Below are 57,671 nucleotides of genomic sequence, written 5' to 3'. Positions count from 1 at the left end.
GTGGAGTCAGGAGGTAGATGCTTCCCTAGCTCAGTATTAATGGTTTTGTGCGGAATTGTTGATGATCATCACAGGAATTATTCTAGCAATCCTTAATTTAATCTAAACAAAAAGACACCCGATATTATAGACATCGGGTGTTTGATTATGACCAATATATAACAAGCCAGGTTAATTTGTAGGACTAATTTATACAAAAAAAAATTAAAAAAATACCAAAATTGTCCATTACTGATACTTCTTTTAAAGAGTTAAGATATCTAAAGTTTGCATAAAATTAATAAAAAATTTGTTATCTGCAAAAACACAACTTCAACAGCATCTATGATCACAGCAAATTACCCAAACAATCACAAATTGCATTATGGATAAGCCTTCCACCACCAAGTCCAAGATTTTAATTGTAGATGACGATGCCAGCGTCCGCAATCTCATCCAGCGGTTTCTAAGTCGGAAATATGAAATAGAATCATTAGCAGATGGTAAAACCAAATATGAAATAGAATCAGCAGCGGATGGTAAAACAGCCCTTGTCTTATTTGACAAATTCAATCCAGCTTTAGTGATTCTTGATTGGAACTTACCAGACGCAAATGGCTATGAACTCTGCCAAGAAATGCAAAACCGTACCAACGTTCTAGTAATGATGCTTACTAGTCGCAATGATGAAATTGATAAAATCAAGGTCATGGCCGCCGGTGCTGATGATTTTTTGACTAAACCATTTAGTTTAGCAGAGGTAGAAGTTAGGGTAGATGCCCTATTAAGACGTGTTCGCTATATCCAGCCCAGTGTCTCACAACGCCTTACTTTTAACCAATTAGCTATTAACTCCGAAGCGCGAGAGGTAACACTGAATAATAAACCTTTGGCCTTAACTGCTTTAGAGTTTAATATCTTATATTTTCTCGCTACCCATCCTGGACAAGCATGGAGTCGTACCCAATTGATTCAAAAGATTTGGGGTTGTGATTATGTGGGAGATGGCCGGGTTGTTGATGTGCATATTGGTCAACTACGGAAAAAAATGGAAGCTGATTCTAGTATGCCGGAGTTTATTAAGACTGTACGGGGTTATGGTTATAAGTTTGATCCATCGGAAAACCCCACAACTACAATTTAAACTCTGAAAAATCAGTAAGTACGCTAAGACAATAAAACTAAACTTTGTAAAGAAACCTAAAATTGCTGAAAATTTCTTTACTTTTGCCTTTTACTTTTAGATATTGAAGCTAAAGCCCGTCAGGGAATCGTGTCTACTCAAGTTTTAGATAACATAAAAATATACAATAGGGTATTCTTACCATATTTCGCATATTCACAGGTCTAGGCCACACTATTAGTCTGAAAAACATCTATGTTGACTGTAATGACCTTTAATCTCCGCTATGATAAACCAGATTTGGGGGTGTATCAGTGGAAAAAGCGTTTGGGAGCAATCGCTTCCTTAGTCCAGCACTACAAACCAGATTTACTGGGTACACAGGAGGGTAAATCTCATCAACTGGCAGATTTACAAGCATTATTACCCGAATATAACATTATTGGGGGCGATCGCACTGGTACAGGAATAAGTGAGCACTGTGCAATTTTTTATAACTTCCAATATCTGAAACTTCAGCAAACACAGGATTTTTACCTTAGTGATACTCCAGAAATTCCTGGTAGTATTACTTGGGGAACTCGTTTACCGCGTATGGCCACTTGGGCTAATTTTGAGCTTATTAATCCTGGTCTGTCTTTAACTATATTAAATACCCATTTGGATCACGAAAATGTTCAATCTAGAGAGTTAAGTGCAGCTTTAATTAGTCAACGTTTAGGTCAATTTCCACTAGAAGACCATTTGCTACTAACAGGAGATTTTAACGCCAATCCTGATACTCCAGAACGGCAGATTTTCCTATCACCTCTAGCCAATGGTAAACAATTAGAAGATCCTTTAGCGACTCTCCCTCTAGAACAACAGAAAACTTTTCACAATTTTACAGGTCAAGCCTGGGATGCTATTGATACTATATATTGCGATCACTCTTTCCGCGTAGAACAAGTTATTATTAATCGTCAACAGTGGGAAGGAGTATGGCCTTCTGACCATTTTCCGGTAATTATGAAATTAACAATACAGCATTTTCCTGAATCATGAAACTCTTGTGGTGCGGGCTTCTTGCCACCTAGATATGAAATTAATAATACAGCATTTTCCTGAATCATGAAACTCTTGTGGTGCGGGCATCTGGCCCGCTAGATATGTAACTCATAACACCGATGCTGTATGACCCCTGAAAACTTTTCAAACACCCTATAATACACATCTGGTTAGTGTTTCTGCCAAAATCAGGACAGGATTTTCAACCGCAATTTTCCATAAATCTAGGGTAACCAGGGAAAATCTCGAAAATTAGGAGGACGCTTTTCTAAAAAGGCCTGTTTTCCCTCTGCACCTTCTTCTGTCATGTAATAGAGAAGAGTAGCATTACCAGCAAGTTCTTGTAAACCAGCTTGTCCGTCGCAGTCAGCGTTAAATGCCGATTTTAGACAACGAATAGCTATGGGACTTTTTTCTAAAACCTCCTGCGCCCATTTTATACCTTCTATTTCCAGTTTTTCTACGGGGACAATGGTATTCACCAACCCCATATCTAAGGCTTCCTGGGCGTTATATTGACGACAGAGAAACCATATTTCTCTAGCCTTTTTTTGACCCACTATCCTAGCTAGATAACTAGCACCAAAACCACCATCAAAACTGCCTACTTTTGGTCCTGTTTGCCCGAAAATGGCATTATCAGCAGCAATAGTTAAATCACAAATTAAGTGTAAAACATGACCACCACCAATAGCATAACCCGCAACTAGGGCAATGACCACTTTAGGCATAGAACGAATGAGACGTTGTAAATCTAAGACATTTAAACGGGGGATACCCGCATCATCTACATAACCTGCTTGCCCGCGCACACTTTGATCACCTCCTGAACAGAAAGCGTATTTACCATCTACATGAGGTCCTGCACCAGTAAATAGAACCACACCAATACTAGTATCTTCCTTAGTATCCCAAAAAGCTTCGTATAATTCAAATACGGTTTTTGGTCGGAAAGCGTTACGCTTCTGGGGACGGTTAATGGTAATTTTGGCCATACCGTCGGTTTTTTCGTAAATAATATCTTCGTAAGTTTTGACGGTTTTCCAGTCAGGCTGCATGGTGATAAGGGGCTATTGTACTTAAAGATTTTATCGCGGATATGGAGACATTTTTCTCACGGATATTTTCAATTTTTTCTGATACTAAGAATTGCGTTTTTACCAGTCTTATTGATTATTTTTCCCCCTATTTAGATGATTATTTGGATAGTATTTCTTGACAATAGTGTTATAATTGATTAGTCTCAACAGCTTACACTGGAGTTGGAAATGACTGTTACCACTATTCCACAGGTAAAACCTTTAACAGACACAGAATTAGAAAAAATCAATGCCTATTGGCGTGCAGCTAATTATCTCTCAGTTGGACAAATATACCTTCTTGATAATCCTTTACTGAGAGAACCCCTTAAACAAGAACACATTAAACCCCGACTATTGGGACATTGGGGAACTACACCAGGGCTAAATTTGATTTATGCCCATTTGAACCGAGTTATAAAAAAATACGACCTCAACGCCATTTATATCGCTGGACCCGGACATGGTGGACCGGGAATTGTGGCTAATACCTACTTGGAAGGAACATATAGCGAATATTACCCCAATATCTCCCAAGACGAGGGGGGAATGCAAAAACTATTTAAGCAATTTTCCTTTCCTGGTGGTATTCCCAGTCACGTCGCACCGGAGACACCCGGTTCTATCCACGAAGGAGGAGAATTAGGTTATGCTTTGGTTCACGCTTATGGAGCGGTATTTGACAATCCTGATTTAATTGTAGCTGCGGTTGTCGGTGACGGAGAAGCGGAAACTGGACCTTTAGCTACTAGTTGGCATTCTAACAAATTTATTAACCCTGTTACTGATGGTGCGGTTTTACCAATTCTGCATTTGAATGGTTATAAAATTGCCAACCCTACAGTATTAGCACGGATACCTCATGCAGAATTAGAAAGTCTATTTATCGGCTATGGTTATAAACCTTACTTTGTCGAAGGTGGAGATCCTGCGGAAGTTCATAAACAAATGGCGGCAGTTTTAGATACAATCATTCCTGAAATTCAGGGTATTCAACGAGAAGCGCGACTACATGGGGTTCAAAAAAGACCGCAATGGCCAATGATTATCTTACGCACTCCTAAAGGTTGGACAGGTCCCAAGGAAGTAGACGGAAAGAAAACAGAAGGTTATTGGCGATCGCACCAAGTCCCTTTTAGTGATATAGCTGGTAAACCGGAACATCTGCAACTATTAGAAGATTGGTTGAAGAGTTACAAACCAGAAGAACTATTTGATACTAATGGTCAACTGATTCCCGAACTCGCAGAATTAGCCCCCAAAGGTCAGCGTCGCATGGGAGACAATCCCCACGCAAATGGCGGAATTTTGCTGCGTGATTTAAAAATGCCTGATTTTACCAACTATGCCGTAGAACTACTTAAACCAGGAACAATAAACGCTGAAGCAACAAAAGTTACTGGTAAGTTTCTCCGCGATATCATGAAACTGAACGACGAAAGCTGCAACTTCCGCGTTTTTGGTCCTGACGAAACCGCCTCAAATCGTCTAGATCCTTTATTTGAAGTGACAAATCGCGCTTGGGATGCGGAAACTCTTCCCGAAGATGACCATTTAGCTCCCGACGGTCGAGTTATGGAAATCCTCAGCGAAACCAATTGTCAAGGGTGGTTAGAAGGGTATTTATTAACAGGTCGTCATGGTTTCTTCTCCTGTTATGAAGCTTTTATTCACATCATTGATTCAATGTTCAACCAACACGCTAAATGGTTGAAAACAACTCGTCATATTACCTGGAGGAGACCAATTGCTTCTTTAAATTATCTTCTCACTTCTCATGTTTGGCGGCAAGATCATAACGGGTTTTCTCACCAAGATCCTGGTTTTATTGATCATGTAATTAATAAAAAATCAGAGATCATTCGCGTTTATCTTCCCCCAGATGCTAACACCTTGCTATCAGTAACCGACCATTGTTTAAAAAGTCGTAATTACGTGAATGTGATTATCGCTGGTAAACAACCAGCCTTGCAATATTTAGACATAGATTCAGCTATTAAACATTGTACTAAAGGGTTAGGAATTTGGGAATGGGCAAGTAATGATCAAAACAGTGAAACTGATGTAGTTATGGCTTGTGCTGGAGATGTTCCGACCTTAGAAACTTTAGCGGCTGTGGATATTTTAAGACAAAATTTCCCAGATTTAAAAGTGCGAGTTGTGAATGTTGTTGATTTAATGACACTACAACCACAAAGCGAACATCCTCATGGTTTAACTAACAAAGACTTTGATACAATTTTCACAACTGATAAACCCATTATCTTTGCATTTCATGGTTATCCTTGGTTAATTCATCGTCTCACCTATCGGCATACAAATCATCAGAATATTCATGTCCGTGGTTATAAAGAAGAGGGAACAACAACCACACCTTTTGATATGGTGGTAATGAATGATTTAGATAGATTTCACTTGGTTATGGATGTCATTGACCGTGTACCAAAATTAGGTTCTCAAGCAGCTTATGTAAAACAAAAATTGCGAGATAAGTTGATTGAACATAAGCAATATATCCAAAAATACGGTGAAGATATGCCAGAAATCCGTGATTGGACTTGGCCATATTAATCGAATAAGTCTGTTTTGAATCCTTTCTTAAACCTCTTCTTCTTTGGGGAGGAGGTTAACAATATTCAAGAACAATTTGTTAATTGTCAAAAATTGTATCCTGTTCCCTGTTCCCTCCCCTGATACTTGAGTATGATGTCTAAATGGGCGCGTTTCCAGTGCCCATAGGTCATAATATAAATTAGTTCATGAAATACCCAAAGAATTATTGTTTTCTATTTCCGAGGATTTTTCTGGTTTTATAGGTATAGCTATCTCCTCAAGAGCAGAGTCTTCTGTATCAAGATTTAGTACCGGGGGACGAATGGCGTTAATGATGCTTTTAATAACAACAGCACAGGGGACAGCCACAATTACCCCTAAAAGTCCGCCAACTCTTGCTCCAGTTAAGACAGAAATTAAAATCCAAACCGGGTTTAAACCCGTAAAACTACCTAAAATTCGGGGTGCAATTATATTTTCGAGGATTTGCTGGACAATTAAAGCCGCTATTAATACTCTCACACCCATAGAAACATCTTGGAGCGAAACTAGAGAAGTTATTAGAGCAATACCGACAGAACCGCCAAAGGGAATAAGTGCCATAATTCCAATTGTTAACCCAAATAATAGACCAAAAGGAACTTTTAGCCATAAAAAGGTAGGAATTAGAGCAGAAGCCATGCAGGTTGATAAAATTAGTTGGGTAATAAAAAAATTCTGAAAGCTTAAACGGACTGTTTTGGAAAAAGGAGCGCGAAATTTAGGAGGTAGCCATTCTACTAAACTTTGCCAAAGTTCACCGCCATGCTGTAATAAATAAAAGGTCAATACCATTGTCAGCAGAAAATCTAGTATACTAGTGACAGTGATAACGGCTAGATTTAGCGCCTGCCCAGCTATAGACTGTAATTGACCCTTAACGCGGTCATTGATTTGTGAGGCTAAAGCATCTAAGTTGATTGGTAAACCCACCCCTTCTGCTTTTTCGTTGAGGATCATTAATTGAGAACGTCCTGAATCAATTAAGTCTGGTAAACGTGCCACCAGTTGTTGAGCTTGAGTTAGGGCAAGGGGAAACAGAGTGACACCTAAAGCTAATAAAATGGATAATGCCAACAAAAATACGAGGATAGCTACTTGTTCTCTTTTTGCTCCGTGATTTTCCATCCAACTCACGGGATAGCTAAGTAGAAACGCTAAGACAGAAGCTCCGACTAAAATAACTATCAGGGAGTGAAAATAATTGAAAATTGCCGCCACGGCCCAACCATTAAGAACTAATAGGGGCGCGAGTAAGGCGAGCGCTAAATATCTAGCTAGGGGTGTTAGTGCTTGCCACCAATTGAGTAGCTTACGTGTCTGCATTTTTAGATAATTACACTATAGAACTAAGGTGATTTCTTCTGCACAGAATATTGTCTCTAAGTTAATAACGGTTATTTACCATCTCTAGTTTATGATCACATCAACCACTATGGACAACTTGTCACCGAAAGATACAGATATCTTGAAAACACAGCTAATTTTATATTTGGTTCCCATTCTAGGCTTTTTTCCATCGTTGTGGACTATTTACCAGGGTCAGGGTAGTCGGGAACAACTGGCTGTCAGTCGTTTGTCTATTACCTTGGCTTTGATTTGGATATTAGGTTATTTATTATTAACTACTGGAGCAGCAACGGATTTTTTCACTCTGCGCTTGTTAATTCTTAATAGTTTTCTGACTTCTGGGTACTTTTTAGTAAGTGTTTGGTTAATTTTCCGGGTCATTCAAGGTAAATCTTGCCGTTTAGCTGGATTTAGCAACTTAGCAACAAGAATATGGCCTAGGTAGGGCTTTTACCCCTTAGTCCTAGTTTGTCAATTCTTTTGTATATTTGGAAGTTCCTAATAGTAAGTTTAATGAGGAGTTGGCTAATATAGTCGGATTTGTTTTAGATGTATTGAGTGCATAAATTTAGTTTATTAAAAATTCTAGGTGAGAGGAAGTCTGTGACTAGTCAAAAAACATCAGCAGCACAACAAAAAGCAGCAAAAGCTAAATATAATGGTCAAAGGAAAAATTCTCCCTTGCCAAAATCGGGACGGTGGCTATGGTTTGCAGTGGGAATGGGAGGAATTGCCATAGTATCAGGGCTGGCCGGAGCATTATTGGCTGTTTCTTGGGAAAGTACACCTTTGCAACAAGCTCAACTTAGTCCCCAGGAAGAGGCGGTATTTGATGGCGATCGCATTTCTGGAAATGGGTTACAATTTTCTCAGTTAACTCGTCCTGTGAATATTTTACTCATGGGAATGAGTGTATTGCCTCCAGACGTGCAAAACCCACCCCTCGAAAGCAAAAATCTCCGATACCAACCGCAAATTAATTCCTTTGACGGTCTTTCTGATGTCATGCTGTTAATCAAATTTGATCCAGAGACAAAAAAAGTAGCCATGCTTTCTGTTCCTAGAGATACCCGTACAGAAATTGAAGGCCATGGACTGAAAAAAATTAATGCTGCTAACATGGAGGGAGGTCCAGCTTTAACAGCGAAAACCGTTAGTAATCTTTTAGGTGGAGTAGGAATTGATCGCTACATCCGTATTAATGTCTTAGGTGTGAGTAAGCTAATTGAAGCTTTGGGCGGAGTAAATGTCTATGTCCCCAAAGATATGAAATATCGGGACGATTCCCAACATTTATACATTAATTTAAAAGCAGGTCAACAACATCTCAACGGTGAACAAGCGTTACAATTACTCCGTTATCGTCATGATGAATTGGGAGATATTGGTCGGATTCAACGTCAGCAAATGGTGTTACGGGCTTTAATTGAACAGTCTTTAAACCCGACAACTATTACTAGATTACCAGAGATTCTGAATGTTGTCAAAGAAAATATTGATACAAACTTATCCGTTGAAGAACTAATAGCCCTGATTGGTTTTGGGTCAAAAATCAATCGCTCTAATATGCAAATGTTAATGTTACCTGGACGCTTTAGCGAAAATCATGAATTTGATGCCAGTTATTGGGTTCCAGATCGACGGAATGTTGCTAAACTAATGAAGCAGTATTTTGGTTTAGAGGGGAACACGATAGAAACATCATTTAGTGAACCTAGTCGTGTGCGTATAGCTATTCAGGATACCACAGGAGGCGATCGCAATAATCGTTCTCAGTTACGCCCCCTAATTAAAACATTAGAAAAATCTGGATATACCAATATTTTCGTTTCTAAGCCCTGGGGAGAACCTTTAAATACAACTCACATTTTAGCACAACAAGGAGACGGAGATAGCGCGGAATCAATTCGTAGTTTATTGGGATTTGGGGAAGTGCGGGTAGAAAGCACGGGTAATATTAGTTCAGACATTACCATTCAGGTGGGTAAGGATTGGCTGCAAAATCAGGACATTTTCCAAAACCCTAGTAATCCCTAGAGGTTTAGATTCCGCGCTCTATGCTCTGAATTATAGCGCGGCGGAGAAAAAATGCCAATTTAAGGCTTTATGTCCATAATCTACGGGAAAATGATCGTTTCCCAAACTCTGTTCCCTAAAACTAAAAAACTTTGTACCTCACAATCATGGGAAATGCTATAACAATTTTAAATATTTGTTTAAGTTAGTTGGGGTTCAAAACTGTCGTTATGGAACTAGACAAAAGTGAAGAAGTTTTCAGAGATTTTACATTTTTTTACACAATTTGGTTTTATTGTGCTTCTTTCCTGCAAATACACTGAAATGATGGGTTAATTTGCCCCCATTGATCTAAAAACCCACCATGAAGTCTAATGGGTATATTAGCAGTATAGACCCAATTTATCAACATTATAACACCATAAGTCACTAAAAGGCAACTGATAATGATTTTTTTAACCCACTTGTTTTGTAGTTCTTTGATAGTACAATATTGAAAGCAGTTTTAATCACCTGTGTTGATTATATCTCAACACGCTTTGTGACTGAGCTTTACACTTACCGGACATTTCCGTAAGAAGATTACCAGTAATCAATAGAAAATGACAACTGACAAATTTCTGTTAAAAATAGTTTATAGATAAACCGGATTTGAGATTGCCTACGGCACGTTAAGCGAACAGGACGACCTATAGAATGACCTCAGAACAAGTAATTAGACGTTCCGATATATTAAACACTCAGGTAATCACCCGCGACAATGGTAAGCGGTTAGGTATCGTGAGTCAAGTCTGGGTTGATATTGATCAAAGAGAGGTTGTAGCGCTTAGTTTGCGAGACAGCCTAATCTCTATATCTAGTCTGCCTCGGAATATGTATCTTAACACCATCAACCAAATCGGTGATGTTATCTTAGTTGATAACGAAGATGTAATCGAAGATGTAGAAATAGAGATTCTCAGTAACCTCATAAACTGGGAAGTGATTACAGAAACGGGTGAAGTCTTGGGTAAGGTGAGAGGCTTTAAATTTAATGGTGAAACGGGTAAAATATACTCTATTGTCATTGCTTCTTTGGGATTACCACAAATTCCTGAACAGTTTTTAAGTACCTACGAATTGTCCATAGATGAAGTTGTCAGCACTGGACCTAGTCGCTTGATTGTATTTGAAGGTGCTGAAGAAAGAGTAAATCAGTTAACGGTGGGTGTTTTAGAACGTTTGGGTATTGGTAAAGCTCCCTGGGAAAGAGACGCAGAAGAAGAATTTGGCTATACTCCCCCCCGGACAGTTGCACCCAGCAATCAATTACCTAGCGGTCTTCCTCTTGAACCACCCCGGCCAAAAGTCCGCATTCCTGAACCCATAGCCCAAGAGGAAGAATGGACTGAAGATTATATAGAAGAAGCAAGACCTCAACGCCAGGTCATGAAAGCCCGTTCCTATGAGTCAATTCAGTATGAAGAAGATGAAGAAGATAACTGGAGTGATGCAACGGTAAGAGATAGTTATCAGGAAGCTCCAAAATATGAAGCGAAACCTGTTAAAAAGACTTATGCCGATCAGTATGATGACTATGACGATGATCTAGAAACTGATGCTTGGGATGATGCGCCAAAGCCTGTAAATATTCCCAAAAAAGTCAAGGAACGACAGGTGGAATACGAGGAAGAAGGCGGATATTAAGTTTTGTAAACCCCCTCTTACTTCTGGTAAAGGGGGTATTTTTTTTACCAGCGGTGGGTATTGTAGTTCATTAACCAGTAATTACTGCAATGCAGTCAATTTCTACTAGTACATTTTTAGGTAAACGGGACACTTCAACACAAGCACGCGCTGGGGCTGTATCTTCGGAAAAATATTTTGCATAAACCGCATTAACAGCGGCAAAATCATTCATATCAGCTAAAAATACCCCAGTTTTGACCACATCTGCAAATGTAGCCCCTGCTTCTGTTAATATAGCTTCAATATTTTTCATTACTTGTTCAGTTTGCTTAACAACATCCTCTGTATAAACAACATCACCTAAACGAGGATCTATAGCAATTTGTCCAGCTACAAATAACATTTGTCCAGAAGCGAGAATTGCTTGATTATATGGTCCCACAGGAGCAGGTGCTTTATCAGTACGGATTACTTTACGAGTCATAATATATATCTCTTTTGGCTCTTTTGTGAATGGTGTTTCTGGTTTACCGAGTTCTAAATCTGTAGATGTTTGGTAAACTTCTCCATCTGGCATTATCGCACCTGTGAGGTCAGCATTTTTAAAGGTTGCACCATAAATATTTGCGCCGGTTAAATCGGCTCTTTTCAGATTTGCACCAGTGAAGTTTGCTTTCATTAAATTTGCATTTTGTAAATCTGCTCTTTCTAAATTTGCCCCTTTCAAACAAGCTTTTTGGAGATTTGCACTTTGTAGATTGGCTTTGCTCAAGTTAGCATTATCCAAGTGAGCATTACTGAAATTTGTACTTTTTAGATTTGCTTTGCTTAAGTTAGCATTATCCAAATTAGCATTGCTCAAATTGGCATTCTCTAGGTTAGCTTTCTCCAAATTAGCACCACTCAAATCTGCCCAGGTCAAATTTAAACCAAAACCATTCAGTTCACTTAAATTAGCGTTTATTAAAGAGGCCCTAGTGAGATTTGTCTGGTAAAGGTTTGCTTTACTCAGATTAGCATTATCTAAGTCTGACCCAGTTAAATTTGAACGCGTTAGGTCAAATCCACTCAAATCTTCACCTGTAAAGTCTACCCCGCTCAGATTCTTAGAACTAAAATTCCGTTCTTCAGCGTCCATAATGCACCATTGAATACTATTATAAAAGTATAAAATAAAGAAGTAACAGGACCACAGAGTTGAACGCCTTGAATTTAGCAATGCTGAATCCCTGATATTTCTGCTTTCTCTGTTATTCACTTCTTTTCTATTCTTTGCTGCTATCCCTTAGTAACGCTTACCCCAATCTGGGACGTATCCCATAATTTCTATATTGCCAATAATCCCGTAAAATCCGGTCATGATCAAAACACAAATTACCAGGAACACACCAAGATGAGAAAATATCTACACTCTTAGCATCATCACCCGCTAAGGGTTGACCCGTAGCAGTTGCTAAAAATACAATACTAATTGTATGCTGACGAGGATCACGACCGGGATCAGAATATACTAATAACTGTTCTATTAACTCCACTTTTAACCCTATTTCTTCCTCTGCTTCCCTAATTGCGGCCTTTTCTACCGATTCGCCATAATCAACAAAACCGCCGGGTAAAGCCCAACCTAAAGGTTCATTATGTCTTTCAATCAGGATAATCGGGCGATGAGGTCTATCAATTAATTCGATAATAATATCAACCGTGGGCGCAGGGTTTCTGTAAGTCATACTTGTTAATTATTCCGTTGATTAATCTTCTCATTTCTTCACGAATCAAAATAGTCAAAACTGATTATGTCATGTATGCCATGATATAAATTTAGCACTCTGCTGATAAACAATATATTGTCGGTAAATTATGCCTTTTCCTAGATCAAGTGGTATTTTACTTCATCCCAGTTCTTTTCCCAGTCGTTTTGGTATTGGGGATTTGGGTTTAGAAGCTTATCGGTTTATTGATTTTCTCAAAAATAGTGGCCAGCAATATTGGCAAGTTTTACCTCTAGGTCCAACTGGTTACGGTAATTCTCCCTATATGTGCTACTCCGCAATGGCGGGAAATTACTTTTTGATTAGTCCAGAGAAATTGTTAGAGGAAGGTTTTTTAATTACATCAGATTTGGCTGATTTACCAGATTTTCCCCAAGATAAGGTAGATTTTAACGAAGTTATCCCCATAAAGGTCAATTTACTCATTAAAGCTTGTGAGGATTTTAAAACTAAAGCAAATTCAACTCAAAAACAAGCTTTTTCTAAATTTTGTGCTGATAAAGGTTATTGGTTAGATAATTACGCGCTATTTATGGCAATTAAAGATGCCCAAAATGGTGAAGGCTGGCATAATTGGCAGCCAGAATTATCAAAGCGCGAACCAGCAGCTTTAGCTGAGATAGAAAAAGAGTTGGAAGAGGAGATTTTTTATTACAAATTTGTTCAGTATGAGTTTTTCCGTCAATGGTCAGAACTGAAAAATTATGCTAATAAAAATGGCATAGAAATTATTGGTGACATCCCCATTTATGTAGCCCATGATAGCGCCGATGTCTGGGCTAATCCTGAGATATTTGCTTTAGACGAGGAAACAGGAGCAGCAGCTTTAATGGCCGGAGTTCCTCCAGATTACTTTAGCGCCACCGGTCAACTATGGGGAAATCCGGTTTATAATTGGGAAGAATTGCAAAAACAAGATTTTAACTGGTGGATATTACGCTTTGAGGCGATGCTGGATTATGTAGATATAATTCGCATTGATCATTTCCGGGGGTTTGAGGCTTATTGGGCTGTTCCCCAGGGAGAAACAACTGCTATGAATGGCGAATGGATTGAAGCCCCTGGAGTGGCTTTATTTGAGGCAATTAGAAAGCGTTTAGGCAAATTACCCGTTTTGGCGGAAGATTTGGGGATTATTACCCCAGAAGTGGAAGCACTGCGAGATCAGTTTGAATTTCCAGGAATGAAGGTATTACAGTTTGCTTTTGGTTCTGATCCCGGAAATCCGTTTTTACCCTTTAACTACAATCGTAATGCTGTAGTTTATACAGGTACTCACGACAATGATACAACTTTAGGCTGGTTTAATGCTGCGAATGATTACGAAAAGCAAAATTTATTGTTGTATTTGGGTTGTATGAGTCCTGATGGTATACACTGGGATTTAATTAGGTTAGCTTTAAGCTCTATTGCCAATCAAGCGATTATACCTTTACAGGATTTATTAGGTCTGGGAACTGATGCACGGATGAATTTTCCGAGCACAGCGGACGGAAACTGGGAATGGCGTTACCAAGCAGCTATGTTAACGGCAGAATTAAGCGATCGCTTAAAAGCTCTCACTGTGCTTTACGGACGCGCCCATAGAGGAGAATAGGAAATAGGGGACAGGTAATGGGCAATAGGGAACAGAAAAGAAAAATATTCTTCCCCCTGACTCCTAACTCCTGACTCCTGACTCCTGATTTCTTCTATAAGTTTGGTTGGGCCGCAATCTTGATTTCTTGAGGTTTCCCAAGTTCCCCCATTTCCTTGGCTGCTTCCTGATTCACGCTCACCAACACACCACCAGCATTATTAGTTTTTACTGTCAGTTGATCAGTGGCATTCCAAGTGCGACTAGAACCCTGTGGTAAAACTCCCTCAAAGGCAATTTTGCCATCCGTAACCACACTAATCCATGATGAGGCCTTTAAGGTGACACCAATTTGTACGGATTGATTCTCTTTCTTGCTAACAAGTCTATTATTAGCTATTTCTTGCTTTGATGATTTAGTGACTGATTTCGGTTCAACTTGGCGATTATTTGCCTGTAATGAGCCATTATTCAATAATTGGGATAAACCGTTAACAGAGCAAAAAATCAGCCCAATGTAAAGCAAGTAAAGATGAACAGGACGTAATTGAGGAATAGCCTGGCCTTTCCAGGGAGATTGAACACCCACTGATTGAGAACCAATGGGGAAATGACTGGCAAATTCCACTCCCCGAACCCCTAAAGCGTATGCAAACTGTTTAATTAATCCTTGTGTATAAATTGGCTCTGGTAAATCATTTAAATTGCCTTCTTCAATAGCTTGTAAAAGTCGTCGAGGAATTCTGGTGAACACGACTAAATCATCTAGAGTCAGTCCCTGTTCTTGTCGTAGGGAAGCTAGTTGAGAGCCAAGTTGCTCTAACTTTTCGGCTTGATGTTCCTTGATAGAAGGTTTGATTAGCTGTTCACCCTTCTTTCTGAACCATTTCATGTGTTTATTTTACTCCTTAACTTGGCTTTATCTTCAGGCACGCGAATTATCTGCTTACTTAAAAAACTAATTTCATCCCCACTCAGATGACGATATTTACCTGAGGCCAAGAATGCTGTTATTGATGTTTTTAATTGAATTGAACCAATAGCGGTGCGATGTAGCTTAATGACTGGATATCCCAACTGTTCGGCTATACGACGAATTTGACGGTTTCTTCCTTCCTGTAAAACTATCTCTAAACAGCTTTGATCAATATAATTTTCCATCAACCGCACTTGAGCCGGTCTTGTGATTTTTCCTTCCAAAACTATACCCTGACTCCAATTTTTGAGAGTTTTTGCCGGGGGATGTCCTTGAACGACAACACGGTAGGTCTTGGAAATACTATGACTGGGATGGGTAAGTCCATAGGTCAATTCCCCGTCATTGGTTAAAATCAATGCCCCTGTCGAGTCTACATCTAAACGTCCAACCGGGTGAATACCCCATCCTGTTCTTAATGTTGACGGTAGCAGATCCAAAACCGTTGGTCTTCCTTGGGGATCATAACAAGTAGAGACCACTCCTGCTGGTTTGTGCAGTAATAAATATATTTTGGATGGACGCTGTTCCGCTAACACAGTTTTACCATCAATAGAGATTTTATCTTGGTAGGGATCGACTTTTTGCCCTAAATGTGCTACTCCCCCATTCACACATACTCGTGATTGCCTAATCATTTCTTCAGCTTCACGGCGTGAGGCGATACCCCATTGAGCTAGAATTTTTTGTAACCTTGCCTCCATATCTAAATTGTTAATTTCTTACTGAATATTTTTATACTGCTAATATTTGCACTTTGTTGTTAACAAACTTCCATGTTAGAGTTAAGGATTGTTTAAGATACTCAGCTTTTGAGTATGATTACATTTATAGAACGGTCGAAAAATGACAGAACCAAGTTCCCCAAATACAACTAACACTAAAGTCAGGATTATTACAAAAGTTCTTACATCAGCGATTAAGCTTTGGTTAAGAAGCCAATTAAATCAAGTATCTCATTTACAGGTACAGATAGAAGCGAGCGATGGCCAACTGCTTTCGGGCTGCATTCCTGGGGTACTTATTGCCGCTAGTAATGCAGTGTATCAAGGTATTTATATTACACAGATCGAACTTCAGGCAGAAAAGATCCAATTGAATGTGGCATCAATATTAAAAGGCCAACCGCTGCAATTATCAGCAATAGTGCCCGTGGTTGGTAAGCTGATCATGACTGAACCAGATCTAAGTAAATCCCTCTCATCTCCATTATTATTGACGGCTATAAATGATGTACTGATTACAGTATTAGCAGAATATAGCCTAAATTCCAAGTCTATTACTTGGCGAAAAATCACCCTTGAAAATCAGGGATTGATCCTGCATGGTAACCCAAGTTCTGATCCTGACGGGTCATTTTTCCATATTTATTTAGGCTTAGAACTACTCAACGGACAAGAACTGCAATTAACACAGATTCAGGTCTTTACAGATCAACAGGTACTAAATCTTTTAGGGACCTCTCCTTATATTATAAATCTGGGAACGGATGTTGATATCGAAAAAATTGCCCTGAGTCCAAAACAACTAACTTGTTATGGACGTATCAATGTTAACCCATAATCATTAAAAAATCAAACTCCAATACTGGCTAAACTTACTAGAAATTATCTAACGATTGTGACTGACATGGACAAGTGAAAATTATATCTTATCTCCGATGCTATTACAGAGTTTTTTGTAATAAAGGTAAAAGTAAGGTAATGAAATAATACACCAAAGGAGCAGTAAAAATATAGCTATCGGTGCGGTCTAAAATCCCCCCATGACCGGGGATCAATTGTCCTGAATCTTTGACACCAGCATCACGTTTGAGCAAAGATTCCGTTAAGTCACCTAACAAACTAGCAATACCAATAATTAGACCCAATGTGATACCAGTTATTAACCAGTGGGGAAAATGGAGAAAGTGAGATCCTGTTGTAGCAACAGCGACACTGGCAACAATACCGAAAACTGCACCTTCTACGGTTTTTCTGGGACTAATATCTGATAACCGAGTTTTACCGAAGAATTTACCAAAGGTATAAGAGCCAATATCTGCTGCCCAAATACATAAAAAAGTGAGGATAGTGGTGATTAAACCTGTTGATAAGTTACTAAAATTGCCTTGTGTAATGTCATACCAATTAGATGGCCAATAACCATTTAAAGGAAGATTGCTGGTAAGATCATGATCAATTCCCCGTAACCTTACCCAGTAACTTGGTAAGTAACCGACATAAAACAAACCCATAATAGAAGCAGAAATATCGGCAATGGTGGCTAGTTTGGGTTGAAAAAGTAGGTAAAAACAAATAAGCGTTCCTGCTATGGGCATAATTGCATCCGCTAAACTAGGATCGAGAGTGCAAATTGCCAATAAAACTTGACTGACAAACATAGTAGTTTTGATCGCTGGTGTGATTCCGCGAGAACGCACTAAGTTAAAATATTCTTGTTGACCTAAAAATACGACAATAGCGATCGCTATGGTGAAATACCACCCTCCTAATAGAGTTGAAGATAACGCCATAACAATCGCAATAATTCCACTAACAATTCGGGACCAGGGCATAATCAATAGGATTTTGGATTTTGGATTTTGGATTTTGGGTATAACTCAAAACCAAAAATCTAAGGAATTTAATCTAGTTTCTCACCACTAAGAATGAAAATGGGATCTGCTGCTACGAAGGTTTGAGAATAGCCTCGTGTTTCTAAGCGATTAACCGCTGATTGGACAACTTCAATATTTCTAGCTCTTAACTGAGAAAAGCTTTGAGAAATAGTATATAGACTTTCTAGATTAGCAGCAGTAGCGACTACTCTGCCAGATATTGGTAAATATTGCCATGCAGCTTGGAATATTTCCTGTATATCCCTACCTCCCTCAATACATATACGGTTAGGTAGTGACTTAATTTGATCTAAACATTCTGGGGCACTACCTTCAACTACTTGGACGTTTTTAACTGCAAAGCGATCGCAATTACGTCTAATTAGATTAGCAACATCCTCATCTCTTTCAATAGCAATCACCCGCGCTTGGGGACACAATAAGCTGACCTCTATAGGAATTGTACCTGTTCCTGCGCCAATATCCCACAAGATCGAATCTGCTTGTAGCCGCAGTTGGGAAATTAACAGCAATCTTAATTCTCTCTGACTGAAGGGAATTCCTGGTAAATGCTCAAATAATTCGTCAGGAATCCCAGGAGTAATATAAGGCCAAAGTGGGGAGGGCATAAGCAATTAAAAATTAAAATTAACAATTAAAACAATCAAATAGGTTGACGTTGAAAATTCATCTATGGGGTACTGGTGATTTTGTCCCAAGTACCTAACCTTCTAGATAACAGCCACTCGGGGTAAACGATGTTTAAAACCGCAGAGAATTTCCCAAGAAATGGTCTTGAGGAGATTTGCCCAATCATCAACGGAGATTTGTTCTTGTCCCTGTTCTCCCAGTAAAGTCACTATTTCCCCCTCTTGTAAATCAGGTATAGAATCTACATTTAACATGATTTGGTCCATTGTAATTGCGCCAATTTGTGATACACGCTGTCCCCGAATTAATACTTGCATTTGATTAGAAAGATGACGGGGCACGCCGTCTGCATAACCAATTCCCACCACAGCTAGACGCATTTCCTCAGAAGCAGTATAATTATGCCCATAGCTAACTCCAGTTCCTGCTGCTATGATTTTAACTTGAGTAACTCTGGCTTTGAGTTGTAAAACTGGTTGCAATTTGATTTGATTTTGTAAATGAGTAGCAGGATAAACCCCATAAATTGCTAAACCCACCCGTACCATATCATAGTGTAATCTTGAATCTGTAAGGGTCGCCGCTGAGTTGGCTAAATGTAAACTGGGAATTTTGATACCTTTAGCTTTAATTTGTACAATTGCTTCCTCAAATCTTTTATGTTGTTCTGACATCACTGTGACATCAGCGCTATCTGCTGTTGCTAGATGAGAATAAATACTGATAATATCTAAATGAGGTAATCCTTGTACTAACTGTACAAAATCTGCTGCTTCTTGCCAATTAGTACCTAATCTAGACATTCCCGTATCTAGTTTAATGTGCACAGGTAAGGATGAATGATTATTAATATTTTCTAAGGTATTAGAAAATTCTAAAGCCTGTTTAGGACTACATAGTGTAGGCTGAAGCTGCCAATTAGCACTAGCCTGAATTTGCTCTGGGGTGTTGATTGCCCCTAAAATTAGAATTGGGGCTTTAATGCCTTCTTCTCGCAATTGAATACCTTCGGGAACAGTGGCCACACCTAACCAACTAGCGCCCGCCTCTAAGGCAGTTTTAGCCACTGTCACCGCTCCGTGTCCATAAGCATCTGCTTTGACAACTGCCATTAATTGAGTACGTGGTGACAAAAACTTTACCAACTGCTGGACATTATGAGACAATGCCCCTAAATCAATTTCGACCCAAGCCCGCTGAGAAAACCAGGCGTAAGTATCACCTTCTTGATTATCTGCAAAAATTGGAACTCGCTTGCGACTTAACATTGCACTTCACTCCTATCACACCACTGAAAGGCTTCCCTCATTCCCTAGAAGCCATATCACTTTGATTGTAGAAAAGATTCTATCATCTTATCTCGTACGCATAGATTTAGCTGTAGATGCGAATTACAGACAGATATAAACGCAGACCCAATTAGATTAAATTTGGTATAAAATAGGGAGGTATCACTAATTCACACCATAGAAATTTAAATTTTTACTTTACTTACATAAGTATCATTAAGTAAGTTTTGAAGGGGAATCAAAAATCCCCGTGTTTTGAGAGTGGGGACTGTTAATTAAAAATAGCGGGTACTAAATTGGGCGCTAACCACAGGGCATAACCAATGAAACCAAATAGTAAAGTAATTAAGAAGGTGACAACATAGCTAATGCACATTAATAATCCATCAGATTCAATGGTAGCAACTGCTAAAAGTAAAATTCCCACGGTGGGAATGGGATTAGTAAAGGGAACTGGGGAAATTAATAATACTGTTAACCAAGAAATGCAAAGCCCGTTAAATCGCCAAATCCAAGGGTGATTAGCGACCTTTTGTAATCGGGGACGGGCAATTTTTTCTAATACCCTAGTAACCCGCCGCAGATTTTGTAAAATGATTTGGGCGAAGGTGTTAGAAAATTTATAGTTAGCGATTTTTTTAGGTAGCCAAGGTGTTTTTCTGCCTAAAACCATCTGTAATGATAATAGCAAGCAAGCACCGCCCATGGGACCGGTTAAGCCTGGAGGCATAGGAAATAAAAAGGGTAATACTAATAATGTCATTACTAAGCTAAAACCTCGTTCGGATGTTTCCGCCAGAATATCAGCTAAAGTCAGCGGTTTTTCACTTAAACGTTCTAGTAGGGATTTGATTTCTTGAGAAAACCGTAAATTCATAGTTATGATGTGATGATGGTATTATACACAAAATTCAGAAGTGAAAACCGCTGGATATTTTGCTGTTAGTGCTGAAGTGTGTGAGTTTCCAGCCTATTATGATTATACTAGGATCATGCTGGGACTAAAACAGTGATTGCTTGAGGAATGACGCGAAATGTAGCGGGAGTATGGGTTGTAATTTCTCCGTCTGTATTAATAGAATGGGGTTTGCGGGTATATACTGTGATTTCCTGTCCCTGAAGGGCGCGGACATTAGGCCAATTAATATGTTTACCTTCACGCATAGCCGGAAGTAATGGGATTATTTGCCACCAATGATCAATTTCCAAACTATAAAGATCCAGTCTTTGGTCGTCTATAGCGGCATCATGAACTATGGCCATACCACCACCATAATAGCGACCATTACCCACAGCAATTTGTACAGTTTTCACTAAAGTTGATTCACCATGTATCTGAATTTCTGCACTGAAAGGACGGGATTTCCAAATTACTTGGAAGGCGATAGCAGCATAAGCAAGTATACCCCAACGTTGTTTAATTTCTTTAGTTAATTGTTGAGTAATATTCACGCTCAGACCCAAACTAGCAACATTAAAGAAATACTTACCATTGACTGAACCTAAATCAATTCGTCGTAACTTTCCGTTAGCAATAATTTCACAAGCTTGGGGGATAGAATTAGGGATTCCCAAAGTTCTTGCTAAATCATTAGCAGTTCCTAAAGGTAAAATTCCTAAAGTTAATTGAGTATCAACTATTGCCTCTACAGCGGCGTTGAGTGTACCATCACCACCACCCACAATTACCAAGTTAATTTCTTGTTGGTAATGACGAATTAGTTCACCCAATTGTGTGGGATTTTCTGTAGATTCTGTAATGATTTTTAAGCCTAATTGATGTAAACAATTTATCGCTTCCTCATAACGTTTTTGTCCTTGACGAGCATGACGATTTACTAATAACAGGGCGTGGGAACTCATTGTGCCTACCTTTTTTAATTTAGATATCTCGTTTCCTAGTTTAATGAATTACAGACCAATTTGCTCCTTGTTCCTTAAAACTAAAAAAAATTTGTAGCTATATTTTAGCTTTCAATTTTTTTGATTGTGTCTGTTGTGACTGGTAATGGGTAATTGATAATTGGGAAAAGGTAATACAATGATAAACTATATCGTAAGTGATTGGGCGAACATGATATCAGATACTTACTGTTTGAGATAGGATCTTTCTATAAACCCAGTTTTAATTCTCTCAAATACTAACTCCATAAGTTTATCAACTACTTTAATTGCTCTTTTAATTTAGCAAGTTCATCTTTTAATGAATATTGAGGCTCTGGATATTCTGGAATCTTTTCTACATTAAAATCACTTAATATTCTATTTAACACATTAAAACCAACATTGCTTTCTGTATTGATATTTGGGTTAATTTCTAAAGGAGTAGTTTTATAAAATTTTGCCAATTTATCAAAAAAATTTACTTTTCTATTAAATTTATCTGGCTCTGGATATTGTTTAAATTGTGGAAATCTAGATTCAATATGATATATGAGAATAGGATTGCAAACATCATCAATACTAAGTTCTAATTTGATCTGATTAGTCATTATTTATTGATGTTTCCAAATATTCGCTTGGCTTCTCTCAGCCGATTGATAATTCTCGCTTTTTGATTATTTCCTCCTCTTCTGGAAAACTTTATTAAAATTGTATCTGTACGCACCTCCTGATTTATTTTATTTAAAATCACGTCTGATGGTTGAGATTTGTAATAATCATAGTTTTCTGCAACACCAATTGTAATAACATCATAAAGAGCAGTGGCAAAATTGCCGTCATCCCAATGAAAATATCTTTGAAATGCAGGTTTAATAACAATTTCTTTATCTTCATACATACGCATTATTTCTCCGAAAGATACATCAAGTCTATCGGTGTTTAATAAATTTCTCTGTTCTTCAATTTGTATTTTCAGTTGTTCAGTGTCCATATTATTTAATGCTTAAATATTTCCAAGAATTTAGATCTGTTTCTGATTATATCAAGTTTTGTAGATGAAATAGAAGATAATTTAGGTCAATTGATTGGGTTGTGCTGTCGCTTAACCCAACCTACTTTTGTTATATCATTACTGGAGTTGATGTTTTTTCCTGCTTTTGAAATGGGGGACGCATTTCCAACCCTAGCAAATTCAACATTTCCTTATCTGCGTCATAATCGGGACAGGGAGTAGTCACCGTCAACATTTTATGATCATCGCTGGAGAAGATAGAATTTGCACCAGCCATGAAACATAAAGCCTGTTCTACTTGGGAAAGTCTTGCTCTACCCGCACTCAGTCTCACGTCAGATTGGGGCATAATAATTCTAGCAGTCGCAATCATTCGCACTACATCCCAAATGGGTACATCTGGTTGATTTTCTAAGGGTGTACCGGGAACTTGAGAAAGAATATTGATGGGTACAGATTCGGGATGAGGTTGTAAATTTGAGAGAGTATGTAACATTCCGACTCTATCGCTAATATTTTCCCCTAAACCGAGAATACCGCCCGAACATACGGTAACATTAGTTTGGCGAACATTGGCAATGGTATTTAAGCGATCGCTATAAGTTCGAGTAGTAATCACTGTGCTGTAGTATTCCTCTGAAGTATCGAGATTATGGTTATAAGCATATAATCCCGCATCCTCTAACCGTTTAGCTTGATTTTCCGTCAACATTCCCAAGGTACAGCATACCTCTAAACCCATGCTGGTTACATCCTTGACCATATCCAGGACTTCCTCAAATTGGGAATTATCCCGGACTTCCCGCCATGCAGCACCCATACAAACCCGACTAACACCGCTTTCTTTGGCTGTTTTGGCAATATTCATCACTGTGGCTTTTTCTAATAGTGCTTCGGGTTTTACCTCCGTTTTGTAGCGGGAAGATTGAGCGCAATAACCGCAATCTTCTGGACACGCACCAGTTTTAATGGAGATAAGTTTACAAACTTGTATTTGTTCCGGTTTATGATGTTGACGATGCACCGTAGCAGCTTGATAAATTAGTTCGAGAAATGGGGTATTATATATGGTTAAAATCTCTGTTGGTTGCCAATTGTAGCGTATTTCCACTGTTATGATCCTTTTTGCGGTCTTTTGGTTTGAGTTCAAATTAGTATAGCTGATAGAAAATATTTAATTTTGATTATATGACATCAGAGCCACCAATTCTGAAAAGCGATCGCCTATTATTAAGAATGGCAGCTATGGAGGATATTCCTTACATACTCAACTATTTTATTGAAAATAAGGAATATCTCACATCATTTTATCCTGAATGGGACGAAAACTTTTTTACCCAAGAATATTGGGAATATCAAGTAGAAACTAATTTTTGGGAATTTGTGAACATAGGTTCATTAAAATTATTTATTTATCCAAAATACCAGCCTAGAAAAATTGTCGGAACTGTGAATTTTAATAATTTTGTCTATGGTGCTGCTCAATTTTGTCAATTAGGATATAGTTTAGCAGAATCAGCCCAAGGATATGGTTACATGACAGAAGCCCTCTCTATTGCTATTAACTATGTTTTTGAAGAATTAAATCTACACCGCATAATGGCTAATTATATGCCACATAATCGCCGTAGTGGTAATGTTCTTAAAAGACTCGGTTTTGTGGTGGAAGGATATGCTAGAGATTATTTAATGATTAATGGTAAATGGGAAGATCATATTTTCACAAGTTTAATAAATCCCCACTGGCGATCGCATTTATAATACCTTAGATCGCCGATTTAATCAAGAATCTGGACATTTTAACCATACATATTTTTCAAATATTTTAAGTTTTAATACGTAGTCATTTAACCCTTATTAAGGGTACTCTTGAAAAGGCTTATACTACATTATGAAGTGCGGAATATCGGATATACTTCCCGGTATTATGAGGTACATATCTAGCGGGCAAGATGCCCGCACCACAAGAGTTTCATGATTCAAAATAGCTTTGTAAGAGCAGGAAAAAACTTTTTCAGAACTTAGTTAAAAAAGCTTGAATCTTATTTATAAAATCAACTAATCCTAGTACAAATTCATCAGCACCAACAAAACTCTGTTTGCGACTGAGTTGTTCTAGTTCTTCGGCAATTTTCTGTATGGCTGTAGCGCCAATATTACCACTAGAACCTTTAAGATGATGAGCTTCCCTCGCTAGTTGAGGAAAGTCATTAACGGCAATTGCGGCTTTAATTCCCTCTACATGAAACAGGCTATCTTCCACAAAAACTTTTAATATTTCTAACTCAAATTCTGGATCATTTTCTGAGATTTGATGTAGATGTTCCCAATCAATTGGTAAATCTGTTAACGGATTATTTGTAATTAAAACTACTGGATCAGGTTGAGGAATAGTCACTACTCGTCCCGCCATAATTCTCGAACTCCAAAGCTCTAATAATGTTGCTAATTTATCCTTAGTAATTGGCTTGCTAAAATAGTCATCCATACCAGCATCTAAACAATTCTGTTGATCCTCCTTCATAGCATTAGCAGTAATAGCAATAACTATAGGTTGTCGGTGATTAACAAATGAACTTATTGGCCGAGAACGAATTACTTTTGTAGTTTTTAAACCATCGAGAATTGGCATTTGACAGTCCATCAAAATCAAATCATAGGCAATGTTATCCAACATTTCCAAAACTTCTTGGCCATTGGCTACAATATCGGCTTTATAGCCTAAACTGTCGAGTTGCTTGAGGATAACTTTTTGATTAACTGGATTATCTTCTGCTACGAGCAATTTTAACTTTGATTTTGTAGAATCAGGTATTTTTTGATCCAACATAGTTATAAAATGTTGTTCAATTTTAGAAGATTGGAAATTATCTAATTTTGGTTGGCTTCCTAAAATATCCATGATAGTATCTAGCAAACGAGAAGGCTTTATTGGTTTAACTAAATAACTAATAAATCCTATGTTGATTGCTTTTTTTGATTCATCCTTTTGATTACTAGAAGTCAATAGAACTAAAGGAATATTGCTAATAGCCGAATTAGTTTTAATTTTTGTTCCCAGCGTTAGACCATCTATCACAGGCATTTGCATATCAATTAGAACAATATCATAGGGGTGATTTTCGGCAGCCTTTTGTAAAGCTGCAAGACCAGTATTTGCACAAGCAGCTTCATCTACCCACATTCCCCAATGAGTAGCTTGATGATAAATAATTCTCCGGTTAGTCCCATTATCATCTATTACTAACAACCGCTTATTAGTCAATATATTAAGGTCTAAAATCTGAGAAGAAGGCTGGATTTGTTTCATAAAAGGTAGCTCAAACCAAAATTGAGATCCTTTACCCATCTGACTTTTTACGCCAATTTTTCCTCCCATTAAACTTACTAATTGTTGACAAATTGCTAATCCCAAACCTGTGCCACCATATTGACGGGTAATAGAAGCATCAACTTGGCTAAATGCTTGAAAAAGTTTGTTTTGATCTTGAAGACTAATACCAATTCCTGTATCTATAACAGTAAAATTGAGAATAACTAGATCCTGAGTTTCTGACTTCAATTCTACTTCTAATAATACCTCTCCTTCCCTGGTAAATTTAATAGCATTACCAATTAGATTCATGATAATTTGTCGTAATCGGCCAACATCTCCCCTCAGATATTTATAAATATTCTGTTGTACCAGTGTGGCAATTTCTAGTCCTTTTTTATGTGCTTGAGGAGCTAATAAATCTAGCACTTCTTCCAGACAATTGCAAAGATCGAAATCTATGCTTTCGATGATCATTTCTCCAGCTTCAAGTTTCGATAAATCTAAAATCTCATTAATCAGAGATAAAAGAGCATCACCACTCACACGAACTGTTTCTAAAAAATCTCTTTGTTCTGGGTTGAGAGGAGTTTCTAATAATAAACCAGTCATGCCCAAAATGCCATTCATAGGAGTACGAATTTCATGACTCATATTCGCTAAAAAACTACTTTTGGATAGAGATGCTAACTCAGCTTGATGACGAGCAATTTCCAGTTCTCGTCTTTGTATAATTTCCGCTTGCAGTAATTTAGCTTGAGCTAAAGCAATACCTATTTGATCAGATAAAGATTTGAGAAATTCTATTTCCCAGTTAGTCCATTGACGGGGTTGGGTACAATGATGAGCAATTAGTAAACCCCAAAATTCATCTTTGAGAAAAATAGGAACAACTAGGTTAGCTTTGACATTAAACTTTTGCAATAGTTCGATATGACAAGGTTGAATGTTAGCTTTTTCAATATCATTAATTACACCAATCCATCCTTGAGTATATTTCTCGATGTAATTTTTTGTCAAACAAGGCTCAACAATATTTGCCCCCATAACAACTGGAATACCGGGAATTAATGCTTCTTTCCGCGCTGTTAAAGAGCCATCGGCCAACAACTCTAGAATCACTACACGGTCAGTTTTCAACAGTTTTTGTACTTCTGTAACACTCGTTTGCAGAATATCATCTATCTGCAAAGAACCGCGGATTTTTAAAGTAATATCAGCTAATAATTGCGATCGCAAGTTAAAGTATTTTAGTTCTTCCTCGGCTTCTTTGCGTTTACTGATATCACGGCCTACGCAAATGAATCCTCCATCTTTCAACTTCGTCAGAGACATTTCTGCGGCAAAGTTGCTGCTATCTTTTCTCTGAGCAATTGTTTCTCCATGCCAGTAACCTTGTTTCATTAGTTCAGGAAATATCTTTTTTTCAAACAATTTAATCTGCTCTTGTTCATAAACTTCTTGCCATTTTTTTCCTAGCAATTCCGTGATATGACTATAGCCAAATATATTCACATAAGAGCTATTTAGATAAAGATAATTACCCTGTTTATCAACAATACTAATGCCATCACTCGCCGCTTCTACTGCTGCTAATTGCTGTTTTAGAGACTCTTCAACTTGTTTGCGTTCAGTGATATCTATGCCGGTACAAACAATAAATTCAATTTCACCATTTTCATTTGCAACCGTTCTATTTGACCAATTAATTAGCCGCAGATTTCCATCTTTTATTCGCCAATAATTTTCATATTCTTTTAACCCTTTACTTAATCTAATTTTTTCAAAAATAGATCGCACCGTTCGACAGCGTTTTGGTTCTGTAAATACGTTCCAAAAGCATTGATTTCTAACTTCATTGTAAGAATAACCCGTGGTTTCTTCACAAGCTCGATTAAATCCAATAATTTCCCCTTCTGGGTTAAGAACTACCACTAAAGCATTAACTGTATCTAATACCGTTGAGAGGAGCAAACTATCTAAATTACGCCGCCATTCTAATTGTTTCATGACTTGGCGACCTAAAATATTTAATGCCTCTATCTGTTGTGATGCGAGTTGTCTTGGTATGTCATCAAGAACACACAACGCTCCTAAGCCATAACCTTCATTATTAATTAGGGGTATGCCCGCATAAAAACGGATATTGGGATCTGATGTCACCAAAGGGTTATTCACAAATCTTGGATCTAAAGTAGCGTCGGGAATGATCATGGGATCTGGTTGCTGGATAGCATGATTGCAAAAACCAATACTACGGGGTGTTTCTGATGCTTCTAGTCCAATTTTAGATTTAAACCATTGGCGGTCCGTATCAACTAAGGTCATTACGGCCATAGGAGTTCCACAAATAAAAGAAGCTAAACGGGTAATATCATCAAACTCCTGTTCGGACTGAGTATCAAGAATTCTGTATTGTAAAAGTGCTTCAATTCTTCCGGCTTCGTCATTGCGTAATAATGCTTTCATATTTAAATTTACCCCTAGTGAAAAGTGTTGTGATTTTGGCTATCTTGAGTATGTAGACGTAAAAACACTAAAATATATAATCATACGCACGTAAAATTAATGATGCTGTATTTTACCTATCTACACTTATTTACTGATAGCGAAGTGCTACTGCAAACAGATCAAGAAAATTCAGGATTTTTAGATTTTATTTCTGTCTTTAGGGTATTATCTTATCAGTAATTCTCATTCGATGCGTACTCCATTACAAAGAAGAGGTAAAAACCTACGAAAAAATATTTAGTTAGTTCCCGTTCTAAAACCAAGTAGTTAAATAACCGAAGGTAACCATATCCTGTGCATAACAATACAATTACAACAAACAATCCTCCTGTATCCTGGCGCTATGATCCCACGCTCTATGGAAACCGAGATCTAAGGATTGATTTTCTCCGGGGCATTGCCATTGTTTCCATGGTATTCAATCATTTAGAAAGTTCTTCTTATTTCAGTGCTATCAACAGGGGGCATATTTACGCCAGTGCAGCCGAAGGCTTTGTATTTCTCTCTGGACTGGTATTAGGAATGGTGACATTAGGACGTATCAATAAAGTTGGCTTTTCCGAAGCCATGAAAAAACTGTTAGAGCGTTCTGGAAAACTTTATCTCACCAGTTTCATTTTAATGTCTGTCCTGGGTTTATTAAGTATAATTGCCCCCGGTTGGACCCGTCCGGCCTTTGATTTTGCTCCTGGGACTTGGTGGCAAATATTACTGGCGGCAGCTACATTCCATTTAGCACCACCTGTCATTGACATTTTGCAACTGTATGTATTGCTGTTGCTGTTTTCCCCAGCCATTTTCTGGATGTTAAGGAAAGGCTTTTGGTTGCCTGTTTTGGCTATTTCCTGGACATTTTGGAGTATCCAACAATTACATCCTTATGCCTTGAGTTTCCATCCTTTAGACAGAGAACATCCTTACTTTGCTTTAGCTGGTTGGCAAATTTTATACGTGCATGGTGTACTAGCAGGTTACTATCGTCAAAAGCTACAAGAATTATGGGGAAAAATTCCGAAAATCCCCCTAGTTATAGGCTTAGTATTAATCGTCACTGGCTCAATTGTAACCGCACATTATGATATTCAGCTTGGTGTTTGGCCAGCCAAATTCTCAGATAGAGTTGCTTGGTTAGCATGGACAGACCGCAGTCGGGTGGGTTTTTTGCGTTTAATTAATCACATCGGTTTCTTCCCCTTGCTGTATATCATTGTGGATACATTTTGGCAACCGTTAAATAAAATTCTGGGGAAACTGTTGATTAGTTTGGGTCAAAACTCTTTGTACGTCTATATTGTTCACGTTCCAGTCACAGTGATTTGGTTTTTAATTCCGGCTTTAGTTAATGGTAATCCCATAGTCACTACTATCGCTCAGGCTGTAGCTGTGGGCTGCTTCTGGTGGCTGGTAAAAAAAGAAGTGTTGTTTAATATTATTCCCCGTTAACTATGACACAAGATACAACTATCAATCCTACTCCAATCCAACCTAGTTTATTAAAACAAACTATTGTCGCTATAGCGATCGCTTTAGTTGGCTTTGGATTGCATAAAGGAATGCAATGGCGTGAGACTAACATTCTCCCAACTCCAGTTACTTCCATTGGTCAAAATCGGCTGAATGCAGAAGATATACAATTAGCCCGTACAGCTTGGCGTTATTTCCAGAAAAATCGTTTATCCACGGGTTTAGTTTCTTCCGCTGCGGACTTTCCCAGTACAACAATGTGGGACGTAGGTAGTCAATTAGCTGGTATGGTAGCAGCACGGGAATTAGGCTTGCTTAAGCCGGCAGAATTTGATCAATGGATAGAGGAAGTATTGGCCACCCTAGCCAAAATACCTTTGTACCGGAATGAGTTACCAAACAAAGCCTATAACGCGAAAACTTTAATCCCGGTTAACTACGGCAAATTGGCACAACCTGAAGAAATTGGGTTTTCGGCCATTGATTTAGCACGACTGGTGCAATGGCTAGATATAATCCAAACTCGATACCCTAAACACGCTGCGGCCAGTAAAGCAGTCACGGCTCGTTGGCAGTTAAAGCGGTTAGTAGCGAATGGACAGCTAATGGGGACAGGGATTAAAAATGGTCAGGAAACCTGGAACCAAGAAGGACGGCTAGGTTATGAACAATATGCAGCCTATAGATTACAAAAAATTGGGATTGTAGCTCCCAAAGCACTCGATACTAAGACTGAAACTCAATTTGTCAATATTATGGGTGTGGAAGTACCAGCGGATAAACGCACCACCTATCATAATTATGTCACGAGTGAACCCTATATTTTGGATGGGTTGGAAAGTGGTTTTCAGGCTTTACCTGCGGAATATGCAGCCAAGTTACTCCAAGCTCAACAACGTCGCTATCAAGCCACCAATCAACTCACAGCCTGGTCTGAGGATAATTTAGATCGAGAGCCTTGGTTTGTCTACAATTGTATTTTTGTCAATGGTCAACCTTGGAAAAGTATAGACTCATCTGGTAAAGATGCCTTTGTTTATCGGGGTAGTAGTGTTAAAGCCGCAATAGGCTGGAATATGCTCTTTCAAACTCCCTATACAGAAAGACTTCATAAGGGTACGCGCTGGCTGGCTGACCCAACTCGTGGCGTTTTTGCAGGTTTTTATGAAGAAACTCAAGAACCAAATCGAGCTTTAACTGTCAATACTAACGGTATAGTGTTAGAAGCAATACTATATCGTCGTGTGGGCAAACCGTTGACAGTTTGGGCTAAGGAAAAACAACCCTAATCATCTCCTATCTATCCTGGATAGGGCTTACGCACGAGTCACGGAATACACGAACAACTTCAGGTACAAAGAACAGAAATGGGGACTTAGGGCGAACGGCCGTTCGCCCCTACAGAAAGATATTTTGCGTAAGTCCCGACTTAAAAAAACTAGACAAGAAAAAACCCTCAATTGTATTCCCAATTACCAATTACCAATTACCAATTCCATGATGAATTCTGATTTTGAGCCACCATCAAAAAAACTATCTTTTCTCGCTACCTTTGGCGGAGTTATAACCGCTGTAATTGCAATTATAGGTTTCAATTCTTTGTCAAAGTATTTAACTATAAATACCGATAGTATTAGCAAGCTGAATACTAAATTAACAATTGTCGCAGGTAAACCCATTGCCGCTACCGAATTGACAACCACCCAAGAACCCTATATTGCGCCCGGAAGTGGGACATTAACCACAGAGGAAACTGCAATGGCGCGTCAAGCTTGGTTATACTTCCAACGTAATTGGAATGATAAAACTGGCTTGGTTAACTCTGTAAATAATTTTGCCTCTGTTACTATGTGGGACCAAGCCGCTGCTATGGCTGCTTTGGTCAGTGCTAAAGAACTTAATATCATTACCGTAGAAGAGTTTGAGAGCAAAATGAGTCAGATGTTAAAAACTCTAGCGTCTATGCCTTTGTATAAGGGAGAATTACCGAATAAAGTCTATAATTCAAAAACATTGATACCTGTAAATTATGGTCAATTAGATAAACGAGAAGAAATTGGTTGGTCTGCTTTGGATTTAGGACGTTTAGCTATATGGCTGAATATTGTCGGTATAAAATATCCCAAAATGCAACCACAAACAGAAGCCGTTTGGAAACATTGGCAAATCAAGCGCTTGGTCAAAAACGGGCAAATGTACGGTACTTCTGTTATTTCTGGTGAAGAACAGTATAACCAAGAAGGGCGTTTAGGTTATGAAAATTACGCAGCTTATGGATTAAAACTCTGGGGCTTAGATGTTAAAAAAGCTTTAGATTACACATCTAATACAGACTTTGTGGATCTCTATGGACAGGGTGTTCCTTATGATCGACGGGATTATCAAAATTCAGGTGCAAATAATTATGTTCTCAGCGAGCCTTATATTTTAGATGGCATTGAAACCGGATTTCAAGCTTTACCTAAAGCATTTTCAGACCGAATTTTAGCTGCACAAGAAGCTCGTTATCAAAGAACTAATTTTTTAACTGCTGTCACGGAAGATAATTTAGATCGCGCTCCTTACTTTGTTTATAGTAGTTTATTTGTGAATGGAGAACCTTGGGCAACTATCACAGGAGCAGGGAAAAAATACAATGATCTACGTTTTCTCAGTGCTAAGGCTGCAGTAGGTTGGCACGTCCTGTATAATACTGATTATACAGGCAAATTATTTAATTTTGTGCAAACTCAACTTAAATCTGATCAAGGTTGGTATAACGGGTTTTATGAATCTTTAAATCAGCCAAATAAAGCTCTTACTGCCAATAATAATGGTGTAATTTTAGAAAGCTTACTTTATAAAAAAGTTGGTAAACCTCTCACTGTTTGGGCTGGAATAAAAGAGTAAACAAAAAGGTTATTTTGATGCTGTGAAATTCGATAATTTATGATTTCGATTTCTCTGCTTTTGCTTTTTTCTACTTGTGAAATATTGAGTTATCAGTCAAAAAACAGGTCAAAATTTTATCTGTAATTGGCCTGTTAATGTCTGATTATTGTACAGACTTTCCCCAGTCATGAGATTGTGAGACTTACCTAAACTATAACCTAAGTCTAAGCCTATAGTTGGTGACATTTTGACGGTACAGCGAGTTTGATAGCCAGTACCTCCACTTTTACTACCATTAACTATTTGTCTCCCCAAGGTGGTATTTAAACGACAATTTAAAAAAGGAAAAATGTTTTTTCCCCATCCGATTTCACCGTTGTAAACTAGAGAAGATACTGGAGAAAAATAGCCACTACTTTCTTGATTATCGCTTGCATATTTCCAAGCAAAAATATTACCAGCAAACCAAAATTCACCCCACTTATGTTCCAAGCGATTAAAAATCTGTTGTTCAAAATTACCATCATTATATAAACCCACACGATAAGAGCCAAAAAAGCTAGTATTAGGGTCAATTTGCCAAAAAGTATTGAAACCAGAGCGTGTAGCTGTAATTTGATTTTCCAGTGTTTTCACACTAGTTTTATAAGGACCTTGTTCTAAGACTGCTGATAAAAATAAACTTGACTTAATGCTATTATCTGGATTGAGTTTAACGAAAATTGGTCTATCTATCTGAGCATTGAAATTGAGAGCCATTGGTAAACGATTAAATAGATCAATTCCTGCTCCTAATTTTATATTAAATTGACCTGTTTTCCCTTCCCATCCTAACTGAAGAGGAATATTAATAAGAGATGTAAATTTCGGTTGACTTAACTTATTAAAAGCAGTTTTCAATTTAATTTTCTCTCCATTAAATAACCGAAATTGAAACACTGGTTCAATAATTTGGCTCTCCTGCTGGGAACTATTCATATCCTTACGAAATCCTGTTTGGACACTTTCCAAAACAAACGCTGACCGAGGTGTAGTAGAATTTGGTTTTGAAGTTGGTTGTACTATAGGAGTTGGTTTTGAAGTTGATTGTACCGTAGGAGTTGGTTGTCTTTGCGGAAGAGATACTTGTTGGGAAGTTAACCTTAGCTGAGGATTAAAGTTTTCAGGTGCAGCAATTAATATTGGTATTGACTGCAAATTCTGAGGAGGAAAACTGACTATGTTTAAGTTTTCTAAAATACCAAAATGTGTAATTTGTGCGGTCAATTCTGGAAATGAGTTCGAGTTTTCATCTAGTGGGAAAAAAATAGAGGAATCTGTTTCTGTAATATCCCCGTTATTTTGGCGTGAATTTGGTAAATTATCAACCACAGCAACGGGTTCTATCACAAGTGAGACTGAACCCCAATTTTCATCTGGTTGGATAGGAGCAGCAGATACAGAATTAATCCCAAAGCTAGTGATGATACTTATTGGGAAAAATAAATATAGTATTCGTTTTCGCGGGTCTAGTGAGAGTAACATTTTACAAAACAGCTACGCAAGGGAATAGAAGGAATATTCTCATATTAATACCTTTACCAATTTACTAGGGTGAGTTAATGTATCCAAGATTAACAGCAGATATGGCTGATAGCTTACGTGGACTCATAAACCTTATTTTTAGGCAGTAGTAATTAATATAGCAAGATATCGGAAGATATTACCGCTATTTTTCTGCTGTTTTGTGTAAATCCTATATATTTTATGTCAGTATTTATGAATTTGGGTTGGTATATCAGATTTATCTTCATTTATCTCCTCCATAGCGACAAGAATCAAGTAATTCTACTAACCTCAAGTATCTAAATCATCCAAAGTTACTTCCTGTCATCTGTGACAGTAATCCAGTAATTTTCAGTGCCATTAGTCACAAATTGGGTTTTTTGAGTAGAAGTATTCGGTAGACCCCGACCAGAATTACCATCAGCTACTACTCGCCACCAGGGTGATTTCATATCCGTATTAGGACGGAGGAGGGGTTGTTGCTTTGTTGCTGTATACAGTAAAGATTGTAGAATCATACTGTTAGTGCTACTAGTAGAACCAAGAGCGGTTTTACCTGTTTTTTCATAAAAACCTTCATAAAAGCCCAATAAAGGGCTGTACAAGTCCGTTGTTGCCTTGATTAATTCCTGAGCATAGGTATCTTTAGGCAATAAAGCATAATAGGCAAATGCTACAGCCGAACTGACTAATCTTCCCTCTGGTAGTATTTTACCATCATCATCTAAAGCTGCCCAAGGCTGATTTTGACCAATAATTGAACTGTGGATGGTGTAAGGTTGACGCTCAATGAGAGTAGTAGCTGAGGCTGTAAGAATCTCAGTCTTAAGGTAGCGTTGGGCTTGAGCTTGATATACTGCTGTAAAGAGCGATCGCATTTTTGGATCTAAACCAAACTCTAGAGCATACAGCAGAAAAGGATTACTAACGGTATATTGATTAACCTTTGATTTTGTATCTTTACGCAGCCGTTCAATGGGGACTTCTACCCCCTCCACTGATGTTGTTTTATATTCACCACCCACAGCAGATTTATCAACATTAAAGCCCCACAATTGAAAACCTCTAGCAGCATATTCCTCATAACCCAAACGGGTTTCAGGATTAATTCTGGGGACTAACCGCCCACTTTTATCTTTGGTGACATTGGCGCTAGAAAGAATACCTTCCCGCACAACCCGCAAGTATGACCAGTCGAGAGCAATTTGATCAACAACTTCCGTATATTCGGGGTGATCTGTTTTTAAATTATACAGGGATGTTAATAGTCTTCCCACATCTAAAGACGACCAACCAGTACCTTCAGGGACTGGATTACCTCCATAATCTACTGGTTGCAATGTTCGCGGATCATAACCCCGACTCGGTAATTCCCCTGCATATAGCGGTATCTGCGCTAAAGCACTCAACAACTGTCGAATGCGTTGATCAAATTCCTTGGGAGAAATTATATCCATAGCCCATGCTGCATTGAGTGCTGTTAAATAGTCTCCTAATCCCCACAATGTTGAACCCTTAACATCAGAGCGATCGCTCACCAATCCTGTGCTAGGCTGAGAATTAGCGGAGAAATAGTTCCAGGCCGCTTGAGCATAGCGTCTTTGGACAACTGTTAACGGTTTAGGTAATGGTTTAGCTGGCTGCGGGACACCCAAGGATGGGATAGGCTTAACTATCAGCGGAGGTGGGTTAGTCGCTGTGTTAGTCTTAGCCGGTTTAACATTTATGGGAATAGGACTTTGGGCTGGAGGCGAATTTGCAGCAGGTGATTTAGAATCTGGGGGTTTAGAATCTGGGGGTTTAGAATCTGGGGGTTTAGAATCTGGGGGTTTAGAATCTGGGGGTTTAGAATCTGGGGGTTTAGAATCTGGGGGTTTAGAATCTGAGGGTTTAGAATCACCAGACGGTATTTTTGCAAAACTCACCCCATTACCACCAATTAAGGGGCGATTTCCTCTAGCTTTATAATATAAAATCTCCATGATTAGGCCATTAGTATTACCTGTCAGGGATTTATTAGGTTTTTTTGTTTCTTCATACAGTCCAGCGTAGAAGCCACCACCTTTAGGATCACGTAAATCCTTAACCGCATCAAAAACCTTTTGAGCATAAGCATTACCTGGGTAAAGATAGCGCCAACCAAAGGCAGCTTTAGTGCTAATACTCCGCAACTCTGTATAGGGCTTATTTTTCTCCGTAATTGTCGCCCAAGCAACTCCATTAGAGTATATAGTATTGTAGAGAAAATAAGGGGGTTGATCAATATTGTCTTCAGAAACAGCAGTTAGTTGTCCTGTAGATTCAAAGCGTCGCTTTTGTACTTCTAAAACATCAGCAGCATATTTTTTTAAATAACCTTCTAAGCCAAATTCAATGCCATCAAGAATGTAGGATTCACCAACTACATAATTATTAGCATTAGTGCTTTGAAAATCACGGGTATCAACAGGAATTTTCACCCCATTAATATCTACAAGTTTGAAAGGCTCTAAAGCCGCTGCTTTGGGTGCTTTAAATCCCCATAGTTCATAACCCCTAACAGCATATTCCTCATAACCAAGTCGCCCTTCTTGTACCAACAATGTTTTACCATTAGGCAAGACAAGCGCTCCGTAAAGTTGGTCATCTTTCAGTGATCTTGCTAACTGCCACTTACTGAGAACTCCCTTCAACCAATTTTTATATTGAGGATGACAAGTACCAATAATATGAAAAGCAGCCAATATACGACCAATATCCAAAGCTGACCAACCCAGCCCCTTTTCTACAGGTTTATTACCATAATCAGTCATTTTTCCATTAGCAGCATTGTATACCTTATTTGGTAAAGCGTTTTCAAATAAACTAAGATTAGCAAAATTGGTAAGAAATTTATTAAAGCGTGAATCAAATTCCGACTGGTTAATCAAATTCATCCACCGCGCTGCATTCAAAGCCATTAGGTAATTACCAATGTCCCAGAGAGTACCAGAAGGATAACCACCAGTAGAATTAGTAAACCCTGTATTTGCTTGATAGTTATTGACAAAATATTGCCAAGCTGCACGAGCGTAAATCTGTTCCTCCGGTGTCAGAGGCGCTGAAATTTGACTACAGCTATTAGGAGTAGAATTTTGTGCTAAAGATACTGTAGGCACGCAGAACAAAAATTGCAAAAATGCTCCACTTAGGAACAATGCAATCCATTTTAATAGTTTGTGGTGACGGTGTTGCTGCATCATTTACAAATAAGATTTGAGAACCATTCAGGGAGGACTAGAGAGCTAGAGAAGAGAGAATTACTTCGCTATGGTTAGAAATGACACCAAAAATCTGATACATTAAATAACAACTCTACTTTAACAAGCTACAGGAATCCTCAGTGATATCTAAAAAATATCAAGGACTATAGACTGGCTATGGACAACCATGGGAGTTCAAATCGAATACAGGACTCTTGTAAAAACAAACAACCGCATAATTGACTAATTTAAATTTTATTTTCGGTAGCAAAATGAACCCAGCGTCCTCTAGTTATGATTCAGCGAATTTTTCCGGTAATAGCCGTACAACACTGAAAAAAAGAACCCTACTTTTTCGGTACTTAGCGGAAATCAACTTAATTTTTGGTGCTTGGTATTTACAATGGCGGATAACTCATTCTATCAACTTTGATGCTCTATGGCTGTCTATTCCTTTATTGCTGGCGGAAATTTACAGCTATTTCGGAGGAGTTATGTTTGTCATTGGATTATGGCGGCCTATAGTCCGACAGGTTAAGTCTCTTAATCAGTTAATTCCACCCCTTCCTAATTCTGATTGGGCAAATGTAGATGTGTTTATAACCTGCTATAATGAACCCTCAGAAATGGTGGAAGAAACTGCTAGAGCGGCTTTAGCGATAGATTATCCAACCACAAAGCTGCGTGTATATGTATTAGATGATGGTAATTCTGAACAAATGCGAGCCATGTCAGAAAGATTAGCTCTAGAGGATTTACAATCACCATTATTACAACAGGAAGCTAATCGAATTGACGCGGAATTATCTACTTTAAATCAACGAATTGAACAACTGGAAAGTCTAGCACCTGAAGTAAAAGCCGCTGAAGAATGGCTGCAAAAATCATCTTTAAATACTTCAAATAATTTCGAGGATATTCCCGCTAGATTTGTCCACAGTTTACAACAGTTTATTCTCTGGTTAAATCCTCAACATCAAAATAGTCATCATGTCAATAAATCAACTATATATGAACATCTCAATCATGAACGTAGCGGATTAGAATTAGCAATTCGTCAAAAAGAATTAGAACTTGTGCAACTGGTTAGATTGCGGTATATTGCTCGTCCTAAACAACCAGGAGTACCTCATCATGCTAAAGCAGGTAATCTTAATTACGCCATTTTTTCTGGAGAGACCGCAGGAGATTTTATTCTTACTTTAGATGCAGATCATGTTCCTAAACCAGCATTTTTAAAGCGAGTTTTGCCATATTTCTATACCTATAATTTGTATTCAGGAAAATATGAGCCAAACCGTATTGCATTTGTGCAAACTCCCCAAGATTTTTATAATATTCCCCCTGGAGACCCCTTTGGACATCGAGCCAATTTATTTTATGGACCGATTCAACAAGGTAAAGATGGTATGAATTCAGCTTTCTACACAGGTACAAATGCAGTCTTAAGAAGAGAAGCATTAGTTAGTGTGGGGTTACAATATTTTGCAGATGAATTTGTCAAAGATGGTAAAAAATTAGATGAATTTGAATTAATTGGTGGTGTTTCTAGTAATAGTATTACCGAAGATATGAATACGGCCATGCGGTTGCATAGTTCTGGTTGGAAATCAATTTATCATCATGAATTATTAGCAGAAGGACTTGCTCCTGATGATTTAAGTTCTACCCTCAAACAGCGAATGCGCTGGTCTCAAGGTACAATTCAAGTGTTAATGAGAGAAAATCCTCTCACCAAACCAGGACTAACATTTTGGCAACGATTACACTATTTTAAGACAACATATAGTTATTTTTCTGGATTTGCAACTTTGGTTTTTATTGCTTGTCCCATTATCTATTTTTTTACGGGAACTATCCCCGTGAAAACTTATGGTTTTGATTTTACTATCCATTTTCTTCCAGCTTTTATAATTAATAGGTTGACTTTTTTAGCTGCTGGTTGGGGAATTAATGCTGCGGAATTATGGCGTTCAGAACAATATTCTATCTCTTTATTTCCCCTATTCATTCAATCTGCATGGAGTGTATTAACCGGACAACCTATTAAATTTCAGGTTACACCTAAGCAGCGACAATCAGGAATTTATCTCCAGCTAATTTGGCCACAAATAACTGTGTTTATTTTGATGATTTTAGGTATAATATGGAGTATATATCGTTTCGCTATTGGTCAGTTAGAAACTCCTTGGGTTTATTTGATCAACACATTATGGGGTATATATATTTTATCTCTACTTTGGGCAATTATCAGCGCTGCTGTTTGGCAACCACAGGACTTACACAAAACAGAAGTAAAGTAGAGGTAATTCATGAATTACCTCTAAGAGGGTGTTGCAAAGGAATTGTATACAACCATAAAACCTCACCCCCTCACCCCGTGGGGAAAGTTAATGAAAGTCCTTATTGCTTGTAAATCTATTTTTTAAAGTTATACAAAATGCCTTAAATAGTAGTATAATTTTCAATAGATGTGACGATTTTCAATGGCAAATTTACAAACTAACACAGAAAGGAAGATAATTTATGACTTCTAAAATTCACGTCTTTGAACCATCAGGAATCTTAAACGCCACCGCCGGTAACGAATTACGTCGTCAAATTACTGATATCCTTAATAATGGATTTAATATGCTATTGATTGATATGTCAAAGGTGAGTTTTATTGATAGTTCTGGTTTAGGTGCTTTAGTAGGAGCAATGCAAAGTGTGAGAAATGCTAAAGGAGAACTATTTGTATGTTCCATTAATGAGCAAGTTAAAATGTTATTTGAATTAACGAAAATTGATCGAGTTTTGAACATATTAAGTAATAGAAAAGAGTTTGACAGCAAAGTATTAGAACTAGAAAATCGCCAAACACTTTTCAAACAACCTTGATAAAAGTTTACATCTTAGGGATTTTGATATCCACTAAAATTAACTTGTAGTAAAGACAAATCATCATCAAAATTTTCGTTCCCGCTGATATTTATAATCTCAGGTAAGAGTTGATTAATATGATTGTTATTTGTCTGATTATGGGTGAGCAATAAATTAACGAAGGAGTCGAAACCCCAAATTTGTCCCTCTGGTTGTAGCAATTCGTAAGCACCATCACTAAAAATATATAAAGTGCTGTTTTCTGCAACTTCCAAAATAGCAGTTTCAAAACTGATATCTTGTAAAAAGCCAATGGGTAAATCTAGAGATTTTAGTTTTATAACCTCAATACTGGAGGGATCATTTCCAAATATTAATACAGCCGGTGGATGTCCAGCATTACCATAAACTAGCTGATGATTAACACGATTAAAAACACAGTACAAAATGGTAAAGTATTTATCGCCATGTTTACTCATTTGAAAAGTCTCATTGAGCGCTTTAAGAACTTCTGCTGGTTGACAAAAATCAGTATTTGGGAGAGACTGCGATCGCAAGATATTCAATACAGATACAGATAACAAAGCCGAGCCTACACCATGACCAGAGACATCTAATAGATAAATTGCCAAATGCTCATCGTCAATCCAATAGTAATCAAAACAATCCCCTCCCAACTGTGCTGAAGGTACAAATAAAGATTCTATTGTCACTGATCCTATAATTGGTAATGGTAAAAGCGATCGCACATAATCAGCAGCTTCAGCTAGTTCGGTTTCTAAAACTTGCTTTTGATGCTGTAAATCTTGATTTAACTGCTCTAAAATTTGCTTTTGATGCTGCAAATCTCGACTTAATTGATGTAGCCTTAATCCTGCTCTTACCCGTGCTTTTAATTCATTCATCTCAATGGGTTTAGAGATAAATTCATCTGCTCCTGCGTCCAATCCTCTGACACGATCATCTTCCTCTCCTAAAGAAGCTCCTTTTGCAGTCAGAAGAATAAAAAAAGTTGTAGCTAATTCCGAATCTGACTTAATTTGACGACATACTTGTAAACCATCCATCCCAGACATTACCCAATCACAGATAATGAGAGCGGGACATAATTTTTTGGCTTCTATTATTCCCTCTTCGCCATTAGCTGCTATGGTAACATCATAGCCCTGGGTTTTCAGAGTTTTTTTCAAAACCATTCGTAAGATAGGATCATCATCAATGACAAGGATTTTAAACATTTTGACCATTAAACACTTTGAATAATTACTTATTAATTAGTCTACATTAAATTTTGCCTAAGAATTTACATTTTTCACATTTTGAATATACACTCATAGTCAAATATTCTATAGACTGACCAATGAATCATAAAATCTACCTAAAAACCAATACAGATATTAATGCGACCAGTGAAGTTTTATCCTGGCTAGAGCAAATCAACCAGCCCCCGTTTCATAATCAAAAAATTTGGTGGGAATTACAAACACTACTAGTAGAAGGATTTATTAACATTGTAGAACACGCCCACAAGAAATTACCCAGAGAAACTCCGATTGAATTAGAAGTTATTAGACTCGAAGAAGATATAGAAATTCGGATATGGTCTTTGGGAGAACCTTTTGAATTAGAAAAGCAATTGGAAATAACTTCAGCATTAGAGGATAATGATCAAGAAAGAGGACGGGGATTGCAAATAATGTCCTCCATTGCTGACAAACTGTCCTATAAACTAACAGATGATAATCGTTATTGTTTATTTATCAGTAAACATTATTGTTAGAATATGAAATTTATTTTGTACTACTACTAGACACAGCGGGAGAAAAAATCTAGGGACAATTGATGAATTATACCTATAATAGTTTCAGGTTAGCTACATTTAATTATCACCAGATGTCTATTGCTAATAGATTCATTCATCTGTGGTATAAATACATAAAAACTGTTGTAAATTTAGGTCAATTTAGCATAATGAGCAGCCAGAATTATTCTGGCTCTTCCATAACAAGTGCTGAAGAGCCAAAAATGTTTATTTGTCTTAGCACAATATCAAGTTCAAAACATACCCTAACCCTCCCCTTATCAAGGGGAGAGGACTAGATTCCAGTTTCCCCGTTTGCAAGGGGGGAATAAGGGAGGTAAGTTTCCTCACTAAGAAATTCTCGGCCATTTACCAATCCATTCTCCACCGCGAAAACGCCACCGGGGAAATAATAACCGCATGACTACCCAAGTAGATAAATAAACTGCTAACCAAACTAAACCATAATGTTGAATAAATCTGATTAAATCAAATTCACTTTTAGGAATATGAGGTAAACCGATATTGGCAATTATTAAAGCTAGAAATACCCCTTCTATAACCCCTGCATAAAATTGAAATACCCCAGGCCAGTCATGGTCCCAGAGATATTTTTGCAGAAAATCATACAAAACATCCCAAGCAATGCCAAATAAACCTACATAAAACACAACCCAAAAGTAAACTAAGTTGGAGGCAATTCCTAAATATCCCCAATAAAAAAGCAGAGAAACTAACATTCCCACTGTTGCTAACAAAAAAATTCGTGTTTGCCAGCGTCCGAATAAAGTTGGAGTCATGATGATGTTATTATCCTATTATAATATGTGTAAATTAAGGTTTTTGATTCAATGCCCATTTTAGCCATTGCCAAAGGGAATAAATTCCCTCAATGTAGCGGACTCCTGGAGCCTTTGCAGCCGCCAATGCTTCCATAGAACGATGGGCAGCATATTGTAGTCCTAAAAATGTGTCTACAGGGGCGTAGGGACCGCCTAAAGTGATAATTCCTGCCCCATATATGCGAGAACGATCATTTCGTAGTTTTTTGATTTCAAAATTGTTTTCTACATGAAAACGTCCTTCTGGGTTAAAATCTAAGTCATAATGCAGGATTAAGTCTTTTAAAAATGGACTTTCTAAAGGGTCAGAAATCAAGCCTGTACAATCAATAACAAAATCAGCGGTCAGGTTTTGTTGACCCCTATTAGTGACTACATGAGTAATAACTTGACCTTGGGAATTACGTTCTAATTTGGTGACTACACCATAACGAATTTCATACCATTTTTGAGCTATTCCTTGACGAACAATGTCGCGCCATTTTTTGCGACTAGCTGTGGTTGTTCCCCCCCAACCCTGTAATAATTCCCGTCGTCTTAACGGGTCAGCGGCTTCTAGCATTGTTCGCATATCACCTCCCCAAGTTCCTTTTGGCCAGTTAAAAGGTTGAAATTCCCAATCATTTTCTACGTAGCGTTTAGCTCCCTCAAATTGATTACCTTTGCGGGGTTCTCGGTTTAAATGAATTATCTGAATATTACCTTGCATTTTCCGGGCTTCATACAGCCTTTCTAATATTTGTGAGGCTACAATTCCTGACCCCCGAAGAACAATAGTACCGCCTTTTTTTTCTAATTGTTGGTAAATATGATCATGGGGTTCATAACCTTGAACTACAGTTCTTTTATTTCCTGTTTCTTCGGGATATTGCTGACGATATTTTTCCAGGTCTTCTAGTAGTTTAATTGCGGGATAACCTGTGCAGAGATGGACATATTTAGCTAATAAAAATTGGTGATTTCCGTCTTCTTGCTGAGAAGTAGAATATGCAATACAATAACGGCCATCTTCCGTTTGTCGTAGACTACGAATACTACCATATTCTAACATTTTACCCCAACTAATGCGATCGCTCTCCCGGTCCATGGACTCAAATACATCTTTTCCACGGGGGGTGTAGGTATCTGCATAAACAGGTTCAGCAAAAACTTGCCACAAAAATCCTAAAGCTGCACCAACTTGTCCAGAAAAAAAGGATTTCCAAGTATCTCTTAAAGCATATCCTGGCCACCCCCAAATATTATCAGGACAGGAATCCGAACCAGAACGAATTCGTTTATGTCGGGGAATTTGACAATTTTTCAGTAAGCTTTCATAGCGTTTATAAGGTTTATCTTGAACACTCAAAACTTTAATATTTTCTGGTTTAACTCCCGCAATTCTCAACATATCCACCCAAACAAAACTACCCATTCCTCCCCCACAGGCCAGATATTCTGTTTCTCTGACTAAAACACCACTGCGACGAATAGCCTCAAGGGAAACCTTTTCTGCATTCCAAAAATTGAGATGATAGGGAAAACCCGCTGTTTGAATGGTTACAGCGTCGGGAGTTTGCTCTTCTAAAGCATCAGTATAGGGGTTAAAAATGATGGACGACTGAGAATCTAGTGACTTCCGCACCCTAGATACGGGAATAATCTCAGATTGGGGGTTAAAAATTGTGGACTTACTTTCAAGTACAATAGTAGCATTCTCATCCTCAGCTCGAACCGGGACAACGGTAATGGTGTAGTTACCTATTCCCAGTCTGTCCCCACTGTTTAAAGCCCGACGTTTTTTAATTAGCTTTTCCCCGTTGAGTTCAGTCCCATTAGCACTTTTATCCTCTACATAAAGCTCGTTGTTCTCTAAGGTAATTTGAGCATGAAACCGAGAAATTTGCTTACTAGAATCTAATAAAACTACAGGGGAGACTGTTTCACCATTAATGACGGTAGGAAGTTGAGTTATATCTCGTCCGAGAGCTACTGGTAGGGGAAAAACTTGTTTTTCCTGCTCTTGTGTCAGTTTATTTTCGGAAATCAGTGTGATTTGCATGGTTTTGATGCTCCTATTTACATCCTGATACATTATTGATTATATTGATACATAAATATTTTGCTCCATTTCTATAAAAATACTGAAAAAACTTTAAAAAAACTTTATTTTTTTATTCCTTATTTCAGAGGAGGAATGAAAAGTTAAATTTTATTCTCTCCTCTCAGTTAAAAACCTGGTCTACACAGGTAAAACCCTGGACTTTTATTAATTCATTTAGATGGACTTTATTTATGTAGTAGCAGTTTATAATCCCCGTCAATTTTTAAAATATCTTTTCAGAGTTTAATCGCTACATATTCTCCAGAGCAAGGTGCGGTAAACTAAAAAAGCAGTTTTTACCCTCAAAACAATGACAGCAAATAGTCCCACGATTTTGGCTTTAGACTTTGACGGAGTGGTTTGCGATGGACTAATTGAATATTTTGAGGTAGCATGGCACACTTACTGTCAAATTTGGTCACAGGTCGATGATACACCACCAGATGATTTAGCATTGAGATTCTATCGTTTACGTCCTGTAATTGAAACTGGTTGGGAAATGCCTGTTTTAATTAAAGCTTTAATTGCAGGTTTTTCTGATTTTGAAATTCTTCAATCATGGACAAATATCACTCTCCAAATTTTATCAGCAGATCATCTAGAAGCAAAGACAATTTCTACGAAATTAGATCATTTACGAGATGAATGGATTCACAAAGATTTAGATGGTTGGTTAAGTTTACATAGATTTTATCCCGGTGTAATTGAAAGACTTAAAATAACTATTGAAAGTGAAATTCAGTTATGTATTGTCACTACTAAAGAAGGGCGATTTGTCAAGCAATTGTTAGAACAAGAGGGAGTTAATTTACCTCCAGAAAATATTTTTGGAAAAGAGGTAAAACGCCCCAAATATGCAACTTTGCGGGAATTAATTCAGCAAGCAAATACCCAAACTGTTAATTTATGGTTTGTTGAAGATAGACTAAAAACATTACAATTAGTTCAACAACAATCAGATTTAAATCATGTAAAACTTTTTCTCGCAGATTGGGGTTATAATACTCAATTAGAAAGGGAAACTGGAAAAAATGATCCTCGCATTCAACTAATATCACTTTCTCATTTTGCTTACGATTTTGCAACTTGGTTGTAATTTACACAATATCTAAAATGTCTAGCTCCCCGACTTTTTTGAAAAGTCGGGTTTTTTATTTATTAATAATATTAATAACCTCTTGGTGATTAGTAATTCTTTCTTGTTTTTGGAATAAGTTAGCTACTGCTTTTAATTAGATTTCCGTCAGTCCCAGATGAGTTTTGTTTGTGTAGTCGTGATTTAAAATCGCTGTTATTATACCAGGTTGGAAAAGTGTTCACAATTACTGTTATTATATTTTTGGGAAATTAGATACGTTCCGCAGCTAGATAGGGGAAAGAAAATGAGAGAAATTGACAAACAACCTCCAGTCTTAACTGGAAACAGAGGAAAATACCAACTTCTCAGACCTTTGGGAGAAGGAAGTTTTGGACATACTTTTTTAGCTATTGATTTAAATACACTTAATGACCGACTTTGCGTTATCAAGCGATTAAGAATTGAAGGTAATCATTCTTCTGAAATTGTTGAAGGGATTAAAAAAGCTTTTGAAAGAGAAGCTAAAGTTCTGGAAGATTTAGGAGATAAAAGCGGTAACATTCCTTGCTTGTATGATTATTTTTCCTTAACTGTAACTGACCCTCAAGTAAATACTCAGCAAGAGTTTAATTATTTGGTTCAACAATATATCGAAGGGGAAGATCTAAGTAAAGAATTAAAACAACAAGGACTTTTTTCAGAAGCAAAAGTTTTAGCTCTATTAAATAATATTTTACCTAGTTTAGAATTTATTCATAATCACAATGTTATTCACCGGGACATTAAACCTAGTAATATTGTGCGCTCCAATGCAGAAAATAACAAATTCTATTTAATTGACTTTGGAGCAGTTAAACAAGTAATTAAAGGTGATATTTCCACTACAGAAAAATCTATAGTGTTTGGAACTATTTCCTATGCTCCCCCAGAACAAATCAAAAAGGAAAAAGTTGATTATTCCAGTGATTTATATGCTTTAGCTGCTTCTTGTGTGCAATTATTAACAGGTGAATTTCCAGACGATTCCCGTGACGTTAATAATCTTTGGAATTGGCGAAAATATCCCTATATTAGTGAACATTTGGGTAAAATATTAAGGCGTATGCTCCAACAGACTCCCTATCATAGATTTCAGTCAGCAAGGGAAGTAATAGAATCTTTGAAGAAACATGATCAAGAAAAAGAAATTCAATCAACTACTACCAATAAAACTAATAATAATAGTCTTGAACCAACAATAGTTTTTACTACTTTCCAACCTCGATTTATTAAAGTTTTATTGATAACAGCAATTATTTTCACCGTTACTGGTGTTTTCATAACCTTGTATCGCTATCAAATTCAAAACTACCAAGGAAGTATTAAAACCATTCCTGGTAAATTATTTGAAGATAAAAAATTTGGAATTCAGATCAAATATCCTCAAGATTGGAAAGCCGAAAAACAACAACCTAGCCCCTTAACCCGCGGAACTATTGCTAAAATATTCCCTAATATTTCCAGTTTAAATCTAGACATGGGGTTATTTATTAGTGTAGAATATATTCCAAAATCTCAGACCATATTAGATTATAATCAGGCCGCTATCGAACAAATTAAAAAATCGGTTAAAGATGTAAAAATCCTGGAACAAAAATCGAGAGCCTTAGATAATCAAGAAGGATATCAAATAGTTTATACTGGCCAAGATCAAATTTATAACTTCAGATTTAAAGCCATGGAAATTTGGACTATTAGGGATTCAAAAGTTTATATTCTCACCTATCGAACAGGAGAAAAACTTTATGATCCCTTCCTCCAAGATGTAGAACAAACAATGATTAGGTCTTTCCATATAGAGCCTGTTTTAGAAGGTGGTTTATGAGGTACACAAACAGAAACTTAATCTCCTCTCCTTGACACGTACAACTAGTTATATTAACATAGAATTAACTCAAATCATCAGCTTTTTGTAACCCTCTTAATAACCTGATTTCCTATAGCTTTACTTATGAAAAGTAACCTATCAGCACCTTTAACCAGTCTAGTTTTAGCCTTGAGTATCAACCTCATCAATAATCAACCCAGTCAAGCTCAAGAGCGTCAATTTGTCTGTGGTTTGAGTGAAAACTATCCAGCAACGGTAGTTCGTCACCCCAGAGGCAGCTTGGCCTTAATTGTTTGGACAGATACTAGCTGGATTAGTAGTACATTGACACCTCAAAAACGTTGTCAAGAAGTTTCTTATCGTTTCCAAAAACTTAACGATAAAGGTCAATTGAAAGTTCTCAAAACGGGAACAGTTAACGGTCAATCTGTTATCTGTGGCTTAGGAAGTAATCAGGGAGCTTGTAATAAGAAAAATATTTTACTGACTATGACAAAGGATCGTGACCCTAATAAAGTTCTCGAACAAATATTAAATACCCGCGTAAGCGCAGGTGGGGAGGCTGTTTACCTCAGTGGCGACCAAGAAGGACACATTAAACCAACAATCAACCGTGATGGCACCGCCAGCATTGACATTGATAAAGTAATTAATGGTCAGATATGGTAAACCATAATGGGGGTAAAACCATGAATTGGCGGATAGGAATGGGCGCTGTTGTTGCATTAGCTAGTTCTCTTTGGACTTTAGTAACTCCAGTGTCGTCAGTTCAACAACCCCCTTTTTCAATAGTTAATTCTCAGTGTGATCAACAACAAATTGAACAAGTGGAAAAGGAAGCTCGCTTAATCACCGTTAAAATTTTGGGTAGACCAATAACTAAACGCGATCGCTTATTAGGTTCTGGTATTATATTGTATATAGATAACTTAACCTATGGAGTAATTACCAATAATCACGTTTTACAAGGTGGTGAAGCTCCCTACTCCATTCAAACTCCCGACGGAAAAATTCACCGTGCTAACCCTGTGGTGCAAAAAAAACAACTGAGGGGAAATGATTTAGCCTTATTAGAATTTGTAGCTGACTCAGAATACAGGATTGCTACCAAATCAAATCAACAAGCCACCATTGGAGCTTGGGTAATGTCCGCAGGGTTTCCCCTCAAAAATAGCAAAAGCAAATCTGGAGAGTTTGTAATTAAACCTGGTAAAATTCAACTGGTGCTAGATAAAGCCCTAGAGGGAGGATACCAAATTGGCTTTACCAATGATATAGAAAAAGGGATGAGTGGAGGACCCCTATTAAATAGCGCGGGGGAACTAGTGGGAATTAATGGACTTCATGCTAACCCAATTTGGGGAGACCCCTATGTTTTTAAAGATGGTTCTTATCCGACGGACGCACAGCGAGAACAAATAAGTCAATATAGTTGGGGTATTTCTTTAGAAACAGCCAAGCAATTATTGATGGACAAAAGCAAGTTTTAATTTTTGTACTTTTGCGGGAGACGAAAAATAGAATATATAAACAAGTTTAAATCTGCTGTAAGTCCTTTTCTCAAAAAAAGCCCAAGCAGATTTTATATAAAAATATTGTACAAAAAATAGTTGAGAATTTCAAGCCCTGAAATTAACTTTTTTCGTCAGCTTATCGAGAAAATTCTCAGGATTATTGAGAATATACAGTACTTGTGCTTTTTTGGTAAAGAATGATTTAAATAACTTATTAGATATATTCAAATATATAATCATCTTTGATAATGGTACGTTACGCTGTCGCTTTATTGATATCTAAAAGCAAGTTTTGATTGTTGTACTTTTGCGGGAGACAAAAAATAGAATATATAAACAGGTTTAAATCTGCTGTAAGTCCTTTTCTCAAAAAAAGCCCAAGCAGATTTTATATAAAAATATTGTACAAAAAATAGTTGAGAATTTCAAGCCCTGAAATTAACTTTTTTCGTCAGCTTATTGAGAAAATTCTCAGGATTATTGAGAATATACGGTACTTGTGCTTTTTTGGTAAAGAATGATTTAAATAACTTATTGGATATATTCAGATGTATAAGATTTGTAGGTTGGGTTGAAGCATGAAACCCAACACTACACATAAAAACCTAGATTTGTAGGTTGGGTTGAAGTATGAAACCCAACATGAGCGTTGGGTTGCGCTGTCGCTTAACCCAACCTACAGAAAATGGACAAGGCATTGATAAGTCAAAGTTAAATTAATTCCTGAAAACTTTTAAAACTTCGCGCCTTTGCGTAAAGTGGAAAGAAAGTGTATTATAAAATATAGTATTATAAAAGACAATTATAACAGACAAAAAACTATGAAATTTTCCCAGGGATTAGGCGTAATTCTAGGGACAACAACCCTAGCTTTAGTACAATACCAGACCGTATTTGCTTTAACTCCTGTAGAAGTTAATGATATCGCTAAACAAATCACTGTCATGATTGGAGGACTAGATGGTAAAGGTTCAGGAGTAATTATTGACAAAGATGGTAATACTTATACTGTCCTGACAGCCTATCATGTAATTAAAAACCCAGGAGTTTATGACATTATCACTTATGACGGGCAAAAATACCGCATTGAACGGTCTCAAAATGTGGGAAAATTAGATTTAGCTTTGGTCAAATTTACCAGTTCTAAAAATTATCCTATTGCTAAAATTGCTGATTCTCGGACAGTTAAAGAGGGAGAAACGGTACATAATTCTGGATTTCCTATTCCCTCTATTTCTAATAGTCAACAGCGAAATTACTTCTTTTTAACATCCCAAATCACAGCTAGAGGAAGGGGAGAAAATCTGGGATATGATTTATTTTTGAGTGGGAGTCCAAGACCGGGGATGAGTGGAGGACCAATATTAAACGACCAGGGGGAAGTAATTGGTATTTATGGTAAGGCTGAATTTGGCAGAAGTGAATCAGGGTTAGCAAGAGATGGTGTTCAGGGAATACCGACGGAAAAGTGGCCAGGTTATTTGATTGCTCAAACTTTTACAGAATGGTGTCAACAAAAAGCCAATTTATCTCAACAGAGAAGAAGAACGGTAGAAGTATTACTACAAGTTGCTAAAACCCAAAATTGTGGTCAAGCTAATCAAACGCTGACTAATTTGACTGAGCTTTACCTTGAGGGAAATCAAATTAGCGATATCAAACCTTTGTCTAATCTGACTAAATTGACTAGGCTTAACCTTAGCAGAAATCAAATTAGCGATATCAAACCTTTGTCTAATCTGACTAAATTGACTTGGCTTAACCTTAGCAGAAATCAAATTAGCGATATCAAACCTTTGTCTAATCTGACTAAATTGACTGAGCTTTGGCTTTGGGGAAATCAAATTAGCGATATCAAACCTTTGTCTAATCTGACTAAATTGACTAGCCTTTGGCTTCGGGAAAATCAAATCAGCGATATCAAACCTTTGTCTAATCTGACTAAATTGACTTGGCTTTCCCTTACGGTAAATCAAATTAGCGATATCAAACCTTTGTCTAATCTTTTGTCTAATCTGACTAAATTGACTAGCCTTTCCCTTGAGGGAAATCAAATTAGCGATATCAAACCTTTGTCTAATCTTTTGTCTAATCTGACTAATTTGACTTTCCTTTCCCTTACGGGAAATCAAATTAGCGATATCAAACCTTTGTCTAATCTGACTAATTTGACTAGGCTTTCCCTTACGGGAAATCAAATTAGCGATATCAAACCTTTGTCTAATCTGACTAATTTGACTTTCCTTTCCCTTACGGGAAATCAAATCAGCGATATCAAACCTTTGTCTAATCTGACTAATTTGACTGAGCTTTGGCTTTGGCAAAATCAAATCAGCGATATCAAACCTTTGTCTAATCTGACTAATTTGACTTGGCTTTGGCTTCGGGAAAATCAAATCAGCGATATCAAACCTTTGTCTAATCTTTTGTCTAATCTGACTAAATTGACTAGCCTTTGGCTTTGGGAAAATCAAATTAGCGATATCAAACCTTTGTCTAATCTGACTAATTTGACTTTCCTTTCCCTTAGGGGAAATCAAATTAGCGATATCAAACCTTTGTCTAATCTGACTAAATTGACTATCCTTTCCCTTGAGGGAAATCCACTTGTCTCTAAACAATGTCCCCTGCAACCAGAGTCTATTTGTGAGTTTTAGTCTGTAGGTTGGGTTGAAGCATGAAACCCAACATAAACGTCGGGTTGCGCTGTCCCTTAACCCGACCTACAAAAAATAGTCTGTAGGTTGGGTTGAAGCATGAAACCCAACATAAACGTCGGGTTACGCTGTCCCTTAACCCGACCTACAAAAAATAGTCTGTAGGTTGGGTTGAGGTACGAAACCCAACATGAACGTTGGGTTGCGCTGTCGCTTAACCCGACCTACAAAAAATAGTCTGTAGGTTGGGTTGAAGCATGAAACCCAACATAAACGTCGGGTTGCGCTGTCGCTTAACCCGACCTACAAAAAATAGTCTGTAGGTTGGGTTGAAGCATGAAACTAGTTTTTTTAACGAACCACAGAGACACAGAGGACACAGAGGTAGGAAAATAAGAGATGTTCACATTTCATTTAGGATTGCTATATAACCCATATCTACTAATCAAAATTAAAATAAATGACTCGCTTTATACATGATCAATTTGCTAAACAATATTTAACAGAACTATTAACACCCTATGGACAAGTAGAAACCAGTAAAGACATCACCGCAGAAGTCAGACAAATTGACGTATTATTTATCCCCTCATCCCCACCCACCAACCTAGCAACACTAGGCGTATTAGGGAAAATGGCGGCTAATTATGCGGTATTTGAACCATTTCGCAATGCTGTAGGTAAAAGTGAAATCCGCAGTTGTATGGGTAAATTATTTGATATTCATTCCCAGGTTGAACGTCAAGCTAAACGCAATGATACACGAATAAATGAATCCGAATTAGCTAATTTGTGGATTTTGACTCCTACGGTATCAGTAGAAATCCTCGATAGCTTTAATGCTAGTTTGGATGAAGAAAACTGGGGTAAGGGGATTTACCTTTTTGGTAAAGGATTTAAAACCGTCATTGTGAGTATTCATCAATTACCCAGTACACCCGAAACCCTGTTTTTACGGATATTAGGGAGGGGAAAAGTACAAAGACAAGCGGTGGAAGAATTGGAAACACTGACAAATAACAGTCCATTTCTGGCAGATGTCATAGAATTAGTACATAACCTAATTGCTGTGTTATCGGCACGTCAGCGTCAAGAACAAGATATTGATCAAGATGATCAGGAGTTAATTATGAAATTATCCCAAATGTATCAACAACAATTAGAAGAACTGAGAAAACAAGGACTCCAAGAAGGACGACAAGAAGGACGAGAAGAGGGACGACAAGAAGGACAACAGGAAGGACTTAGGACTGGTGTAGAAAGAGAAAGACGCGCTATAATTGAGAGTATTCTACAAGTGCGTTTTGGTGAAGTTGATGCCGAATTGACAAGAATTATTAACCCCCTGATTGCCATGAGTAGAGAAGAATTTACCCCGTTACTTCTAAAATCATCTCGTGAGGAGTTATTAGCTAGATTTTTAGCACAATAAGCTGTTACGCAGCTAAATCCAATAATCCTGATATTGTTATTTCTTGTGGTGCTGGCATCTTCCCCGCAAGAATTATACAAATTAAATGCAGTACAATCGGTTATGGGTAATTCATAATTACCCACTACATCCACAACCTTGATCAGATTTGAAGATACTAGTATAATATTTCTTTAAAACTCATTGATGACAATTAAGTTTTTTCTCAAAAAAAGCCCAAGCAGATTTTATATAGAAATATTGTACAAAAAATAGTTGAGAATTTCAAGCCCTGAAATTAACTTTTTTCGTCAGCTTATTGAGAAAATTCTCAAGATTATTGAGAATATACGATACTTGTACTTTTTTGGTAAAGAATGATTTAAATAACTTATTGGCTATATTCAGATGTATAATCATCTTTGATAATGGTACGTTACGCTGTCGCTTTGTTGATATCTAAAAGCAAGTTTTGATTTTTGTACTTTTGTGGGAGACAAAAAATAGAATATATAAACAAGTTTAAATTTTTGATTTAATCATTGTGGATTGTTTTTTGACTCTATTTAGATATCTATTTTTGTACTGGACTTGATCGCAAACTGCTGTAATAATTCCACAAACCGAGGTTGATGATATTCAATAGATAAAATTAAAGTATTTATCCAAAAATTCCAGATTCTCATAATTTGTTAGTTGTTATTAACCGTTGTAGAGACATTCCATAGAACATCTCTACATTATCACTAACGAGCGCCAGCTTTTATCCCTGCACCATTTTTCACCGTTGAATCTTCTGGAAGTTCCACACCAAAAACTCGACAAAAGACCTTTTCTACCTTATAGCCAGTATCAATGGATTCCAAAGGATCTTTCCGCAAACGGTGACGCAGACATAAGGTAATTACCCGTCGGATATCGTCAACTGTAACCTCTGTCCGACCTTCAAAAGCAGTTAAGGCTTTAGCAGCACGGTTAGTAACAATATCACCCCGCAACCCGTCCACATCTAATTCTGAACAAACTTCGGAAATTTTTACCCGGAAGTCATAGTCTAAATTAACTTCCGGTAATAATTCCTGAGCATTGACAATTTGCTCTTGTAATGCTACTTGTGGAGCTTGGTGTTTTTCTAAATACACAGGCGGATTTTGGTCAAATTCGCCCCGTTCTTCCACAATTTGTACCCGTAAAGCCGGTTCTTTCACAGTGCGGATTTCTGCGTGCATTCCAAAACGGTCGAGGAGTTGAGGACGCAATTCCCCCTCCTCTGGATTTCCCGAACCAACAAGAACAAACCGGGCTGGGTGACGAATGGAAATTCCCTCCCGTTCCACAGTATTCCAACCACTAGCAGCGGAATCTAGAAGTACATCTACCAAGTGATCATCTAACAAGTTGACCTCATCAACGTAGAGAATCCCCCTGTTAGCCTTCGCTAGTAGTCCAGGTTCAAAAGCCTTAACACCCTCAGATAAAGCCTTCTCAATGTCAATTGTGCCACAAACCCGGTCTTCTGTAGCACCCAATGGTAAATCTACCATTTGCACCTTTTTATGAGCGATGGGAATTTCTATTCCTTGGGCTACTTGTTGACGCACTTCATCACTCATTAAGTCCGGGTCGTTGGGGTCACTGTTGAAGGGGTCATTGGCGACAACAGGAATTTCTGGTAAAAGGTCCGCCAAGGCGCGGATAGTTGTAGATTTTCCGGTGCCGCGATCGCCCATAATCATTACACCACCAATTTTGGGATCAATGACATTTAACAGCAGCGCCAGTTTCATTTCTTCTTGGCCGACGATGGCTGTAAATGGGAAGACCGCACGACGCGCACTCGCACTAGCTTGAGCAGTTGAAGTCACTAAATTACCTTAATAATATTTTTTATTACAATTCCTTATTTTGGCACATTTCGGCAATGTGGGTCAGTTATCTATTAAAAACAAATCTTCTCATAAGTTTTTTAATTTGATCAAGCTAATTTTTTGAGGTTGGGGTTAAAAATTCCCCCTACATACAAGAATATATTTTAATTAATGCCAAAAAACCCAGATTTGAATGTTTCCACCGCCATGAATATGGACTTTGGGGATTACAGTCTCATAAAGGAACAGAAACTTTATTTCAATTTACAGGAAATGTCAATTTTCAATCTCCAGCATCATCTTTCCCAATCCACAATCACAAATTTTGGACTTTAGACCTTAGATAAATTATCCAAAATCTAAAATCCAAAATCTAAAATCGTTTAAGCCATTTGATTTTCAATCGCCCAACGTGCTAATTCAGTACGGTTGTGGAGATTGGTTTTGCCCAACATATTGGACACATGGCTTTCAACAGTACGCTGACTAACATTTAATTCTTCAGCGATTTCTCGGTTTGCTAAACCCCTAGCGACAAACTGGACTACTTTCAGTTCAGTCGGAGTTAACTGGACATCAAAAGGAACTTGGATACGAGAACTACTGTCCCCACCTTTAGTTTGATGTTCTTTCCAGCGAACTGTTTGCTTGAGGGAGGATTCTACTTGTGCTACCAGTTCTTCGGGTTCAAAGGGCTTGACCATATATACGTCAGCACCTTTGTTTAAACCCTTAACTCGGTCTGCACTTTGACCTTTAGCTGAGAGGAAGAGAACGGGAATCCAACTAGTGCGTTCAGTTTGTCGCACTTGTTCAACAAACGTGTAACCGTCCATTTCCGGCATCATTACATCACAAATGATCATGTCTGGAACTTCTGTTTCTAGCAGATCCAGAGCTTCTCCACCATTTGCGGATGTCATGACTTCATAGCCTCGGAACTCTAAGTAATCCTTCACCAGCAAGATGAGATTAGGGTCATCATCAATTAGTAGAAGTCTTTTGTGGTCTTTCATGCTGGGTTCTTTCATAACTGTGGAACTGGTCGCGCTTCGATCCATTAAGGTATTGATATAGTTATCCTGTATGGTGGATGACTTCAGAAGTTGTCTTTTTCCCACTCAACCTACTTTAACCTACCTAAGTCTTAAAAGTATTAGTCACTTTCAACATAACTGTAGGTAGATCGAAAAAGTCTAGTAAGGATACGTATAGCAGTAGTCTTTATAATGCGCTATTATAGATCCATTTGAAAGGTGCAGGCTAAAAAACCCTGATTAAATTATCATCCTTGTGATTCACAAGTTGGTATTTTTCAAGATGACCCTAGCTCAAAATTCACCCGCACCTTTATTGACACACTGCTGCTTTACTTATCCTTCGGATGTGAAGCCTCTATCAGAGGTTCAAAATCAACCGGGGAATTTTTTGGTCAAGAATGAGTTAAAAATACAGATTTTTTCACCATACTCATTGCGAAACTGGTCTTTGATGACCTGCTCTCATGACTTCTGGATTTAATTAGCGATACCAGACTCCATCCAAGTAAACTACCATTATCGTTCTAGAACAGCAAATACGCAAGTTTTTGGCTTGGTCCGTAAGGATGCCTATAGAATAACTGTGTACTGACAGTTCTGGTTATCGCTCCCCCAGCCTTTGTTTACATCATTCCCAGGTTCTAGAGTAGCCGATTTGTAACAGAATTGAGCACTTATCTGTTTTTTTTTAAATCGGTAATTGAGAATGGGTAATTGGTGATTGGTAATTCGTAATTACTTATTATCACCGTTGGGATCTTCGACTAAGCCTCTGCAGAGCCGCAGAAGCTTATCCTCCATGCCCTAACCGTTCCCTATTCTCTAGTAGTTTTAGGGACGAGATTACTGTTTGGGGATCACTGTGCTGTTATTCATTGAGTAGATCCCTGATTACAGTTCTATAACAATTTCCCAGGTTTGCAAATAAATTTGTCCATATAAAAATATTCATTACTTACGCAACAAACCCTGACAACTAAAATAATTGGATATTTGCACTTACAGCAGTTTGATATCAAGTCCAGTACAAGAATAGCTATCTAAATAGGGTCAAAAAACAATCCACAATGATTAAACCAATTGAGAGCATTTTCATCAGTAATAGCATTAACC

44 protein-coding genes (1 of these 44 running past the window's edge) are annotated in these 57,671 nt (G+C 37.7%); 22 read left to right on the top strand and 22 right to left on the bottom strand.

Translation table 11 applies throughout. The features are described from left to right. The 3 genes from moeB to H6G44_RS00210 all read left to right on the top strand — a co-directional run. Positions 1-40: the end of a molybdopterin-synthase adenylyltransferase MoeB gene (moeB, locus tag H6G44_RS00220; RefSeq protein ID WP_190385322.1), read on the top strand. The gene continues 1,133 nt to the left of window position 1, outside the view; 40 of the gene's 1,173 nt are visible here — the last part of the coding sequence; its start codon lies beyond the left edge, outside the window; its stop codon occupies positions 38-40. Between the two features lie 324 nt (positions 41-364). Beyond that, positions 365-1,123 carry a response regulator transcription factor gene (locus H6G44_RS00215; protein WP_190385323.1) on the top strand — a complete coding sequence of 253 codons (759 nt, stop codon included), beginning with the start codon at positions 365-367 and terminating at the stop codon, positions 1,121-1,123. Positions 1,124-1,369: 246 nt separating this feature from the next. Then, positions 1,370-2,146: an endonuclease/exonuclease/phosphatase family protein gene (locus H6G44_RS00210; protein WP_190385365.1), complete on the top strand. Its 777-nt coding sequence runs from the start codon at positions 1,370-1,372 to the stop codon at positions 2,144-2,146. A 227-nt stretch (positions 2,147-2,373) separates the two neighbouring features. Here H6G44_RS00210 and menB read toward each other — a convergent pair whose 3' ends face one another. Continuing rightward, positions 2,374-3,207, bottom strand: a complete 834-nt coding sequence (menB, locus tag H6G44_RS00205) for a 1,4-dihydroxy-2-naphthoyl-CoA synthase (protein WP_190385324.1) — start codon at positions 3,205-3,207, stop codon at positions 2,374-2,376. Positions 3,208-3,417: 210 nt separating this feature from the next. On the opposite strand from menB, the gene H6G44_RS00200 reads away from it, so the two are divergent. Beyond that, positions 3,418-5,799 (top strand): phosphoketolase family protein, encoded by a 2,382-nt coding sequence (locus H6G44_RS00200; protein ID WP_190385325.1) that lies wholly within the window; start codon positions 3,418-3,420, stop codon positions 5,797-5,799. Between the two features lie 186 nt (positions 5,800-5,985). Here H6G44_RS00200 and H6G44_RS00195 read toward each other — a convergent pair whose 3' ends face one another. Beyond that, positions 5,986-7,146: an AI-2E family transporter gene (locus tag H6G44_RS00195; protein ID WP_190385326.1), complete on the bottom strand. Its 1,161-nt coding sequence runs from the start codon at positions 7,144-7,146 to the stop codon at positions 5,986-5,988. 91 nt (positions 7,147-7,237) lie between these two features. Between H6G44_RS00195 and H6G44_RS00190 the strand changes: the two genes are divergently transcribed. From H6G44_RS00190 to H6G44_RS00180, 3 genes are all read left to right on the top strand, one after another. Continuing rightward, a complete protein-coding gene (locus H6G44_RS00190; protein ID WP_242031643.1) occupies positions 7,238-7,615 on the top strand; it encodes a hypothetical protein in 378 nt (125 codons plus the stop codon). Positions 7,616-7,773: 158 nt separating this feature from the next. Next, positions 7,774-9,207 (top strand): LCP family protein, encoded by a 1,434-nt coding sequence (locus H6G44_RS00185; RefSeq protein WP_190385327.1) that lies wholly within the window; start codon positions 7,774-7,776, stop codon positions 9,205-9,207. Positions 9,208-9,882: 675 nt separating this feature from the next. Next, entirely contained in the window at positions 9,883-10,872 is a 990-nt protein-coding gene (locus H6G44_RS00180; RefSeq protein ID WP_190385328.1) for a PRC-barrel domain-containing protein, read from the top strand. A 70-nt stretch (positions 10,873-10,942) separates the two neighbouring features. Here the strand turns inward: H6G44_RS00180 and H6G44_RS00175 are convergent, their stop codons facing one another. Then, entirely contained in the window at positions 10,943-11,992 is a 1,050-nt protein-coding gene (locus H6G44_RS00175; RefSeq protein ID WP_190385329.1) for a Rid family detoxifying hydrolase, read from the bottom strand. Positions 11,993-12,149: 157 nt separating this feature from the next. Beyond that, a complete protein-coding gene (locus H6G44_RS00170) occupies positions 12,150-12,581 on the bottom strand; it encodes an NUDIX domain-containing protein (protein WP_190385330.1) in 432 nt (143 codons plus the stop codon). A 130-nt stretch (positions 12,582-12,711) separates the two neighbouring features. Here H6G44_RS00170 and malQ point away from each other — a divergent pair, with 130 nt between their 5' ends. After that, on the top strand, positions 12,712-14,220 hold the full coding sequence (gene malQ / locus H6G44_RS00165; protein ID WP_190385331.1) for a 4-alpha-glucanotransferase: 1,509 nt from the start codon (positions 12,712-12,714) through the stop codon (positions 14,218-14,220). Positions 14,221-14,314: 94 nt separating this feature from the next. On the opposite strand, the gene H6G44_RS00160 is transcribed toward malQ, so the two are convergent. Both H6G44_RS00160 and H6G44_RS00155 read right to left on the bottom strand, forming a co-directional pair. After that, positions 14,315-15,091 carry a helix-turn-helix domain-containing protein gene (locus H6G44_RS00160; protein WP_190385332.1) on the bottom strand — a complete coding sequence of 259 codons (777 nt, stop codon included), beginning with the start codon at positions 15,089-15,091 and terminating at the stop codon, positions 14,315-14,317. Beyond that, positions 15,088-15,879, bottom strand: a complete 792-nt coding sequence (locus tag H6G44_RS00155; RefSeq protein ID WP_190385333.1) for a pseudouridine synthase — start codon at positions 15,877-15,879, stop codon at positions 15,088-15,090. The genes H6G44_RS00160 and H6G44_RS00155 overlap by 4 nt, the downstream gene beginning before the upstream one ends. Positions 15,880-16,021: 142 nt before the next feature. Here H6G44_RS00155 and H6G44_RS00150 point away from each other — a divergent pair, with 142 nt between their 5' ends. Next, positions 16,022-16,738: an LmeA family phospholipid-binding protein gene (locus H6G44_RS00150; protein ID WP_190385334.1), complete on the top strand. Its 717-nt coding sequence runs from the start codon at positions 16,022-16,024 to the stop codon at positions 16,736-16,738. A gap of 103 nt (positions 16,739-16,841) precedes the next feature. Here H6G44_RS00150 and H6G44_RS00145 read toward each other — a convergent pair whose 3' ends face one another. From H6G44_RS00145 to bioB, 8 genes are all read right to left on the bottom strand, one after another. Then, positions 16,842-17,732 (bottom strand): phosphatidate cytidylyltransferase, encoded by an 891-nt coding sequence (locus tag H6G44_RS00145; protein ID WP_190385335.1) that lies wholly within the window; start codon positions 17,730-17,732, stop codon positions 16,842-16,844. A gap of 68 nt (positions 17,733-17,800) precedes the next feature. Then, on the bottom strand, positions 17,801-18,403 hold the full coding sequence (gene cbiT, locus H6G44_RS00140; RefSeq protein WP_190385336.1) for a precorrin-6Y C5,15-methyltransferase subunit CbiT: 603 nt from the start codon (positions 18,401-18,403) through the stop codon (positions 17,801-17,803). Between the two features lie 102 nt (positions 18,404-18,505). After that, positions 18,506-19,693: an alanine racemase gene (gene alr, locus H6G44_RS00135; RefSeq protein WP_190385337.1), complete on the bottom strand. Its 1,188-nt coding sequence runs from the start codon at positions 19,691-19,693 to the stop codon at positions 18,506-18,508. Positions 19,694-19,985: 292 nt separating this feature from the next. Beyond that, on the bottom strand, positions 19,986-20,591 hold the full coding sequence (locus H6G44_RS00130; RefSeq protein ID WP_190385338.1) for an exopolysaccharide biosynthesis protein: 606 nt from the start codon (positions 20,589-20,591) through the stop codon (positions 19,986-19,988). A 113-nt stretch (positions 20,592-20,704) separates the two neighbouring features. Further along, positions 20,705-21,577, bottom strand: coding sequence for a lipid kinase (locus H6G44_RS00125; protein ID WP_190385339.1), 873 nt, complete (start codon positions 21,575-21,577; stop codon positions 20,705-20,707). Positions 21,578-21,876: 299 nt separating this feature from the next. Continuing rightward, on the bottom strand, positions 21,877-22,206 hold the full coding sequence (locus H6G44_RS00120) for a hypothetical protein (RefSeq protein ID WP_190385340.1): 330 nt from the start codon (positions 22,204-22,206) through the stop codon (positions 21,877-21,879). After that, positions 22,206-22,589 (bottom strand): hypothetical protein, encoded by a 384-nt coding sequence (locus H6G44_RS00115; protein WP_190385341.1) that lies wholly within the window; start codon positions 22,587-22,589, stop codon positions 22,206-22,208. The genes H6G44_RS00120 and H6G44_RS00115 overlap by 1 nt, the downstream gene beginning before the upstream one ends. A gap of 130 nt (positions 22,590-22,719) precedes the next feature. Beyond that, positions 22,720-23,721 (bottom strand): biotin synthase BioB, encoded by a 1,002-nt coding sequence (gene bioB / locus H6G44_RS00110; RefSeq protein ID WP_190385342.1) that lies wholly within the window; start codon positions 23,719-23,721, stop codon positions 22,720-22,722. A 77-nt stretch (positions 23,722-23,798) separates the two neighbouring features. Here bioB and H6G44_RS00105 point away from each other — a divergent pair, with 77 nt between their 5' ends. Beyond that, positions 23,799-24,371, top strand: a complete 573-nt coding sequence (locus tag H6G44_RS00105; RefSeq protein WP_190385343.1) for a GNAT family N-acetyltransferase — start codon at positions 23,799-23,801, stop codon at positions 24,369-24,371. A 253-nt stretch (positions 24,372-24,624) separates the two neighbouring features. On the opposite strand, the gene H6G44_RS00100 is transcribed toward H6G44_RS00105, so the two are convergent. Further along, positions 24,625-28,392 (bottom strand): response regulator, encoded by a 3,768-nt coding sequence (locus tag H6G44_RS00100; protein ID WP_190385344.1) that lies wholly within the window; start codon positions 28,390-28,392, stop codon positions 24,625-24,627. Positions 28,393-28,728: 336 nt separating this feature from the next. Here H6G44_RS00100 and opgC point away from each other — a divergent pair, with 336 nt between their 5' ends. The 3 genes from opgC (at position 28,729) to H6G44_RS00085 (ending at position 32,787) form a co-directional block, all read left to right on the top strand. Beyond that, positions 28,729-29,877: an OpgC domain-containing protein gene (opgC, locus tag H6G44_RS00095; RefSeq protein WP_190385345.1), complete on the top strand. Its 1,149-nt coding sequence runs from the start codon at positions 28,729-28,731 to the stop codon at positions 29,875-29,877. 2 nt (positions 29,878-29,879) lie between these two features. After that, complete coding sequence (locus H6G44_RS00090) at positions 29,880-31,187, top strand: DUF3131 domain-containing protein (RefSeq protein WP_190385346.1); 1,308 nt, start codon at positions 29,880-29,882, stop codon at positions 31,185-31,187. Between the two features lie 211 nt (positions 31,188-31,398). Then, the gene (locus tag H6G44_RS00085) at positions 31,399-32,787 is read left to right on the top strand and encodes a DUF3131 domain-containing protein (protein ID WP_190385367.1); all 1,389 of its coding nucleotides are present in this window, start codon (positions 31,399-31,401) and stop codon (positions 32,785-32,787) included. 108 nt (positions 32,788-32,895) lie between these two features. Here the strand turns inward: H6G44_RS00085 and H6G44_RS00080 are convergent, their stop codons facing one another. After that, complete coding sequence (locus H6G44_RS00080; RefSeq protein WP_190385347.1) at positions 32,896-34,293, bottom strand: hypothetical protein; 1,398 nt, start codon at positions 34,291-34,293, stop codon at positions 32,896-32,898. A gap of 335 nt (positions 34,294-34,628) precedes the next feature. After that, on the bottom strand, positions 34,629-37,535 hold the full coding sequence (locus tag H6G44_RS00075) for a DUF3131 domain-containing protein (protein WP_190385348.1): 2,907 nt from the start codon (positions 37,533-37,535) through the stop codon (positions 34,629-34,631). A gap of 272 nt (positions 37,536-37,807) precedes the next feature. On the opposite strand from H6G44_RS00075, the gene H6G44_RS00070 reads away from it, so the two are divergent. Both H6G44_RS00070 and H6G44_RS00065 read left to right on the top strand, forming a co-directional pair. Next, positions 37,808-39,838 carry a glycosyltransferase gene (locus tag H6G44_RS00070; protein WP_190385349.1) on the top strand — a complete coding sequence of 677 codons (2,031 nt, stop codon included), beginning with the start codon at positions 37,808-37,810 and terminating at the stop codon, positions 39,836-39,838. Between the two features lie 223 nt (positions 39,839-40,061). Continuing rightward, positions 40,062-40,415, top strand: a complete 354-nt coding sequence (locus H6G44_RS00065) for an STAS domain-containing protein (RefSeq protein ID WP_190385350.1) — start codon at positions 40,062-40,064, stop codon at positions 40,413-40,415. 14 nt (positions 40,416-40,429) lie between these two features. Here the strand turns inward: H6G44_RS00065 and H6G44_RS00060 are convergent, their stop codons facing one another. After that, positions 40,430-41,635, bottom strand: coding sequence for a SpoIIE family protein phosphatase (locus tag H6G44_RS00060; protein ID WP_190385351.1), 1,206 nt, complete (start codon positions 41,633-41,635; stop codon positions 40,430-40,432). 122 nt (positions 41,636-41,757) lie between these two features. Here H6G44_RS00060 and H6G44_RS00055 point away from each other — a divergent pair, with 122 nt between their 5' ends. After that, positions 41,758-42,177: an ATP-binding protein gene (locus H6G44_RS00055; RefSeq protein WP_190385352.1), complete on the top strand. Its 420-nt coding sequence runs from the start codon at positions 41,758-41,760 to the stop codon at positions 42,175-42,177. Between the two features lie 371 nt (positions 42,178-42,548). Here H6G44_RS00055 and H6G44_RS00050 read toward each other — a convergent pair whose 3' ends face one another. Continuing rightward, complete coding sequence (locus H6G44_RS00050; RefSeq protein WP_190385353.1) at positions 42,549-42,998, bottom strand: hypothetical protein; 450 nt, start codon at positions 42,996-42,998, stop codon at positions 42,549-42,551. A gap of 34 nt (positions 42,999-43,032) precedes the next feature. Further along, entirely contained in the window at positions 43,033-45,081 is a 2,049-nt protein-coding gene (locus H6G44_RS00045; protein WP_190385354.1) for an FHA domain-containing protein, read from the bottom strand. Positions 45,082-45,433: 352 nt separating this feature from the next. On the opposite strand from H6G44_RS00045, the gene H6G44_RS00040 reads away from it, so the two are divergent. The 6 genes from H6G44_RS00040 (at position 45,434) to H6G44_RS00015 (ending at position 53,671) form a co-directional block, all read left to right on the top strand. After that, positions 45,434-46,219, top strand: a complete 786-nt coding sequence (locus H6G44_RS00040; RefSeq protein WP_190385355.1) for an HAD family hydrolase — start codon at positions 45,434-45,436, stop codon at positions 46,217-46,219. A 286-nt stretch (positions 46,220-46,505) separates the two neighbouring features. Continuing rightward, positions 46,506-48,065, top strand: a complete 1,560-nt coding sequence (locus tag H6G44_RS00035) for a serine/threonine-protein kinase (protein ID WP_190385356.1) — start codon at positions 46,506-46,508, stop codon at positions 48,063-48,065. A gap of 126 nt (positions 48,066-48,191) precedes the next feature. Beyond that, positions 48,192-48,737, top strand: a complete 546-nt coding sequence (locus H6G44_RS00030) for a COP23 domain-containing protein (RefSeq protein ID WP_190385357.1) — start codon at positions 48,192-48,194, stop codon at positions 48,735-48,737. Beyond that, positions 48,731-49,558: a S1 family peptidase gene (locus tag H6G44_RS00025; RefSeq protein ID WP_242035344.1), complete on the top strand. Its 828-nt coding sequence runs from the start codon at positions 48,731-48,733 to the stop codon at positions 49,556-49,558. The genes H6G44_RS00030 and H6G44_RS00025 overlap by 7 nt, the downstream gene beginning before the upstream one ends. 845 nt (positions 49,559-50,403) lie before the next feature. Next, positions 50,404-52,239: a leucine-rich repeat domain-containing protein gene (locus tag H6G44_RS20070; protein WP_242031644.1), complete on the top strand. Its 1,836-nt coding sequence runs from the start codon at positions 50,404-50,406 to the stop codon at positions 52,237-52,239. 460 nt (positions 52,240-52,699) lie between these two features. Beyond that, positions 52,700-53,671 (top strand): hypothetical protein, encoded by a 972-nt coding sequence (locus H6G44_RS00015; RefSeq protein ID WP_190385359.1) that lies wholly within the window; start codon positions 52,700-52,702, stop codon positions 53,669-53,671. A gap of 725 nt (positions 53,672-54,396) precedes the next feature. Here H6G44_RS00015 and bchI read toward each other — a convergent pair. Continuing rightward, positions 54,397-55,515, bottom strand: a complete 1,119-nt coding sequence (bchI, locus tag H6G44_RS00010; RefSeq protein WP_190385360.1) for a magnesium chelatase ATPase subunit I — start codon at positions 55,513-55,515, stop codon at positions 54,397-54,399. A 386-nt stretch (positions 55,516-55,901) separates the two neighbouring features. Further along, positions 55,902-56,579: a response regulator transcription factor gene (locus H6G44_RS00005; RefSeq protein ID WP_190385361.1), complete on the bottom strand. Its 678-nt coding sequence runs from the start codon at positions 56,577-56,579 to the stop codon at positions 55,902-55,904. Positions 56,580-57,671: the final 1,092 nt, after the last annotated feature.

This window comes from Aphanizomenon flos-aquae FACHB-1287 (assembly GCF_014698755.1).
GTDB lineage: Bacteria > Cyanobacteriota > Cyanobacteriia > Cyanobacteriales > Nostocaceae > Dolichospermum > Dolichospermum flosaquae.
This window is presented reverse-complemented; position numbering and strand designations above follow the sequence as displayed.

Excerpts from the sequence above, each read along its gene's own strand:
- H6G44_RS00215 (WP_190385323.1), top strand. The coding sequence starts at position 365 with ATGGATAAGCCTTCCACCACCAAGTCCAAGATTTTAATTGTAGATGAC.
- H6G44_RS00090 (WP_190385346.1), top strand. The coding sequence starts at position 29,880 with ATGACACAAGATACAACTATCAATCCTACTCCAATCCAACCTAGTTTA.
- H6G44_RS00075 (WP_190385348.1), bottom strand. The coding sequence starts at position 37,535 with ATGATGCAGCAACACCGTCACCACAAACTATTAAAATGGATTGCATTG.
- H6G44_RS00200 (WP_190385325.1), top strand. The coding sequence starts at position 3,418 with ATGACTGTTACCACTATTCCACAGGTAAAACCTTTAACAGACACAGAA.
- H6G44_RS00100 (WP_190385344.1), bottom strand. The coding sequence starts at position 28,392 with ATGAAAGCATTATTACGCAATGACGAAGCCGGAAGAATTGAAGCACTT.
- H6G44_RS00040 (WP_190385355.1), top strand. The coding sequence starts at position 45,434 with ATGACAGCAAATAGTCCCACGATTTTGGCTTTAGACTTTGACGGAGTG.
- H6G44_RS00080 (WP_190385347.1), bottom strand. The coding sequence starts at position 34,293 with ATGTTACTCTCACTAGACCCGCGAAAACGAATACTATATTTATTTTTC.
- H6G44_RS00145 (WP_190385335.1), bottom strand. The coding sequence starts at position 17,732 with ATGCCCTGGTCCCGAATTGTTAGTGGAATTATTGCGATTGTTATGGCG.
- H6G44_RS00030 (WP_190385357.1), top strand. The coding sequence starts at position 48,192 with ATGAAAAGTAACCTATCAGCACCTTTAACCAGTCTAGTTTTAGCCTTG.
- H6G44_RS00105 (WP_190385343.1), top strand. The coding sequence starts at position 23,799 with ATGACATCAGAGCCACCAATTCTGAAAAGCGATCGCCTATTATTAAGA.
- H6G44_RS00195 (WP_190385326.1), bottom strand. The coding sequence starts at position 7,146 with ATGCAGACACGTAAGCTACTCAATTGGTGGCAAGCACTAACACCCCTA.
- malQ (WP_190385331.1), top strand. The coding sequence starts at position 12,712 with ATGCCTTTTCCTAGATCAAGTGGTATTTTACTTCATCCCAGTTCTTTT.
- H6G44_RS00190 (WP_242031643.1), top strand. The coding sequence starts at position 7,238 with ATGATCACATCAACCACTATGGACAACTTGTCACCGAAAGATACAGAT.
- H6G44_RS00050 (WP_190385353.1), bottom strand. The coding sequence starts at position 42,998 with ATGACTCCAACTTTATTCGGACGCTGGCAAACACGAATTTTTTTGTTA.
- H6G44_RS00125 (WP_190385339.1), bottom strand. The coding sequence starts at position 21,577 with ATGAGTTCCCACGCCCTGTTATTAGTAAATCGTCATGCTCGTCAAGGA.
- menB (WP_190385324.1), bottom strand. The coding sequence starts at position 3,207 with ATGCAGCCTGACTGGAAAACCGTCAAAACTTACGAAGATATTATTTAC.
- H6G44_RS00085 (WP_190385367.1), top strand. The coding sequence starts at position 31,399 with ATGAATTCTGATTTTGAGCCACCATCAAAAAAACTATCTTTTCTCGCT.
- H6G44_RS20070 (WP_242031644.1), top strand. The coding sequence starts at position 50,404 with ATGAAATTTTCCCAGGGATTAGGCGTAATTCTAGGGACAACAACCCTA.
- H6G44_RS00170 (WP_190385330.1), bottom strand. The coding sequence starts at position 12,581 with ATGACTTACAGAAACCCTGCGCCCACGGTTGATATTATTATCGAATTA.
- H6G44_RS00005 (WP_190385361.1), bottom strand. The coding sequence starts at position 56,579 with ATGGATCGAAGCGCGACCAGTTCCACAGTTATGAAAGAACCCAGCATG.
- H6G44_RS00160 (WP_190385332.1), bottom strand. The coding sequence starts at position 15,091 with ATGAAATGGTTCAGAAAGAAGGGTGAACAGCTAATCAAACCTTCTATC.
- H6G44_RS00015 (WP_190385359.1), top strand. The coding sequence starts at position 52,700 with ATGACTCGCTTTATACATGATCAATTTGCTAAACAATATTTAACAGAA.
- H6G44_RS00210 (WP_190385365.1), top strand. The coding sequence starts at position 1,370 with ATGACCTTTAATCTCCGCTATGATAAACCAGATTTGGGGGTGTATCAG.
- H6G44_RS00155 (WP_190385333.1), bottom strand. The coding sequence starts at position 15,879 with ATGGAGGCAAGGTTACAAAAAATTCTAGCTCAATGGGGTATCGCCTCA.
- H6G44_RS00115 (WP_190385341.1), bottom strand. The coding sequence starts at position 22,589 with ATGGACACTGAACAACTGAAAATACAAATTGAAGAACAGAGAAATTTA.
- H6G44_RS00045 (WP_190385354.1), bottom strand. The coding sequence starts at position 45,081 with ATGCAAATCACACTGATTTCCGAAAATAAACTGACACAAGAGCAGGAA.
- cbiT (WP_190385336.1), bottom strand. The coding sequence starts at position 18,403 with ATGCCCTCCCCACTTTGGCCTTATATTACTCCTGGGATTCCTGACGAA.
- H6G44_RS00060 (WP_190385351.1), bottom strand. The coding sequence starts at position 41,635 with ATGTTTAAAATCCTTGTCATTGATGATGATCCTATCTTACGAATGGTT.
- H6G44_RS00150 (WP_190385334.1), top strand. The coding sequence starts at position 16,022 with ATGACAGAACCAAGTTCCCCAAATACAACTAACACTAAAGTCAGGATT.
- H6G44_RS00120 (WP_190385340.1), bottom strand. The coding sequence starts at position 22,206 with ATGACTAATCAGATCAAATTAGAACTTAGTATTGATGATGTTTGCAAT.
- H6G44_RS00130 (WP_190385338.1), bottom strand. The coding sequence starts at position 20,591 with ATGAATTTACGGTTTTCTCAAGAAATCAAATCCCTACTAGAACGTTTA.
- H6G44_RS00055 (WP_190385352.1), top strand. The coding sequence starts at position 41,758 with ATGAATCATAAAATCTACCTAAAAACCAATACAGATATTAATGCGACC.
- H6G44_RS00180 (WP_190385328.1), top strand. The coding sequence starts at position 9,883 with ATGACCTCAGAACAAGTAATTAGACGTTCCGATATATTAAACACTCAG.
- H6G44_RS00175 (WP_190385329.1), bottom strand. The coding sequence starts at position 11,992 with ATGGACGCTGAAGAACGGAATTTTAGTTCTAAGAATCTGAGCGGGGTA.
- alr (WP_190385337.1), bottom strand. The coding sequence starts at position 19,693 with ATGTTAAGTCGCAAGCGAGTTCCAATTTTTGCAGATAATCAAGAAGGT.
- H6G44_RS00065 (WP_190385350.1), top strand. The coding sequence starts at position 40,062 with ATGACTTCTAAAATTCACGTCTTTGAACCATCAGGAATCTTAAACGCC.
- H6G44_RS00035 (WP_190385356.1), top strand. The coding sequence starts at position 46,506 with ATGAGAGAAATTGACAAACAACCTCCAGTCTTAACTGGAAACAGAGGA.
- H6G44_RS00070 (WP_190385349.1), top strand. The coding sequence starts at position 37,808 with ATGAACCCAGCGTCCTCTAGTTATGATTCAGCGAATTTTTCCGGTAAT.
- H6G44_RS00025 (WP_242035344.1), top strand. The coding sequence starts at position 48,731 with ATGGTAAACCATAATGGGGGTAAAACCATGAATTGGCGGATAGGAATG.